The sequence below is a fragment of the Streptomyces sp. NPDC001407 genome, assembly GCF_042895325.1.
Classification (GTDB): domain Bacteria; phylum Actinomycetota; class Actinomycetes; order Streptomycetales; family Streptomycetaceae; genus Streptomyces.
On sequence record NZ_JBIAWF010000038.1, the window covers coordinates 1 to 45,047 of the forward strand.

The 45,047-nt window shown below is 72.0% G+C and carries 37 protein-coding genes; 9 read left to right on the forward strand and 28 right to left on the reverse strand.

Annotated elements, in window-relative coordinates:
* On the forward strand, positions 1-753 hold a 753-nt coding region (locus ACFY1P_RS32900), incomplete at its 5' end, for a rhomboid family intramembrane serine protease (protein ID WP_390752707.1).
* A gap of 216 nt (positions 754-969) precedes the next feature.
* Here ACFY1P_RS32900 and ACFY1P_RS32905 read toward each other — a convergent pair.
* Together ACFY1P_RS32905 and ACFY1P_RS32910 are read right to left on the reverse strand one after the other, a co-directional pair.
* Positions 970-1,164, reverse strand: a complete 195-nt coding sequence (locus ACFY1P_RS32905) for a hypothetical protein (RefSeq protein WP_361528471.1) — start codon at positions 1,162-1,164, stop codon at positions 970-972.
* Positions 1,165-1,174: 10 nt separating this feature from the next.
* Positions 1,175-2,026 (reverse strand): helix-turn-helix domain-containing protein, encoded by an 852-nt coding sequence (locus ACFY1P_RS32910; RefSeq protein WP_390752708.1) that lies wholly within the window; start codon positions 2,024-2,026, stop codon positions 1,175-1,177.
* Between the two features lie 283 nt (positions 2,027-2,309).
* On the opposite strand from ACFY1P_RS32910, the gene ACFY1P_RS32915 reads away from it, so the two are divergent.
* Together ACFY1P_RS32915 and ACFY1P_RS32920 are read left to right on the forward strand one after the other, a co-directional pair.
* Positions 2,310-2,795, forward strand: a complete 486-nt coding sequence (locus tag ACFY1P_RS32915; RefSeq protein ID WP_361528475.1) for an ATP-binding protein — start codon at positions 2,310-2,312, stop codon at positions 2,793-2,795.
* A 124-nt stretch (positions 2,796-2,919) separates the two neighbouring features.
* Positions 2,920-3,147 carry a DUF397 domain-containing protein gene (locus ACFY1P_RS32920; RefSeq protein WP_361528477.1) on the forward strand — a complete coding sequence of 76 codons (228 nt, stop codon included), beginning with the start codon at positions 2,920-2,922 and terminating at the stop codon, positions 3,145-3,147.
* Between the two features lie 52 nt (positions 3,148-3,199).
* Here the strand turns inward: ACFY1P_RS32920 and ACFY1P_RS32925 are convergent, their stop codons facing one another.
* From ACFY1P_RS32925 to eccB, 7 genes are all read right to left on the reverse strand, one after another.
* The gene (locus tag ACFY1P_RS32925; protein WP_361528479.1) at positions 3,200-3,508 is read right to left on the reverse strand and encodes a WXG100 family type VII secretion target; all 309 of its coding nucleotides are present in this window, start codon (positions 3,506-3,508) and stop codon (positions 3,200-3,202) included.
* 47 nt (positions 3,509-3,555) lie between these two features.
* A complete protein-coding gene (locus tag ACFY1P_RS32930; protein ID WP_361528481.1) occupies positions 3,556-3,945 on the reverse strand; it encodes a WXG100 family type VII secretion target in 390 nt (129 codons plus the stop codon).
* Between the two features lie 18 nt (positions 3,946-3,963).
* Entirely contained in the window at positions 3,964-5,019 is a 1,056-nt protein-coding gene (mycP, locus tag ACFY1P_RS32935; RefSeq protein ID WP_390752724.1) for a type VII secretion-associated serine protease mycosin, read from the reverse strand.
* A 153-nt stretch (positions 5,020-5,172) separates the two neighbouring features.
* Complete coding sequence (locus tag ACFY1P_RS32940) at positions 5,173-6,588, reverse strand: hypothetical protein (protein WP_390752709.1); 1,416 nt, start codon at positions 6,586-6,588, stop codon at positions 5,173-5,175.
* Between the two features lie 13 nt (positions 6,589-6,601).
* On the reverse strand, positions 6,602-7,081 hold the full coding sequence (locus ACFY1P_RS32945; RefSeq protein WP_361528487.1) for a hypothetical protein: 480 nt from the start codon (positions 7,079-7,081) through the stop codon (positions 6,602-6,604).
* Positions 7,082-7,193: 112 nt separating this feature from the next.
* On the reverse strand, positions 7,194-8,603 hold the full coding sequence (gene mycP / locus ACFY1P_RS32950) for a type VII secretion-associated serine protease mycosin (RefSeq protein WP_361528497.1): 1,410 nt from the start codon (positions 8,601-8,603) through the stop codon (positions 7,194-7,196).
* Positions 8,604-8,650: 47 nt separating this feature from the next.
* Positions 8,651-10,255, reverse strand: a complete 1,605-nt coding sequence (eccB, locus tag ACFY1P_RS32955) for a type VII secretion protein EccB (RefSeq protein WP_390752710.1) — start codon at positions 10,253-10,255, stop codon at positions 8,651-8,653.
* 133 nt (positions 10,256-10,388) lie between these two features.
* Between eccB and eccE the strand changes: the two genes are divergently transcribed.
* Positions 10,389-11,669 carry a type VII secretion protein EccE gene (eccE, locus tag ACFY1P_RS32960; protein ID WP_390752711.1) on the forward strand — a complete coding sequence of 427 codons (1,281 nt, stop codon included), beginning with the start codon at positions 10,389-10,391 and terminating at the stop codon, positions 11,667-11,669.
* Positions 11,666-12,403, forward strand: coding sequence for a hypothetical protein (locus tag ACFY1P_RS32965; RefSeq protein ID WP_361528493.1), 738 nt, complete (start codon positions 11,666-11,668; stop codon positions 12,401-12,403). The genes eccE and ACFY1P_RS32965 overlap by 4 nt, the downstream gene beginning before the upstream one ends.
* Positions 12,404-12,474: 71 nt before the next feature.
* Here ACFY1P_RS32965 and ACFY1P_RS32970 read toward each other — a convergent pair whose 3' ends face one another.
* Positions 12,475-14,247, reverse strand: a complete 1,773-nt coding sequence (locus tag ACFY1P_RS32970; protein WP_390752712.1) for a PQQ-binding-like beta-propeller repeat protein — start codon at positions 14,245-14,247, stop codon at positions 12,475-12,477.
* A gap of 403 nt (positions 14,248-14,650) precedes the next feature.
* On the opposite strand from ACFY1P_RS32970, the gene ACFY1P_RS32975 reads away from it, so the two are divergent.
* Complete coding sequence (locus ACFY1P_RS32975; RefSeq protein WP_390752713.1) at positions 14,651-17,674, forward strand: SCO5717 family growth-regulating ATPase; 3,024 nt, start codon at positions 14,651-14,653, stop codon at positions 17,672-17,674.
* 65 nt (positions 17,675-17,739) lie between these two features.
* Here ACFY1P_RS32975 and ACFY1P_RS32980 read toward each other — a convergent pair whose 3' ends face one another.
* The 9 genes from ACFY1P_RS32980 to rimP all read right to left on the reverse strand — a co-directional run bounded on the left by ACFY1P_RS32980 (position 17,740) and on the right by rimP (position 30,192).
* Positions 17,740-18,705: a bifunctional riboflavin kinase/FAD synthetase gene (locus ACFY1P_RS32980; RefSeq protein WP_390752714.1), complete on the reverse strand. Its 966-nt coding sequence runs from the start codon at positions 18,703-18,705 to the stop codon at positions 17,740-17,742.
* 52 nt (positions 18,706-18,757) lie between these two features.
* Positions 18,758-22,753: a serine protease gene (locus tag ACFY1P_RS32985; protein WP_390752715.1), complete on the reverse strand. Its 3,996-nt coding sequence runs from the start codon at positions 22,751-22,753 to the stop codon at positions 18,758-18,760.
* A gap of 321 nt (positions 22,754-23,074) precedes the next feature.
* On the reverse strand, positions 23,075-23,980 hold the full coding sequence (gene truB, locus ACFY1P_RS32990) for a tRNA pseudouridine(55) synthase TruB (protein ID WP_361533463.1): 906 nt from the start codon (positions 23,978-23,980) through the stop codon (positions 23,075-23,077).
* The gene (gene rbfA, locus ACFY1P_RS32995) at positions 23,977-24,444 is read right to left on the reverse strand and encodes a 30S ribosome-binding factor RbfA (protein WP_361533460.1); all 468 of its coding nucleotides are present in this window, start codon (positions 24,442-24,444) and stop codon (positions 23,977-23,979) included. The genes truB and rbfA overlap by 4 nt, the downstream gene beginning before the upstream one ends.
* A 31-nt stretch (positions 24,445-24,475) precedes the next feature.
* Positions 24,476-24,769, reverse strand: coding sequence for a DUF503 domain-containing protein (locus tag ACFY1P_RS33000; RefSeq protein ID WP_361533457.1), 294 nt, complete (start codon positions 24,767-24,769; stop codon positions 24,476-24,478).
* A gap of 206 nt (positions 24,770-24,975) precedes the next feature.
* Entirely contained in the window at positions 24,976-28,050 is a 3,075-nt protein-coding gene (gene infB / locus ACFY1P_RS33005; protein ID WP_361533454.1) for a translation initiation factor IF-2, read from the reverse strand.
* Positions 28,051-28,223: 173 nt separating this feature from the next.
* Complete coding sequence (locus ACFY1P_RS33010) at positions 28,224-28,502, reverse strand: YlxR family protein (protein ID WP_390752716.1); 279 nt, start codon at positions 28,500-28,502, stop codon at positions 28,224-28,226.
* 164 nt (positions 28,503-28,666) lie between these two features.
* A complete protein-coding gene (gene nusA / locus ACFY1P_RS33015; RefSeq protein ID WP_361533448.1) occupies positions 28,667-29,656 on the reverse strand; it encodes a transcription termination factor NusA in 990 nt (329 codons plus the stop codon).
* Between the two features lie 2 nt (positions 29,657-29,658).
* Positions 29,659-30,192: a ribosome maturation factor RimP gene (rimP, locus tag ACFY1P_RS33020; protein WP_361533445.1), complete on the reverse strand. Its 534-nt coding sequence runs from the start codon at positions 30,190-30,192 to the stop codon at positions 29,659-29,661.
* A gap of 183 nt (positions 30,193-30,375) precedes the next feature.
* Here rimP and ACFY1P_RS33025 point away from each other — a divergent pair, with 183 nt between their 5' ends.
* The 3 genes from ACFY1P_RS33025 to ACFY1P_RS33035 are packed head-to-tail and all read left to right on the forward strand — an operon-like array spanning position 30,376 to position 32,356.
* A complete protein-coding gene (locus ACFY1P_RS33025) occupies positions 30,376-30,906 on the forward strand; it encodes a hypothetical protein (protein WP_390752717.1) in 531 nt (176 codons plus the stop codon).
* Entirely contained in the window at positions 30,903-31,397 is a 495-nt protein-coding gene (locus tag ACFY1P_RS33030; RefSeq protein WP_390752718.1) for a ferritin-like domain-containing protein, read from the forward strand. The genes ACFY1P_RS33025 and ACFY1P_RS33030 overlap by 4 nt, the downstream gene beginning before the upstream one ends.
* 29 nt (positions 31,398-31,426) lie before the next feature.
* Positions 31,427-32,356 (forward strand): aminoglycoside phosphotransferase family protein, encoded by a 930-nt coding sequence (locus ACFY1P_RS33035; RefSeq protein WP_390752719.1) that lies wholly within the window; start codon positions 31,427-31,429, stop codon positions 32,354-32,356.
* A 423-nt stretch (positions 32,357-32,779) separates the two neighbouring features.
* Here the strand turns inward: ACFY1P_RS33035 and ACFY1P_RS33040 are convergent, their stop codons facing one another.
* The 9 genes from ACFY1P_RS33040 to ACFY1P_RS33080 all read right to left on the reverse strand — a co-directional run bounded on the left by ACFY1P_RS33040 (position 32,780) and on the right by ACFY1P_RS33080 (position 44,811).
* Positions 32,780-34,474 (reverse strand): proline--tRNA ligase, encoded by a 1,695-nt coding sequence (locus ACFY1P_RS33040; RefSeq protein ID WP_390752720.1) that lies wholly within the window; start codon positions 34,472-34,474, stop codon positions 32,780-32,782.
* 80 nt (positions 34,475-34,554) lie between these two features.
* Complete coding sequence (locus ACFY1P_RS33045) at positions 34,555-35,088, reverse strand: GNAT family N-acetyltransferase (RefSeq protein WP_361532824.1); 534 nt, start codon at positions 35,086-35,088, stop codon at positions 34,555-34,557.
* Positions 35,089-35,130: 42 nt separating this feature from the next.
* Positions 35,131-35,976 carry a GNAT family N-acetyltransferase gene (locus ACFY1P_RS33050; RefSeq protein WP_361532827.1) on the reverse strand — a complete coding sequence of 282 codons (846 nt, stop codon included), beginning with the start codon at positions 35,974-35,976 and terminating at the stop codon, positions 35,131-35,133.
* 186 nt (positions 35,977-36,162) lie between these two features.
* Positions 36,163-37,320, reverse strand: coding sequence for a flavodoxin-dependent (E)-4-hydroxy-3-methylbut-2-enyl-diphosphate synthase (ispG, locus tag ACFY1P_RS33055; protein ID WP_361532830.1), 1,158 nt, complete (start codon positions 37,318-37,320; stop codon positions 36,163-36,165).
* 142 nt (positions 37,321-37,462) lie between these two features.
* A complete protein-coding gene (locus ACFY1P_RS33060) occupies positions 37,463-38,764 on the reverse strand; it encodes a site-2 protease family protein (protein WP_361532833.1) in 1,302 nt (433 codons plus the stop codon).
* Positions 38,761-40,038 carry a 1-deoxy-D-xylulose-5-phosphate reductoisomerase gene (dxr, locus tag ACFY1P_RS33065; protein WP_361532836.1) on the reverse strand — a complete coding sequence of 426 codons (1,278 nt, stop codon included), beginning with the start codon at positions 40,036-40,038 and terminating at the stop codon, positions 38,761-38,763. The genes ACFY1P_RS33060 and dxr overlap by 4 nt, the downstream gene beginning before the upstream one ends.
* 87 nt (positions 40,039-40,125) lie before the next feature.
* Positions 40,126-42,060: an acyl-CoA dehydrogenase family protein gene (locus ACFY1P_RS33070; protein ID WP_390752721.1), complete on the reverse strand. Its 1,935-nt coding sequence runs from the start codon at positions 42,058-42,060 to the stop codon at positions 40,126-40,128.
* A 157-nt stretch (positions 42,061-42,217) separates the two neighbouring features.
* Positions 42,218-43,186: an NADP-dependent oxidoreductase gene (locus ACFY1P_RS33075; protein WP_390752722.1), complete on the reverse strand. Its 969-nt coding sequence runs from the start codon at positions 43,184-43,186 to the stop codon at positions 42,218-42,220.
* Positions 43,187-43,365: 179 nt separating this feature from the next.
* Positions 43,366-44,811 (reverse strand): aldehyde dehydrogenase family protein, encoded by a 1,446-nt coding sequence (locus ACFY1P_RS33080; RefSeq protein WP_390752723.1) that lies wholly within the window; start codon positions 44,809-44,811, stop codon positions 43,366-43,368.
* Between the last annotated feature and the right edge of the window lie 236 nt (positions 44,812-45,047).

Genomic DNA, 45,047 nt, shown 5'->3' on the forward strand with positions numbered 1-45,047 from the left:
CGGATACTTCTGACCATGACGATCAGTGAGCGTGCGAGGCTGCGGCGGTTCCCCGTCGTGACGGCGGTGGTGTTCGCCGTCACGACGGCGGTGAATCTCCTGCAGTTCGCCGTGCCCGACACGCTCGGGGATTTGCAGCGGACTCCCGCCGGGTTGCACGGGGAGTGGTGGCGCTCGGTCACGTCGCTGTTCGTCCAGGACGGCGGGGTGGCGGGGACCGTGTCCAACCTGCTCTTCCTGTTGCTGGTGGGGGCGGTCGCGGAGCAGGTGCTCTCACCGTCCCGCTGGCTGTCGCAATACTTCGGGGTGGGAGTCGTCTGCGAATTCGTCAGCTACGCCTGGCAGCCCATCGGTGGCGGCAATTCCATAGCGGTCTGCGGGCTGGCCGGTGCCGCCGCGCTGGCGCTGTGGCGTGCCGACGCCCGGTTGCCCGGCTGGGCCGTGCAGGTGCTGCTGCTCTGGTGCGGCTGCATGATCGGCACCCTCTGGTCGGGCGCTCTGATACCCGCGATCGTCGCCTGCGTCGCCGCGTCGGCACTGGTGCGGGCCGGCGAGGAGCGAGGTGTCGCCGTCCACCGGGCGGCAGCGCTCGTCGTGCCGGTCGTCGGCGTCGTGCTGTCGATCGCTGAGAACATCCACGGCGCGGCACTTCTGCTGGGATGCGCGCTGGCCATGTCGGCGGCGCGTGCCCGTCGGCCGGTCTCGCGGACGGCGACCGACTCCCACAGCATCGAGCGGTCCTCCGCGGCGTGATTCGCGCCCATGGCCGTGGGCAGTTGGCGCATGCCGCGCAGGACGAGCACACCACCGGGCCGCGCGTGCCGCGCCGGGCAGGCGGCTCGCGGTAGGCGGGGCCGGGGTCGTCGAGGCCGTTGGGGAGGGTGAGCGCGTCGTAGGTGTCCGGTCGCACGCTCTCCAGGTACTCGGTGACGTCACCGAACGCGAACCGCATTCGGCCGCGCCGTGGCGTTATGCGAGGTGGTCGAGTTCGCCTCTCTTGGCGGCCTCGATGAGGTTGCGGAGTCCTTCGCGGGTGGTGGTGATCAGTTCGTCGGGGCGGGTTGTCTCGCGGAGTATGGGGGTTCCGGTCGCGGTGTGGCCGATTTGAAGGCAGGCGTTACCGCCATTGGCGCAGAGGGGTTCCTGCCACCGAATTTCGGACATGACGGGCCCTTCAAAGTTGCTGAGCGATCTCGTGGATGAACTCGCGTGACTCGCTGGCGCTGAGCACGCAGGGCTCCATCATGTCGAAGAGCAATCGGTAGTTGGCAAGCTGTGTTTCGGCATCGATGAAGACAGACCCGTGGGACGTGTCCAACTGAACGGTGTCGAGCTGGGGAACCGGCCCACAGGCATAGAGGATCGTCTGTCCGGCTCCGGGGAATGCGCCCCTCTCGAAGGGGATCACTCTGAGGCTGACGCACTCGCGCTCGCTCGCCTCCAGCAGGTGTGCCAACTGGGCTCGTGCGACGGATCGACCGCCGAACTGCATACGCAGGGCGCTCTCGTGAACGATCGCCTCGTAAGCAGGTGGGTCATCCCGGTCCAAGACCCGAAGGCGCTCCAAACGGTGGGCTACACGGATTTCGATCTCGTCAGCCGGCATCGTCGGAATCACCAGGTCGAAGATGGCTCGTGCGTGATCTGCGGTCTGAAGCAGACCGGGGATGTGCGACGTCAAGGCATTTCGGATCCTGACGGCGTGCCACTCAAGCTCCGCGATGTCCAGGAAGAACGCGGGAAGGGAACCTTTGTAGGCCTCCCACCACCCCTTGGTCTGATCCTCGGCAAGCGCGGCGAGGGCATCAACCAAGCCACTGTCCTCGCAAGCGTAGTTGGAAGCGAGCGCGCGCACGCGGGCCGCGCTGATACCGAAGCGCCCGGCCTCCGTGTTGGAGATGCGGGTGCGGTCGACGCCGAGCGCCGCCGCCGCGTCCAGAGCCGACATACCCGCCTGCTCACGCAGGTGGCGCAGCGCGGCCCCCAATCGGCGTTGACGGATCGACGGATTGCTTCTCGGTGGCATGCGCCCCCCTCTCGAACCGGCAACCAGTCTGCCCGCCGGCAGCGGCGAGTTCCAGCGATCACCCCGTAGCACAGGGACTCCCAGGAGTCGGTAGCACAGGGCTTCCCGACTGCGCTACCGTCGGTGTTGCCTAGCTCACACGCAGTGGAGCCGGAAGTGCACCGCGCGAGCATGCCCACCTTCCCTGGAGTGGGCGCGCCCGCGCCCAGGGAGGCGAGCCACCGGTGCCCACCTCGCGTGCTGGGTCTCTCCCACCTCACCCCTGCCTCTGGAGTGACCGCGCATGAACTTCGCACCCTGCATGCCCGATTCGTCGGCCGTGTCCGCCCCCGAGCCCATTCCCAGCAACCTCAACTACACCCTCGGGCTCCCCGGCGGCGCGTACTGCCTCGGCATGGCCCGTAAGACCGTCGAGCGCCTCCTGCACGCGCACGACCTCGCCGACATGGCCGAGCTCGGCGTGCTCACGACCTCCGAACTCCTCGCCAACGCCTACCTGTTCACCCCCGGGAAGGCGACCAGCCTGTCCGTCCGGTGGCGGTTCGGCGTGTTGCGGCTCACCGTGTTCGATGAGCACCCGCGCCATCCGCGGGACGCGCGGGACGCCTGTCAGGCGCAGCGGCGCGCTGCGCTTTCGACTCTGGACGCCGTACTCGCCGCGTGCGACGGCCTTTGCTGCGGGCTCAGCGAGGTCGGCGGGCCGCTGGCCGGGAGCAAGATGTGGGTGGCGTTCTCGCGGGCCGCGGCGCGGAACTACGCGCTGCTCTGAAGATCCAGGGATATCGGGGCGCCTGCGGGAGTACGCTGCTCACGATGAATCCCGCGGCGCCAACTCATGTGTGTGCGCCGCGATATGGCGGCGATCTCGCACCCTGAAAGGCGGCCTCTGCTCCATGGACTCACACGAGAAGGACGAGCTCTACGCGATGGACATCTCCGGCGTGGAGTGGCTGAGCGCGCCGGACGCCACGACCGAGGTGCGCGTCGAGATCGCGTATCTCCCGGGTGGTGCGGTGGCAATGCGGTCGTCGGCCGATCCGGACACCGTGCTGCGCTATACGGAGAGCGAGTGGCGGGCCTTCGTACTGGGTGCGCGGGACGGCGAGTTCGACCTGACGTGAACGTACGGAGTGGGGCGGGGCCATTGCCTGCCCGCCCCACTCCCGTCGGCCATCAGTAGCTGATGTCGAACAGCTGGGAAGCCTTGCGGTCCGTGTGACGGTAATCCATGCTGCCCTGCTTGATCTTGGATGCGATCTCGGTCAGGATCGAGTGGATGTGCGTACCGCGCGCGTCGAACTGCGCCTTCGCCTGAAGCATCTTCTGGTGGGCCTCGCCCTGCCAGCCTTCGGTGACCTTGTTGACCGCGGCCCAGATGTCCTTCAGCTGCTGGTCGACGACGCCGGCCGCCTTGCTGATGTCATCGGCGGTCTTCTCGACCGAGCCGTAGTGAACCTTGAGGTCGTCGTTCGCCCCGGGCATGTGTCCCCCTCGTGGTGGTGATTGCTTCGTGGATTGCGGAAATACTTCTAGTAACTGCTGATCTTGCTTTCGAGACCGGCACTGACGCCGGCGCCCGCACCCAGGGACCCGAGGTGCCCGCCCGCGGCGGAGCCGTTGACGTCAATCTTGTTGAAGGTCGCCATGATGTCGGCGTCGTTGGCGTGGCTGGACTTACGGGTGAGGGCCACGGCGTCGTGAATGCCGTCGATCAGCCGGCGCAGGGCGTCGTGGTCCTCGTTGAGCGCGGTCTGCGCGGTGCGGAAAGCCTGGGCGCCCGCACCCGTCCACGCGGCCTCGACCGTCGCGATGGCATCGGCCAGGGACCGGAGGTTGGCGGAAAGAGCCTCGCTCGTCTCCCGGATCGCGCCTTCGAATTGGGTGAATGCGGGATCACTGATCTTCTGAGTGTCCGACATGCTTCGCCTTTCTTGTTGTCAGGGCTGGCTGGTACGGCGGCGTACGACGACAAAGCCGATGGCCGCGGCGAGGATCACTGCGGCGCCTGCGCCGAGGGCGACCCAGGTGGTGGTGCCGATTCCTTCGCTCGAACCGGACTTCGCGGCGATGGGTTTACCGGCTACAGACGAGTTGGGATCGGCAGGGGACGGCTTGGGCGCGTTGGCCTTGAGAAGGGGGTTCACGTCCGCCGGGCCGGGATCGCCCTCACCGTCCACGAGGACCTTGCGGGGGCGGACGCTGCCGTAGCCGAGGTATTTGCTGGGCATCTTGGCGCCGGCGGGCTTTCCGGCCGTCTCCATCATCACGCGCAGGACTTGGTTGTTGGTCCAGTCGGGGTGCTTGGCCCAGATGAGGGCGGCTGAGGCAGAGGCGATGGCTGTGGCTTGGCTGGTGCCGCGCCCGATGCAGTAGCCAGTGTTCTTCTCACAGTGCTCGACGATTTCGTCACCGAAGGCGACGAGGCCAACTTGGTTGCCGTAGGTTGAGAATTTGGCGACTTTACCTTGGCGGTCGATCGCGCCTACGCCGACGACGCCGGGAAGCGCTGCGGGCATCTCCACAAGGTTCCCCTTTTCAGCGCCGTTTCCCGCACCTGCAAAAATCAGGCTCCCCTTACCAAGCGCAGAGTTAACGGCATCCTGAACCTTGGGGAACTGGCTACTGGTTCCTGGACCTGCGAGGGAAATGTTGATGATTCTGGCGCCGTGGTCGGCGGAGTACTGGATACTTCTGGCCATTAGTGCGTCAATTGCATCTGCCTGGCCATCAGGCACTGCCTTCACAGGGAGGATCTTCACTCCAGGAGCCAGGCCTTGAATTCCTCCATCAGCTCCGGTGCCAGCAATCAGCGTAGCCATGTTCGTCCCGTGGCCTTCACGGTCGACATGTGCACCCGTTGGCTTGTTAGAAGCATCAGTGCCGTCCAGCACCTGGCCGCGTAGCTCGGGAAGGGTATCGTCCACGCCAGTGTCGATCACGGCAACTGTGATGCCCTCACCTCTGCTCACCTTCCACATCTGTTCAGCCTGCATATCGTCCAAGAACCACTGCCTTGAGTGCTCGTCCTGTGCCGCCGCCGGAGTTGCGATACATGCGAACACCACCGCTAGCAACGCCGAGGTCCGCAGAGCGCGCTGAGCCGGAAATGGCATGAGGCAGTGGTCCCCTTCGTGAGGTCTCGTGAGCTATTCGATGACTGGAGGCACGACGTTCCCGCGGCCTCTGGTCCAGGTCTCTTCGTCTTCCACCAGATAGTCGGGCCTGCTGCTGGAGCGACGGCGGCTACCGCCGGAAGAGTTGGCTCCAGAGTGTGGCATCACCCCCGGTGGCTGGTTGCGTACGAGACCTGAGCCGCCTTGAGTGAACTCGGAACGCCCCTCACGCGGTGCGCGCAGCCCACCGGCAGTACCGCCTGGCTCAGTGGCGAGCCTTCGGCCTACGTAGCCGTTCCTCGGGCCGGGAGTGCTGCCGCCAACAGGGTGGCCGCCCATACCCATCGGACTTCCTGGCCGAGCGCCTGGGCTCCCGGCGACACCTCGCGGCCCCGTAGTTGTACCCGTTTGAGGCCCGTTCACGGTCCGCTCTTCACCCACGACCGTGCCTCGCGGCAACCGCGGGACAGCGGACTGGCCGCCCGAGCGGACAGGCGTGCCACCGACGATCCCATCCTTTCCCCCGGCCCGAGCTATGCCTTCGGGCCGAGGCACACTCACACTTTCGGGGTGGCCTACAGCAGGTCCGCGCGGCCCTTCGATCCCACGTTGCCAACCGGATGGCATGGCAGGCACGAAGGGCCCTGGCATGGCAGGACCTCTTGGATCCGGGATATCAGCAGGGAGACGCGTAACGGCGTGCCTGGTCGCGTTGTCCGGAGCCTGCGGGGGTGCCACAGAGTCGATCGCCGTATGCGAAGGCCGGTCAGTACCCAAGGCTGCGCCGGGTTGTCCGCGTCGACCTTCATCAGAAGGAAGCGACGGTCCGCTGGAGATCGTGCCAGCTCCGTCAGCGCCAGGCCGCACGGAGCCTTCCTGCATTCCGCCGTGAGTCGGCACTGATCCCGGCGCAGCCGAGGCTACGTCCGGACGCTCCAGATCGTTGACGGGCGTTGTGATCAGCCCAGGAGGCAACGCCGGAAACGTCGGCGCCTCCAACCCCGCCACATCCGTATGCACCGTCCGGTAGTAAGAATCCAGCCGCTCCATCTGATTGATGGCTTCCTGCCGGTTGGACTCCGCCCCCTTCAAGCGCGCCTTTTCCTTGTCCGCGTCCGCGTAGCACGGTTCCGGTGCCGGAATGGCCGCCTTGGCGTCGCTCAAGCTCTGGCCCGCGAAGCCGATGTTGATGCCGACCTTCAGCGTGTAGTCGGCAAGCTTCAGCGTCTGCTTGGCCAGTTCCGCGCCCCACTTGCGGAACGCCTCGCCGCCCTCGCCCTCCCACTTCACGCGCTCGACGTGCGCCTGGAGTTCCCCGCCGAGGTCGTTGATGTCGGTGAACGCCTTCAACAACGCGTCCGCGGCGTCGTTGATCTGCTTCGGCTGACCGCCCGCCACCATGGCGTAGAGCTCTTCGTGCGTGGCGTCGTCGAATTTCCCCTTGCCCATTCGCCTTCCCCCCTTACGCGGTCTCGGATCCGAGATCGGAGGCGCTGCTGCGCTCCGGCTTGGGCTCGTGCCCGCCCTTTGCCGGGGCGTGCTGTCCGGCTGTCGGATCGTGGTAGTTCTTGCGCACGCGCTCTTCGATCGCCTTCAGCCGGGCGGCCTGTTCGGCGTCCATCCCGTCGTATCCGCGCTCGGCGACCACGGCGGCGATGCCCATCGCCTCGACCTGGTCGCCCAAGGTCTGGGACAGCGTCTTCAGCTGGTCGTGAACCTTGTCGTAGAGCTTGGCGAGGTCGTCGGCGGAGCCGAACCCGGTGCCGTAGGCGCCCTTGGCGATCGTCTGATGGGCGATGGCCTTCTGCGAGGCCGGCGACTTCTCCAGCTCGGACACGATGGTGTCGATCCGGCCCTTGAACTTCGCCAGCGTCTCGGCTTCCTTCACCAGGTTGCCGTTGCCGAACGGCCTCTGGTCCTCGCCCGCACCCTGTTGCTGCACCCTGCCCCTCCCCTGTGGCATCCAGCGCGACACTACGCCACTCCAGCCACTCCCCGCATGAGTTACATGGTGCAGCCCGGTATCCCCGTGACGCCTGAGTACGCGTACTCAATCAAGCCGCCCGCCGCCGCCTCAAATCGCGAAGTACCACCGCCACCCCCGCGATCGCCGCCACCAGCAGAGCCGTGCCGCCCAGGCCGTACGTGGCGAGGCGTTCCTGGCGTTGGGACGGGGTTTCGCCTGTGGCGAGGGGGGCCGGGGCGGGGGGTTTGGCGTGGTGGGTCGTGGGCTGGTCCGCGGTGACGCGGTCCAGGGGGTGGGCGTCGTCGGTCAGGGCTCGGACCGGGTCGACCACGCCCCAGCCCACGTAGCGGTCGTGGCCGTTCGTCGCGCGTTCCGCGGTCTGCTCGATCTGGGCGACGACCTGGTTCTGCTTCCAGTCGGGGTGTTTGGCGCGGATCAAGGCGGCGACGCCGGCGACGTAAGGGGCCGAGAAACTCGTGCCGTTGTCGACGCACTGGCCGCCCAGCGGGACGGTGGAGACCATTTCCACGCCGGGCGCCGCGACGCCCACGAATTCGCCGGGCTGGGAGAACGGTGCGCGCTCGTTGTTCCGGTCCGAGGCGGCCACGGCGAGGACGCCCTTGTAGGCGGCCGGGTACGTCTCCTTGACGCTGCCGTCGAGGCCGTCGTTGCCCGCGGAGGCGACCACGACGACGTCCTTGGCGAGGGCGTCCTTGACCGCGAGTTCCAGGTCGGAGTCGGGTTTGAGCGCCTTCGCCGTGTCCTGGGAGATGTTGATGACCTGGGCCCCGGCCGCGACGGCCAGGTTGATGCCCTGGGCGAGGGTCTGGGAGTCGCCGGTGCCCTTCTCGTCGTTCTGCCGGATCGGGATGATGACCGACTCCGGCGCGAGGCCGACGAAGCCGCTCGCGGCGGACGGGCGGGCCGCGATGATGCCGGCGACCTTCGTGCCGTGGCCGACGAGGTCGAGCGTGGGGTCCAGCTGGACGGCCGGCTTCTCGGGTTCGGGTTTCGGCGTGGGCTTCTCCGACGGTTTCGGGGAGGCCGGGGCCGACGCCGAGGCGGAGGGCTTGGGGGTCGGCGTGGCCTTGGGCTGCTCCGAGGGCTTCGGCGTGGTCTTCGGAGCCGGCTTGGGCTCCTTCTTCGCCTGGTCCTTCGAGACGGCCTCGCGGCGGTCCTCGGTCGCCTCGCGCACTCCCACACCGTCCGCGGCCGCCGCCTGCTTGCCGCTCAGCAGATCGGCCCCGCTCTTGGCGTCGACCGCGTCCTTCAGCTGCGGGTTGTGGGTGTCGACACCGGTGTCGATGACGGCCACGCGCACCGGCTTGCCGTCGCTGTCCTTGCCCTTGGTGTCCTGCCAGAGCTGGTCGAGGAGGACGCGCTGGAGCGACCAGGGGGTGCCCTTGATGGGCTTCGCGGGATAGGTGCACTCGCCGCTGCCGTCCAGGGCGACGGGAAGCGGAGCGGATACCGCCGACGCTCCCGTCAGGGGAGTCATGAGCGCGGCGGCCGCCAGCGCCGTGGTGATGCGTCGCATTCCGCTCCTCACGATCCCTGCGGCTGCGAGGCGCTGTTGGGGTCCAGCCGCGGGCCTGTGGGGAGGAATTGCGACCAATTGGCCGGAACGGCCATGGGATTCACGTTCTGATAACCGAGCCTGGTGCGCGCCGTGTCGGCCTCGGGTGTCGCGGCGGACGGCGAGCTTTCGGGAGCGCTTCCGTCGGGGCCCGCGGACGGGGCGGGGTTTTCGCCGATCTTCGACTTCTTGGTGCCGCTGTCGCCGTTGGACTGCACCGCATAGCGCAGCCCCGTGTCGGTGACGAGGAAGATGGAGCCGCTGGTGGTCTGGTGGCCGGTCACCTGGCGGTAGAGCAGTCCGGAGCCGGGGGTGACATAGGCGCTCGTCGCCCCGTCGGGAATCGTCGCCGGGTATTCCGTGCCCGCCCACGTGGCGAGGTCGGGGGTGCCCGCGGCGGAAAGGCCGCCGAAAATGCTGCACACCGTCGTCTTGGCGCCGCCGCCTCCCGCGGACGCCTCCTGCGCGTTGGCCTGCTGGGGCACGCGGGAGGGCCAGTGGTACTTCCCGTAGAACTCCTCGTCGTCCGGGGTGAAGGTGGCGGCGCTGACGTGCTCGGGGGTGCCCGCCTGGCCGAGCGACGTCAGCATCTTGCTGTTGAGGAGCAGCTTGGCGACGAATTCGGAGACGCGCTGGACCTTGCCCTGGAGCACGACATAGTGCTGGGTGCCCGTGCCGGTGGGGGCTTCGAGGACCGTACCGACGTGGTTGGCCTTCGCCGGCAGGGTGCCGATACCGGCGTCCGCGCCGATGTCACCGCGGATCTCGGGGAAGACGATGGGAGCGCCGTCGTTGAAGGTGCCCAGCCAGTCCTTGGTGACGCGCTGCGGCCGGGCGCCGTCCTGGAAGAGGGAGCGCAGCAGCAGGTTGTAGTCCGGGGTGCCCGCGAGAGTTTTCCACTCCGGGCCGCCGAGGAGGTATTTGGTGCCCTGCGGATCGATGAGATAGCGGGCGTCGTCGGGACCCTGGACGTAAAGGGCCTGATTGTCCCGCAGCCGGCCCGAACCGGTGAGCTTCTTGAGCTTCGGGTCGCGGTCGGCGAAAAGGAAGACGGCCTTCTGTGTGGTGTTCCCGTTCGTGCCGCCGGGCTGTTCGCAGACAGCCCACTGCTTCTTCCGGCCGGCTTCGGCGGCGCCGGGCATGCGGTCGGGGGCGTAGGGAATGCCGAGGGTCGGGCCGCGCGGGATGTGGCCGTTGTCGAGTTCGGATTCCTTCACCTTGATGACGGTGGATTTGTCGGGGGTGAGGAGCAGCTTGGCGGAGGCGAAGTTGAGGACGGGGTGGAGCTGTTTCTTGTTGTCCGTCTCCAGGACGACATAGCGCGTGGTCGAGTCGCTGCCGACGATGACGTGCGCCGCGGTGTCGTCCCAGCCCTTGGGTGCGACCGGCCGGAACAGGCCCCAGGCCCCGAACCCGGCGACGAGCAGCGCCCCGACGACGACGCCGGGCAGGACCGCGCGCAGCGGACGCGGGGCACCTTCCTCCGTTCCGCTGGGGGAAGGTTGCAGAAAAGCTGCGACCGTTCGCTTCTTCGCGAAGGTGTACGCGTTGAGCTGATCCCGGCGTGATGCCATGTGTCGCCGCTTCTCCCCAGTGGTCGGCTTCGGTTGACGGGGTGCTGCCGGACCCTGCCGTCGGTCCGGTTGTCGTACCGGCCCCCTACTATGCCGGTAGGGGATCAGAGTGAGGCGAGGGGGTTTGTCAGGCATGGGTGCCGCAACGCGCGTACGGCCGCCGGAGGTCACCGCGCAGCCGGGCGCGGTCGCGCCGCGGGCCGTGTCGCGGCCCGGCAGCGTGGGGCCGGTCCGGCTGCAGCAGCTGGTGTTGGTCGAGGTGGCGGTGGCGCTCGTGCTGGCCGCGTGGGCCGCGGGTCCGATGTGGCTGGTGCCCGCGGGCGTGGTGGCCGCGGTGCTGGTGCTGCTCGCGCTCGTGCGCCGCGGGCAGCGGCCGATAGCGGACTGGCTGGCCACGGCGGTGTCGCTGCGGCGGCGCGCGGGCCGGGCGGTGGCCGCGCCGGTGGGCACGGACACGGGGTTCGCCCCGGTCCTGGAGTGCGAACCGGCGCTGCGGACCGGTTCCTTCACGGACCGTGAGCGGCGCGAGGTGGGCCTGGTCGGGGACGGCACGTTCCTGACGGTGGTGCTGCGGATCGACGCCGTCGACGCCCCGCTGCGCCCCCTGCGGGTGGAGAAGGCGCTGCCGCTGGACCTGCTGCGGGACGCGATGGATGTCGACGGCATCCGGCTGGAGTCCGTGCAGGTGGTGCAGAGCACGCTGCCCGCGCCCGCCCCGCACCTGCCGGCCGAGTCGCTGGCGGCCCGTAACTACGCCCCGCTCCAGGCGATGGCGGGGACCCCGGCGGTGCGGCTGACCTGGGTGGCGCTCAAGCTCGACCCGGAGCTGTGCCGCGAGGCCGTCGAGGCGCGCGGTTCGGGTGTGGAGGGCGCGCGGCGCTGTCTGCTGCGGGCGGCTGACCAGCTCGCGAGCCGCTTGCAGGGGGCCGGGTTCCGGGCCCAGCTGCTGTCCGAGGAGGGGCTCACGGCCGCCGTCGCGACCGCGGCGAACGTCAATCCGACCGCCTCCGCCCAGGCGGGCCGCAGTGGCACGCCGGTGCGGCGGACGGCGGAGAGCTCCCGGGCCTGGCGGTGCGACGACCGGTGGCACAGCACGTACTGGGTCTCCCGCTGGCCGCAGTTGGGCCCGCGGGCCACTCCGCTGCCGCAGCTGGCCGCGCTGCTCACCTCGCTGCCCGCGCTGTCGACGACGCTGAGCCTGACCCTCGGCCGCGGCCGCACGCCGGGCGGCCGGCACGCGCCGAGCCTGGCCGCGCACGTACGGGTCACCGGCCGCAGCTCGGACGAACTGGCCGAGGCCCGGCGGGAGCTGGAGCGGGCCGCGCGCGGGGCGAAGGCCGGCCTGGTGCGCCTCGACCACGAGCAGGTGCCCGGTGTCCTCGCCACGCTGCCCCTGGGAGGGACGCGCTCATGACCACTGCTCCCCCACCGCCCGCGCCCGCGCGGCGCCGTTTTGGCTTCGGGCTGCTGGGTCCGCGGCGCGGGCGGCACGAGATCGCGCCCGAGCAGTTCGACGCGCTGGCCCTGCCCGTCGGGGACGACGGCGTGGTCATCGGCACCGACCCCCACGAAGCGCCGGCCGTCCTCGGCATCGGCCGCCCGGCGCCGTTCGACGCCGTCCTCGTGGGCGGCGCGTGGACGGCGCAGGTCATCGCGTTGCGTACGGTCGGCACGGGCGCCCGCGTCGCCGTGGAGACCGGCCGCCGCCAGCTGTGGACCTCGCTCGCGCAGGCCGCCAACAGCGGCCAGCCGTGCGTGACTCTGCACGATGTCGGAAGGGTGCCGCCGCAAGGGGCGTCGGTGCACAGCCCGGTGCTCGTCGTCCGTGACTGCGGTGCGCGGCCGCCTCGCGGCCGGGTCGTCGCGGCGCCCTGGCAGCCGGTGCTCACCCTGCTGCCGTTCGTGAGCCCGGAGGCGCCGCGCCTGATGGCGAGCGCGGATCTGGTGGGTGTCCAGCGGGTCTCGCCCGAGGAGGCGGAACACCTCGGCCGGCTCCTGGGGTTGCCGCCGGAGGACGTCGCGGCGCTGCCGACGCTCCAGGACGGGGTGACGCTGTGGTGCGCGGGCCGCCGCTCGCGCATATATGTCGACACCCGGGCGACGGGGCCGGAGGCCGGGCTGCTGGGAGCGGCCCGGCGGATGGACTGAACCGGAGGGCCGAACCGTAGAGGTTGAGCCGGAGGGTGGGGCGGGGGTCCGCCCCCGTCCCACCCTCGGGGTCACTTGCGGAAGGCCAGCAGGATTCTGTTGCCGTCCCCCGACTTGCTGCCCGACAGCCGCTTCGTGGCGATGTAGAAGCGGTCGTTGTCGTAGAGGTAGCGCGCGTCGAAGAAGGCGTTCTCGGTGGAGGTCATGGACGCCGGGATCTGGAGCAGGACCTTGGGGTCGCCGTCGGAGCCGACGCTGACGACGGCACCCGCCTTGTCGTACGACGCCCTCTGATACGCGATGACCTTGTCACCGTCCGCCTTGAGGGGCAGCAGCTCGCGCTTGCTCGTGTTCTTGGCGGCCCACTTGCGCTTGCCGCTGTCGAGGTCGAAGGCGTGGATCTCGTTGCCGGACGAGTAGTTGCCCTCGGTCGGCAGATACAGGGTGCTGTCCGTGACGGCCACGCCCTGGCAGCCGCCGAGGTCGTGGTTCACGATCGACATCCCGCAGGTCGGCGCGTACGCCTGGCCGGCGAAGTCGATGACCGAGCGCTCCTTGCCGTCCTTGAGCGCGATGACACCGCCGGTCTTCTTGTCGTCCGACAGGACGGAGACGACGGCCGGTTCGGTGGAGTAGATCTTCTTGGTCCGAAGGCCCTTGCGGCCGTCCCAGGTCCAGGTGGCCTTGCCCGTGGCCGGGTCGACCTTCTCGACGTGCGAGGTGTTGTCGCTCACGCAGCTCCAGGAACGCAGCAGGGCCTTGCCGCCCGCGTAGCCGTCGATGCCGCAGCCCGCCTGGATGTCGGGGGTGGAGATGGTCTCGCCGTCGCTGACCCGGATCATGCCGGAGCCGCCGAACCAGGCGGCGCCCACGGCGTCGCCGCTGATGGCCATGTCGAGGCCGATGAAGCTCTCGGCGAAGCCGCCCGACTTGGGGATGGGCTTGTCCCAGACCTTCTTGCCCGCCTTGAGGTCGAGCATGGCGTAGTTGCCGCACTCGTCCTTCTTGTCGCCCTCGTACGCCACGACGACCTTGCCGTCGTCCGTGGTGTCCTTGGGTGCCGCGCACACCCGCTTGGGCAGCGGGACGGACCACTTCTCCTTGCCGTCGTCCGTGGAATAGGCGACGACCTTGTCCTGCACCGTCTTGACCACGTGGTCGCCGATCACCCAGATGCCCGGGACATCGGCGCCGGCCCGGTCGACGTCGGGGCCCTTCTGGTCGATGAGGATCTTCGCCTCGCCGGCCTGGCGCGCGTCGTTCGGGTCGTTCTCACCGCCGTCGCGCGGGCCCGCGGTGCCCTCGTCGCCACCGTCCTTGCCGCCCTTGGCCGGGGCGGCGCTGCCGTGGGCGCTGGGCTTGTCCGAGCCCTTGTCGTCACCGGTCAGCGCCCATACGCCACCGGCCGCCGCGACCAGGACCGCGAGCGCCGAGCCGATGATGAGGGCCGTCCGCTTCTTGTCCGGCCCGCCCGAGGGCTGAGGGCCGGGAACGCCGAAGGGCTGGGCCGGGGGCGGCGGGAAGGCGCCGTACGGATTGGGCTGTTGCGCTCCGGGCTGTTGCGCGTACGGGTTGGGCGGGTACGGCGGCACACCGCCGGCCTGGCCCGGCTGCCCCGGGGCGTGGGGTGCGCCCCAGGCCTGCGGGGGCGCGGCGGGCGGCTGGGCCGGGGGCGCGGGCGGCTGGTCCGGGGTGGCCGCGGACTTCGCCAGCGATGCCGGCGGAGTGGCGGGGGCCGGGGGTCCGGCGGGGGTGGTGGGGGGCTGCTGGGGTGTCTGCGGAGCGTTCGCGGCCGGATCCCGCGGTGCGCCGAAGCCGCCCTCGGGGGGCTGGTTCGGGGGCATCGGTGGGGGTGGGGGCGGCTGGACCATCAGCGCTTACCTCTTGCTGTGCGGGCCCGGCGCCCGTTCTGCCTCCCCCCGCGATCCGATGGAATGTCAGCATTCCAACGAAAAGGAGCGAATCGGGCGCGGATCCCGCGCCGTTATGGCTTTCGAGCGGGAAATCTTTCTATCACCCGGTTCCGGCGCCGGCCGGGGCCGGTTGCCTCGGGGGCCGTTGGTGAGGTGGGGACGGGCCTGCCGCGGCGACGCGTATGACGATTAGTCTTGACGGGTGTACGCACGGGAGAACCGCACACCGGGCCCCTCCCGTCGGAACAGGGGGAACCCCGGGCGGTCGGACGACGGGAACGGTCGGGCCCGACAGGCAGCACATGGGCGTCAGACCACATCAGCAGGAGGCAATGTGAGCAGCGATCGGGACGAGCTCCGCGCGGGCGGGACCACAGCCGGCGAGGACCGGTCCGACGCGGGCCACGAGAACGAACCCGACCACACGGGCGAGTTCACGATCGACTACACACCACCGGCTTGGTACACGCAGAACGCGATGTCGCAAGCCACTGGTGCGGCCGGCTCCGCCGGTGGCCCGGCCGTCGGCGAGGGTGACGCGGGCCGGAGCGCCCCGCCCCCGCCTTCGGGTGAACCGCTGGCCCCGCCGGTTCCGCCGTCGGCTCCGCCTGGTCTGCCGCCCGTGTGGACACCGCAGTCGGCCGACGCCACGACCCCGGACGAGGGCACGCCGGTGACGGACGGGCTGCCCTTCGGCGCCGGTGCGGCGGACGGGCTCTCGCCGTCCGCTTCGCAGGGCGACGGTTCCGAACTGCCGTTCGGGGCGGAGGCGCCCGGGACTCCGGTGGCGGACGACGCGGTGCCCTCACCGGTCGAGGCCCAGGCGGGCGCCGACAGCGGCGCGCCCGTGGAGCCCAGTGAGGACCAAACCCCGGCTGACGACAACAGCGCGGCGGACACTCCCGACGCGGACCCGCTTCCGTTCGGAGCGGAGGCCTCCGAGGCCGGTGGCGACGTTCGCAGCGAAGGGACCATGCGGTTCTCTCCCAGCGCTCCGCAGGGCGAAGCCGACGGTGATGCCCGCGAGGGTGATGTGCGCAGTGAGGGAACCATGCGGTTCTCCGCCGCCACCGCGCGGGAAGAGACCCCCGACCGCGCCGAAGAGCCGCGGCCCGCCGCCGACGCTCCCCGCGCCGACGGCACGATGCGGTTCTCGGCCGCCGCTCTGCGCGACGAGGTCGCGGAACGCGCCGAGGAGCCGGGCGTCCGGCGCGAGGGGACCATGCGGTTCTCCGCCGTGGCGCCGCCGGACGGTGACGCGGAGCAGGCCGCCGAGGCGTCAACTCCCCAGACTTCCGAAGCCTCCAAGGTCCCCGAAGCCCCCAAGGTTTCCGAAGCCCCCGAGGCTCCCGCCCCCGAGCCGTGGGCCCCGCCGTCGGTGCCTCAGGCCGCGCTGCCCCCGCTGCCCCCGGACTTCCAGCCCGCCGTCCCGGCCCCCGACGCTCCCCCGGCCGCCCCGGCACCGGCACCGGCGCCCGCGCCCGCACCGGCCGCGCCTTCGCGTCCCGACGTCGCCCCGGCGGCGCCCACTCCGCCGCCCGCGCCGGCCGACGCGCCCCGAGGCGGCTATGGCTACCCCGGTCAGGCGGCGCCCCCGGCACCGCCGTCCCCGTACGCGCAGCCGACGGCCGCGCCGCAGGGCGGTTACGGCTACCCGCGCCCCGACGCGGCCCCTGCCCCGGCCCCGGCACCCGCGCCGTACGCCCCGACTCCCGTGCCGCAGCCCGGAGTTGGGCAGGCTGACCTGTACGCGCAGTACACGCCGGGCGCGTACAACCATCAGAACTCCCACCCCCGGCCCGAGGCGCACCCTGCGGCGGACGCGCCCCAGCCCATGGCCAAGCCCTCTCCGTACGCCCCGCCCGCCTCGCCCGTGACGCCGCCTCAGGCGCCCGTGGCTCCGGAGGGTTCCGCCGAGGCGGTTGCGCCGCAGCCGCAGAGCTCTCCCGGGGAGCCGGCACCGCAGGCGCAGCCGGGCGTGCAGCCCGGCGGGTACGCGCTGCCGCCCGCCGTCACGCCGGACAACGGCGCCCTTCCGCCGCTCGCCGAGCAGCAGCAACAGCCGCAACCTCAGCCCCAGCCGCAGCCGCAGCCCGGCGTCCCCGTGGATCCGCGGTCGGGCGGGTGGCCGACCGTGACGCCCGAGCAGCGGCAGCGGTCCGTGCACGGGGCCCCGCTGGGGTTCACGGCGTCCATGGAGCTGTCGTCGGAGCGGCTGCTGCGCAACAAGCCGAAGCCGAAGAAGCAGCCGAGCACCAGCCGGTTCAAGTTCGGCGGCAAGAAGGAGGAGGCGGAGCGGCAGCGCAAGCTGGAGCTGATCCGCACCCCGGTGCTGTCCTGCTACCGGATCGCCGTCATCAGCCTCAAGGGCGGCGTCGGCAAGACGACGACCACCACCGCGCTCGGGGCGACGCTGGCGAGCGAGCGGCAGGACAAGATCCTGGCGATCGACGCCAACCCCGACGCCGGTACGCTCGGCCGCCGCGTGCGCCGGGAGACGGGGGCGACGATCCGCGACCTCGTCCAGGCGATCCCGGGCCTGAGCAGCTACATGGACATCCGCCGCTACACCTCGCAGGCGCCGTCCGGGCTGGAGATCATCGCCAACGACGTGGACCCGGCGGTCTCGACGACCTTCAACGACGAGGACTACCGGCGGGCGATAGACCTGCTGGGCAAGCAGTACCCGATCATCCTCACCGACTCGGGCACCGGCCTGCTCTACAGCGCGATGCGCGGCGTCCTCGACCTCGCGGACCAGCTGATCATCGTCTCCACGCCGTCCGTCGACGGTGCCAGCAGCGCCAGCACCACGCTGGACTGGCTGCACGCGCACGGCTACGCCGATCTCGTCTCGCGCAGCGTCACGGTGATCTCGGGGGTCCGGGAGACCGGCAAGATGATCAAGGTGGAGGACATCGTCTCCCACTTCGAGACGCGGTGCCGCGGTGTCGTGGTCGTGCCCTTCGACGAGCACCTGGCCGCGGGTGCCGAGGTCGACCTGGAGATGATGCGGCCGAAGACGCGCGAGGCGTACTTCCACCTGTCCGCCCTGGTCGCGGAGGACTTCACGCGGGCACAGCAGCAGCACGGGCTGTGGACCGGGGAGAACCCGCCCGCGCACCAGGCGCCGCCGGTGCCGGGCGCCTACGTCCCCGGCCAGCCGGGCGCCCCCGGGCCGTACCAGCAGCCGTACGACCCGTACGCGGGCGGACAGCCGCAGGCGCAGCCGTATCCGCAGCAGCCGTACCCGTACGGTCAGCCGCAGCCGGGCGCCCCGTACCCGCCGGCGGGCGGGCAGCCGCAGCCCGGTGGCGGCTACGGCTACCCCCAGCAGTACCCGCCGCAGCAGAGCTGAGCGGATGACGGAACGGAAGGGCCCGGGCGATGTCGCCCGGGCCCTTCCGTCGTCCCGTCAGCGACTCACGCCGTGACGTGCGCGGCGTCGTGCGCCGCCACCAGGTCGCGCGCCCGCTTCACATCACCGGCCATGCACTGCAACAGCGCCTCGATGGAGTCGAACTTCTCCATGCCGCGCAGGTAGGCGAGGAAGTCCACGGCCACGTGCAGGCCGTAGAGGTCCAGATCGGTGCGGTCGATGGCGTACGCCTCCACCGTCCGCTCGGTCGCGTCGAACTGCACGTTCGTGCCGACCGAGATGGCCGCGGGCATGGCCTCGCCGCCGACGGTCAGCCAGCCGGCGTAGACGCCGTCCGCCGGGATCGCGGTGTGCGGGAGCGTCTCGACATTCGCGGTGGGATAGCCGAGTTCGCGGCCGCGCTGCGCGCCGTGGACGACGACGCCCTCGACGCGGTGCGGGCGGCCGAGGATCTCCATCGCGCCCGCGACATCGCCCTCGGCGACCAGGCGCCGGGTCAGGGTGGAGGAGAACGGCTGTCCGTCGCCCGCCTCACCCGTCACATAGAGGTCGATGACCTCGACGTCGTAGTCATAGGTGGCGCCGAGCTCCTTCAGGAGGTCGACATCGCCCGCCGCCCGGTGGCCGAAGCGGAAGTTGGGGCCCTCCACGACCAGCTTGGCGTGCAGCTTGTCGACCAGCACCTTCACCACGAAGTCCGCGGGCGAGAGCTTGGAGAACTCCGCCGTGAACGGCAGGATCAGCACCGCGTCCACACCCAGCTCCGCCATCAGCTCGGCGCGCCGGTGGTGCGGGGCCAGCAGCGGCGGGTGGCTGCCCGGCCGCACGACCTCGCTGGGGTGCGGGTCGAAGGTCACCACGACGGCGGGGACGCCGAGCGACCGCGCCCGCTCCACCGCACGCCCGATGAGCAGCTGGTGCCCCCGGTGCACCCCGTCGTACGAGCCGATGGTGACGACGCTGCGCCCCCAGTCCTGGGGGATGTCCTCCAAGCCACGCCAGCGCTGCACTGTGCCCGCTCCTCGCCCGAACCCGAACTGTTGTCTGTCGATATACGCAGGACTAAGAGTGCCATGCTGGCTCGCGGCGGTCCGCATCGGCCGGTCCACCGGCGCTCGCCCCGCCCGCCCCGGCCCCGCCGGTCAGCCTGATCCGCGCCCGCGGCCCCACCACTACGGCCCACTGCGCGGGCGCGGACTTCAGCCAGCGGCGCACCTGTTCACCGAAGACCGGGATCTCGCGGGCCAGCTGCGTCAGCCGCCGGTCGAAGCAGGCCGCCCCCTCCGCCGTCCGCGCCATCAGCAGGCCGGTGCGGTGCACGAGATCGCGCGTGCGGGCCTCCGTGCGCTCCCCGGCGCCCGCGGCCACGGCCCGCAGCAGGGCGTCGAGGACGGTGACGTCGCGCTCGTACGGGCCGTACTGCTCGCGCTCCAGCAGCACCTCCAGCAGCTCCTGGCGCAGGGGGCGGGACAGCGAGGTGCCGGGTGCCGCGAGGACGGGGGCGAGGGCCCGGCGCACCTGCGCGGAGCGGCTGCTCAGCAGGTGCACGACCAGCGGGAAGAGCACGGACCGGGCGGCGGGACCCTCCTCCAGCCGCCGGTCGACGAAGGCCGCGGCGTGGTCGGCGCCTTCGGGGCGGTGCTCGATGTGCTCCTGGACGAGCGCGGCGGCCCGGCGGGCCAGGGCGGGGGCCGAGACCCCGGCGAGGGCGCGCAGCACCAGGGCCGGGCCGTCGCCCGGCTCGTACAGCCGCGCCCGGAAGATCGCGAAGACGGGCTCGGGGTGGGTGGTCAGGGCCGTCGCGAGGGCCTCGGCGGGCAGGTGGGGGTCGCCGGCGGCGAAGCGGACGATGGCCTGCGGGAGGTATTTCGCGCGGGTCTCGGGGTCGCGGACGAGAAGGGCGAGCGCGGTGCCGTGCAGGGCGCCCTCGGCGGGGCGGGCGAGGAGGGCGAGCGCGGAGTAGCGCAGCAGTTCGCGGTCGGCGTCGATGGTGACGTGGGGCGCGGTGCGCAGGGCGTACGCGGCGGCGGCGACGTGCCGCTCCAGCCGGTCGTCGTGGGCCCAGCGGTCGACGGCCCGGCAGAGCGCGGACGGCTCGTCCTCGGCGAGGGCGTTCAGGAGCTCGTCGGCGCGCGGGTGCCCGGCCTCCACCAGGGCCTCGGCGAGGTCGTCGACGGCGCGGTGGCGGTGGGTGTGCAGCAGCACCTGGGCGGCGGTGGAGACGGTGAGGCGGGCGCTGTCGGGGTAGGGCGCGGCCTGGAGCGGGCGTTCGTCGCTGAACCAGCGGCAGATGAGGGGCTGCGCCGCGCAGGGGTCCTCGGCGAGGACGGTGGCGACGGCGGGCAGGAAGCGGTCGCTCTGCGGCGCGTGGGCGCCCTGGTGCGGCGCGAGCTGCGCGTGGTCCTGGGCGGGGGCGGCACCGGGCGGCGGGCCGTCGGCGGGGAGGAGCAGGCGCAGCAGGTCGAGGCGGTCGGCGAGGCCGAGCGGCAGCCGGAGCCAGAACCAGGGTCCGAACTCCGCGAGCCCGCCCAGCGCCCGGCTCGCGTCGCTGTCGAAGCCGCCGAGGTCGACGGCGCGGGCGGTGATCCGCTCGGCGAGCAGCCGCAGCGCGCCGAGATAGGGGGCGGCGTCGGGGACGCGGAGCAGCGTCTCGCCGAGCAGGTGCGCGGCCCACCAGGCGGGGTCGGGCAGGGCGGGGGCCGGTGCGTCGGTGAGGGCGGTGGTCCGGCCGAGGGCGGAGCGCCCGGCCGGGGAGAGCGCCTCCACGGCGTGGACCAGGGCGCGGAGGCGGTCGGCGAGGGCGGCGGGGCCGGAGCGCCGGGCGAGCAGGAGCAGCGCCTGGAGCACGGGGCCGATGCGGTGCCGGGGCACGGGCAGGGGTCTGGGCTTCTCCTGCTCGGCCGCGCCGCGCTTGGTGCGGCGGCGGCCGGCGCCGGCGCGGGGCGGCCGCTTGGAGCCGGGGGGCGGTGGCACGTGGCCCTCGGGGGCGGCCCCGGTGCCCGGCCGGGACGGCAGCCTCTCCTCCGCCTCCAGGCCCGCGCTCTCGTGCTCGTACCAGCGGTGGACCAGCGCGTGCAGGGCCGCGTCGAGGTCGAGGTGCGCGCCCTGGAGCCAGTCGGCGAACTCCTCGTGCGCGAAGCGGTAGCCGCTGCCCGCGGGGACGAGGAGGCCCTCGGTGAGCACGGCGGAGGCCCAGCCGTTGCGCCAGGGGAAGAGCTCCTCGAAGGCCTCGCGCTCCAGCTCCCCCTGTCCGGGCCCGAGGCAGCGCCGGGCGGCCTCGTGCACCTGCCCGGCCACGCGGGCGGCGAGCCGGCGCACCGTGGTGCCGCGCAGCGGTGGCCTGCGGTCGGCGGAGAGCCGTACGGCGATGCGCAGGCAGGTCAGGTCCAGAAAGGCGGAGAAGACGTCCCAGCGGTCGGGCGGCCGGGCGCCCTCGTCCTCCTCGGACGGGGCCGCGTCCGGGAGGGCGGCGCGGACCTCCGCGAGCAGCCGGAGGGCCAGGGGGTGGGCGGCGTCCGCCTGCTGGATGGCCTCCTCGGGGACGCCGTAGACGGCCCGGGCCTCGGCGGCCTGCCGGGGGGTGAGGTCGGTGAGGCGGACGCAGGGCGGCAGGCCCCGGGGGGCGGGGGCGTCGTCCGGGACGTGCAGGGCGGACGGCGGGAAGAGGGCGCCCGCCGTCTCCCAGTGCTCGGGGCGGCAGGCGATGACGATCCGGGCCGACACCTCCCCCAGCCACTTGGCGGTGGCGGCCGTCCAGGCGGGCAGCCCGTGGGCGAGGACCGGGGGGAGCTCCTCTGGCCCGTCGAGGACGATGAGCAGGGGGCGCCCCACGCGGTGCGCGAGGGCGGCGACGGCTTCGGGGGTGGCCTCGGCCGGATCCCCCACGGTGCCCGCCGTGCCCGCCGAGGCGGTGACGATCCGCGCGGCCGCCTCCAGGGCGCGTGCCACGGCGTCCCGCACGCTGTCGTCGCCGTCGCGCAGGTCGGCGCCGCGGAGCCAGATCGTGGGCGCGGGCTCCGAGCCGCGGGCCCGCCGGGAGGCGAGCGCGCCGAGCTCAGTCGTACGGCCGGTGCCCGGCCCGCCGACGAGGCCCAGGACCAAGGGCCCGAGCGGCGGGCGGGTCTCCGGTTCCGCTTCCGGCCCTGCGCCCGGCTCCGCTTCGGTGTCGGCCTCCCGGTCGTCGGGCGGGGCCGCGGGCTCGGCCGCGTCGCCTCCGCACGGCAGGCCGCCTTCCGGGCCGTCCGCGCCGCCGGCCGGTTCCGGCCCGTCGTCCGCGCCGGTGAACGGGGGGCGCGGGCACGCCAGGAAGCGCTCGAACTCCCTGGCGATCTCCGGCCGCGGGACGGGGTCGCGCCAGGCGCGCGCGGTGCTGACCTGCCCGAGGGAGGTGGCCGTGAGCTGGAGGGCTCCGGCGAGATTGAGGTCCGGGCCGTAGGCCGGGATCGTGGCGGCGTTGCGCTCCAGGAGGGCCGCCAGGGGGCCGTCCGGGGTGGCACCGGCGGCGGCCCGGAGCGGGATCGCGAACCCGCCCGACCGGCGCTCGGCGTGCAGCGCGGTACCGAGGACGGCGGCCACCGTTCCCGTGCGGGCGTCGATGACCGGGCCGCCGGTGGCCTCCTCGCCGAGGCGCAGTCCGTCGCGCTCGCCCAGCGACAGCTCGACGGCCGCGTCCAGCAGATGGAAGCGGTCGGTGGCGGTGTAGGTCACCAGCGCCTCGCCGACGATCCGCGCGGTCTGCCAGCGGCCGGCGCGCAGCCGGACCTCCGTGCCGTCCTCGATCCAGTCGGCCGCGGCGACGGGCAGCGGCCGCACGCCGAGGCCCTCGGTCCGGACCAGCGCGAGGTCGCAGCCGGGCAGCTGGGTCACGGCGTCCGCGCCGACCAGGCAGGTGCGGTCACCCGGCGCGAGCAGGACGAGGCGGGCGAGCCCGTCGACCGCCTCGTGGCTGGTGATCATCGTGCCGCGGTCGTCCGCGAGGAACCCCGTGCCGCGCGGTCGCCCGGCGAGGTCTCTGATGCGCACCAGGTACTCGTCCGCATCGGTCCGCCGACCGTTCATCCGTCGAACCTCCCCGCCGTGCACTTACGTCGACGGTAGGCAGCGGATGATCGGCAGGACAGATCGCACCCGGAACGCGCCCCCTTCCACCCCCTCCGTTCACTCCGAGCGCCTGCCCAATGGGGTGAATCCTCCGCATGGAGCGGATGGGGAGCGGAGAGAAGGGCATCGTGGGACGGGGCGCGTCCGTACGCGCCCCGTCCCACGATGCGTGCCGGAGCCGAAGCCCCGGCGTCGTTGTCAGCCCCTCAGGCCGTCAGGCCGTCAGGTCTCAAGCCGTCCGTCCTCAGGCTCCAGGCCTCAGACGTCAGACCTCAGACCTCAGCCGAAGACGGCCAGGCTCTTCGCCTTGCCGCCCTGGTTCTCGACCAGGACGAGGAAGCGGCCGTCCGGTCCGAAGACCGCGACCGGCCCGGTGCCCTCGAAGAGCGGCATCTTGAGCCGCACGCCATTGCCGAGCAGGCGCGCCTGCTCCTCATTGACGTCCCAGCGCTGGAAGGCCGCGGCCGCCGCCTCGGCGACCGGCATGACGCCCAGCTCCTCCTGGATCTGCTCCAGCGTCCGGGCCTCGCCCAGGCCGTACGGACCGACCCTGGTGCGCCGCAGCGCCGTCAGGTGGCCGCCGACGCCCGTGTCCGCGCCCAGGTCGCGGGCGAGGGCCCGGACGTAGGTGCCGGAGGAGCACACGACGGAGACCAGCACGTCCTGCACCGGAGTGCCGTCCTCCGCCTCGGCCGGATGCACCGCGTGCACCACAAAGGAGGAGACCGTCACCGGGCGGGCGGGGATCTCGAAGTCCTCGCCCTCGCGGGCCCGGGCGTAGGACCGCTTGCCGTCTATCTTGATCGCGCTGACCTTCGACGGGACCTGCATGATGGCGCCCGTCAGCTTGGCCACGCCCGCGTCGATCGCCTCGCGGGTGACCCCGGAGGCATCGGTGGACGAGGTGATCTCGCCCTCCGCGTCGTCCGTCACGGTGTTCTGTCCGAGGCGGATCGTCGCGACGTACTCCTTCTCGGTCAGCGCGAGGTGACCGAGCAGCTTGGTCGCCCGCTCGATGCCGAGGACGAGCACGCCGGTCGCCATCGGGTCGAGCGTCCCCGCGTGGCCGACGCGCCGCGTCCGCGCGATGCCGCGCATCTTGGCGACCACGTCGTGCGAGGTGAAGCCGGCCGGCTTGTCGACAATGATCAGACCGTCCGGCGGAGCCGGTGCCTTCTGCTTCATTCGGACGCCGCGTCCGTGTTCTCGGCGCCCTCGGCGTCCTCGTCCTCGCCCGGCTTGCGGTACGGGTCCGCGTCGCCGGCGTACGTCTTGCCGGAGGAGACCTCACGGACCTCCGCGTCCTTGGCCTTGGCCTTGGCGAGCAGGTCGTCGATCGTCCGGGCGTTGTCGGGCAGGGCGTCCGCGACGAAGGTCAGGGTCGGCGTGAAGCGCACCCCGGTCTCCCGGCCCACCGTGGAGCGCAGGATGCCCTTGGCGCTCTCCAGGGCGGCCGCGGACGCGGCGCGCTCCTCGTCGTCGCCGTAGACCGTGTAGAACACGGTCGCCTCGCGGAGGTCACCGGTGACCCGGGTGTCCGTGATGGTCACATAGCCGAGCCGCGGGTCCTTGATGCGGCGCTGGAGCGTCTCCGCGACAATCTCCCGGATCCGGTCGGCCAGCTTGCGCGCCCGCGCGTTGTCGGTCATGCGCCTACTTCTTTCTTCTTCGGTTCAGTCATCAGTCGTCGTCGCCGTGGATCCGCCGTCTCACCGACAGCAGTTCCACCTCCGGCCGCCCGGCGACAAGCCGCTCGCAGCGGTCCAGTACGTCCGTGAGGTGCCCCGTGTCGCCGGAGACCACCGCGAGCCCTATCCGGGCCCTGCGGTGGAGGTCCTGGTCGCCGACCTCCGCCACGCTGACCGCGTACTTGCGGGCCAGCTCGGCGACGATCGGGCGGACGACGGAGCGCTTCTCCTTCAGCGACCGGACATCGCCGAGGAGGAGGTCGAAGGACAGAGTCCCTACATACATGCGTGACGGGTGAGGCCCACCCGGGAGGCGTGTGGGGGCACCCCCAGCGGCAGCCGGGGGATAGCTGGTGTGTACGAGCTCCTAGAACCGTACATGCAACGGCCGGGGCCGATCGACGGGATTTCTCCCGCCGACCGGCCCCGTCCCGCGTGCCGCCCGGCCACCGTCACCGGTGGACGCGCCGCACGCGGCAGTCGCTACGCGGATCAGCCGCGCGGCTTCTCGCGCATCTCGTACGTCGCGATGACGTCGTCGATCTTGATGTCGTTGAAGTTTCCGAGGTTGATACCGCCCTCGAAGCCCTCGCGGATCTCGGTGACGTCGTCCTTGAAACGACGCAGACCGACGATGTTGAGCTCCTCCGCGATGACCTTGCCGTCGCGGATGAGTCGCGCCTTGGTGTTGCGCTTGACCTCGCCGGAGCGGATGAGAACACCCGCGATGTTGCCCAGCTTGGACGAGCGGAAGATCTCGCGGATCTCCGCCGTGCCCAGCTCGACCTCTTCGTACTCCGGCTTCAGCATGCCCTTCAGGGCCGCCTCGATCTCCTCGATCGCCTGGTAGATGACCGAGTAGTAACGGACGTCGACGCCCTCGCGCTCGGCCATCTGCGTGGCACGGCCCTCGGCGCGGACGTTGAAGCCGATGACGATGGCGTCGGAGCCGGTCGCCAGGTTGATGTCGGACTCGGTGACCGCACCGACACCGCGGTGCAGGATCCGGATCTCGACCTCTTCGCCGACGTCGAGCTGGAGCAGCGAGGACTCGAGAGCCTCCACCGAACCGGACGCGTCGCCCTTGATGATGATGTTGAGGTCCTGCACCAGACCGGCCTTGAGCACCTTGTCGAGGTCCTCGAGGGACACCCGGCGGGTGCGCTTGGCGAAGGCGGCGTTGCGCTCACGCGCAGCGCGCTTCTCGGCGATCTGGCGAGCCGTGCGGTCCTCGTCGACGACGAGGAAGTTGTCGCCGGCGCCCGGGACGTTGGTCAGACCGAGGACGAGGACGGGGGTCGAGGGACCCGCTTCCTCGACGTTCTGGCCCTTGTCGTCGAGCATCGCGCGGACACGGCCGTAGGCGTCACCGGCGACCATCGTGTCACCGACGCGGAGGGTACCGCGCTGGACGAGCACGGTGGCCACGGCGCCGCGGCCACGGTCGAGGTGGGCCTCGATGGCGATACCCTGCGCGTCCTGCTCCGCGTTGGCGCGCAGGTCGAGCGAGGCGTCCGCGGTGAGGACCACGGCCTCCAGCAGGCTGTCGATGTTCAGACCCTGCTTGGCGGAGATGTCGACGAACATGGTGTCGCCGCCGTACTCCTCGGCCACCAGACCGAACTCGGTGAGCTGACCGCGCACCTTGGTCGGGTCGGCGCCCTCGACGTCGATCTTGTTGACCGCGACCACGATCGGCACGTCGGCCGCCTTGGCGTGGTTCAGCGCCTCGATCGTCTGCGGCATCACACCGTCGTTCGCCGCCACCACGAGGATCGCGATGTCGGTGGACTTCGCACCACGGGCACGCATGGCGGTGAACGCCTCGTGACCCGGGGTGTCGATGAAGGTGATCGCGCGCTCTTCGCCGTTGACCTCGGTGGCGACCTGGTACGCACCGATGTGCTGCGTGATACCGCCGGCCTCGCCCGCGACGACGTTCGTCTTGCGGATGGCGTCCAGCAGTCGGGTCTTACCGTGGTCGACGTGACCCATGACGGTCACGACCGGCGGACGGGAGACGAGCATCTCCTCGCCGCCCTCGTCCTCACCGAACTCGATGGAGAACGACTCGAGCAGCTCGCGGTCCTCCTCCTCGGGGCTGACGATCTGAACGGTGTAGTTCATCTCGTCGCCGAGGAGCGTCAGCGTCTCGTCGGAGACCGACTGGGTGGCCGTGACCATCTCGCCGAGGTTCATCATCACGGCGACGAGCGACGCCGGGTTGGCGCCGATCTTCTCCGCGAAGTCGGTGAGGGAGGCACCGCGGGACAGGCGAATAGTCTCGCCGCCACCGCGCGGCAGCATCACGCCGCCGACGGACGGGGCCTGCATGGCCTCGTACTCCTGGCGCCTCTGCCGCTTCGACTTGCGGCCACGACGCGCCGGACCGCCGGGACGGCCGAAGGCACCCTGCGTGCCACCACGGGCACCCGGGCCGCCGGGACGGCCACCGAAGCCGGGACGACCGCCGAAGCCGCCGCCACCGCCGCCGGGGCCACCGCCACCGGGACGACCGGCGAAGCCGCCGCCACCACCGGGACGACCGCCACCACCGGGACCGGCCGGACGGCCGGCGAAGCCGCCGCCACCCGGACGACCGGCACCGCCGGGACGACCGGCGCCGCCGCCGGGACCGCGACCGCCGCCGCCGGGACCCGGACGCGGACCCGCGGCCGGACGCTGCGGCATCATGCCGGGGTTCGGACGGTTGCCCGCGGGAGCGCCACCGGGACGCGGAGCGCCACCGGGACCACCCTGCGGACGGGGCATGCCGCCCGGGGTCGGACGAGCGCCGCCCTGACCCTGCGGACGCGGGGCGCCGCCGGGGCCGCCCTGCGGACGCGGGGCACCCGGACCGGGCCGCTCGCCACCGGGACGCGGGGCGCCACCGGGACGGGGGGCCTGCGGGCGGGCCATGCCGGTGGAGCCACCGGAGGTGAAGGGGTTGTTGCCCGGACGGGGACCGGCCGGACGCGCGCCACCGGGACGCGGGGCACCCTGGCCGCCGGGGCGCGGGGCGCGCTCGGGACGGCCGCCCTCACGCTGACCGCCGTCACGGCCGGCGGGCGCCGGACGAGCCGGACGCGGGCCGGGGGTGGCACCGGGGCGCGGGGTGGAAGGGGCCTGCTGGGAGGGTGCCTGCTGCGCCGGGGCCGGAGCGGAGAACTCCGCGGCCGGGACCGGGGTGACAGGGGCAGGCTTGGCCGGAGCCGCCGGAGCGGGCTTCGGGCCGGGGCGCGGACCGGGAGTCGGCGCGGCGCCTGCGGGCTTGGGGGTGGAAGTCTCCGCGGCCGGCTTGGGGGCCGGAGCAGCGGGACGGGGGGCGCCCGGAGTGGGGGCACCCGGCTTCGCGGGCGCGGCCTTGCGCGGCGCCGCGGGCTTCGCAGCGGACTTGGCGTTGCCGCCAGGGCCCTGCAATGCGTCAGTCAACTTACGGACGACGGGCGCCTCGATCGTCGAGGACGCCGAACGGACGAATTCACCAAGTTCTTGGAGCTTGGCCATGACGACCTTGCTCTCTACGCCGAACTCCTTGGCGAGTTCGTATACCCGGACCTTAGCCACTTCGCTCCTTCTAGGTCCGGGGTGTCCACCGGACCGTCGCTACTTCATGGGCGTACTCATCGCGTACTCATCGAGTGCTCATCGCAATCTCGACCTACTTCCAACTCGCGAGGTACCTGACCGCACGGTTTCCCGTGCCGTTCTTCTTACGGTGTTGCCTGCCGGTGCTGCCCTTACTCATCGATCCGCTCGATGAATCGGCGCAGTTCCGTCACGTCGAGCGGGCCCTGGGCCTTGAAGGCCCGGGGGAACGCCCTGCGGCGGACCGCCAGGTCGAGACAGACCAGTGTGGGGTGCACGGACGCACCCCGGCCGGGCAGCGTACCGCGAGGGTCGGGGACGCAGGCGCCCTCGATCATCACGATCCGCAGCAGATCGCCCTTGGCCGCTCGCTCCCGGCATCCCACACAGGTTCGCTCAGGGCATGCGCGGGCATGCGTCCGGCCAGACACTGATTAAGTCTACCTCCCCGCGCCGACCTCGCCCCTGGGGGGCCGTGATCGGGCACGAATACGTTTCGGCCACCCTGCGTGGCCGCCTCCCGGGGCCCGCCGCGGCGGGCCCCGAAGTCCGTCGGCCGGCGCCATGGGCGCCGGCCTTCGCGGATCAGTCCTGGTCAGTCCTGGTCCGACTGCTCCGTGTCCGGGCGGATGTCGATGCGCCAGCCGGTGAGGCGGGCGGCGAGGCGGGCGTTCTGCCCCTCCTTGCCGATGGCGAGCGACAGCTGGTAGTCCGGCACGGTCACCCGGGCCGAGCGCGCGCCGAGGTCGACGACCTCGACCTTGCTCACCCGTGCGGGGGACAGCGCGTGGGCGACCAGCTCGGCCGGGTCGTCCGACCAGTCGACGATGTCGATCTTCTCGCCGTGCAGCTCGGCCATGACGGCGCGGACGCGGCCGCCCATCGGGCCGATGCAGGCGCCCTTGGCGTTCAGGCCGGAACGGGTCGAGCGCACCGCGATCTTGGTGCGGTGGCCGGCCTCGCGGGCGATGGCCGCGATCTCCACCGAACCGTCGGCGATCTCCGGCACCTCCATGGCGAACAGCTTCTTCACCAGGCTGGGGTGGGTGCGCGAGAGCGTCACGGACGGGCCGCGGACACCCTTCGCCACCCGGACGACGTAGGTCCGCAGGCGGGTGCCGTGCTTGTACTCCTCGCCGGGGACCTGCTCCTGCACCGGCAGGATGGCCTCCAGCTTGCCGATGTCGACCAGGACGTTCTTCGGGTCCTTGCCCTGCTGGACGATGCCCGCGACGACGTCGCCCTCGCGGCCCGCGAACTCACCGAAAGTGATCTCGTCCTCGGCGTCGCGCAGACGCTGGAGGATGACCTGCTTGGCGGTGGTCGCGGCGATCCGGCCGAAGCCGGACGGGGTGTCGTCGAACTCGCGGGGCTCCTCGCCCTCCTCCAGGTCCTGCGGGTCCTCCTTGGCCCACACGGTCACATGGCCGGTGGACCGGTCCAGCTCCACGCGGGCGCGGCGGCGGCTTCCCTCGGTGCGGTGGTACGCGATGAGGAGGGCCGACTCGATCGCCTCGACCAGCAGGTCGAAGGAGATCTCCTTCTCTCGCACCAGACCCCGCAGGGCACTCATGTCGATGTCCACGGCTACGCCTCCTCTTGGCTCTCGTCGGTTTCGTCTGCGGCCTTCGCGGCCTTGTCGTCGGACTTGCGGTTGAACTCGATCTCGACGCGAGCCTTGGCGATCTCGCCGAAGGCGATCCGGCGGGCGGTGGGCTTGCGGCCCTTCACCCCGGGAACCTCCAGGTCCAGGCCCTCGTCGTCGACCGCGACGATACGGGCGACGAGCTCGCCGCCCTCCGTCAGCTGTGCCTTCATCAGGCGGCCGGTGGCACGCACATAGTGCCGGTGCTCGGTCAGGGGGCGGTCGGCGCCGGGAGAGGTGACCTCCAGGACATACGGGGTCCCGCCCATGGCGTCGCTCTCGTCGAGCTTCTCGGAGGCCGCGCGACTGAGGTCGGCGCACTCGTCCAGCTCGACGCCGGCGTCGGAATCCACGACGATACGCAGCACGCGGCGCTTGCCGGCGGTGGTCACCTCGACCTCTTCCAGATCCAGCTCTCGCGCGCTGACGAGAGGGGCCAGCAACTCGCGCAGCCTCTCGCTCTGGGTGGTGCTCATCCGGGTGACTCCTCGGCCGCGTGTGCTGTTGTGGGAAAGTCGCGTGTCAGGTCAAAGCCTATCTGTTCCGGCAGCCGACTGACGATTCCGGTCCCCTGCTCCCCGGCCTCGCGCCCGCGCGCGGGTACGCTCGCGGGCGGTGATCATGGCGGGACCTGGCGGAAACACAGAAAGTAGGCGCTCGTGGCGCTCACGACGACGACGCGGGGCGCTGCCGGTCCGCGCAGACGCGGGGTACTGACAGGCGGCGCGGCCCTGCTGACCGGCGGTGCCTCGGCGCTGCTGACCGGCTGCTCGGGCTCCGCCGGGGGCGGCGACGAGCGGACGTCGGCGGCGAACCGGCTGCGGGCGGCCGCGGGCCGGGACTCGGCGGAACTGCTGGAGCGGTACGACGCGACGATCGGCGCGCACGAGGCGCTCGCGCCCCGGCTGCGGCCGCTGCGGGCCGAAGTCGCCCGGCACGCCGAGGCCTTCGGAACCTCCGCGTCCGCCTCGCCTTCGGCCTCCGCTTCCGCTTCTCCTCCGGCGGGCGTTCCCGGGGGCGTTCCCGAGGACGAGAAAGAAGCCCTGGCCGCCCTCGCCGGGGCCGAGCGCCGCGTCCTGGACGCCCGTACGGCCGCGCTCGTCGGCGCGCCGCCCGAGCTCGCCCGGCTGCTGGCGTCCGTCGCCGCGGCGGGCGCCGGTCACGTCTTCCTCCTCGGAGGCGGCTCATGACGCCCTCGCCGTCCGGCACGGCGCGGACCCGCACTCTGGACGCCGCCCAGGCCGCCCTCGCCGCGGAACACGCGGCGGTGTACGGCTACGGGGTGGTCGGCGCGCGCGTCGACGAACCGCACGCCGCGCTGGCCCGCGAGGCGTACGACGCGCACCGCGTGCGGCGCGACGCGATGAGCCGGGCTGTACGGGACCTGGGTGGCACGCCGGAAGCGGCGGCCGCGGGTTACGCGCTGCCGTTCGCGGTCCCCGACGCCGCGGCCGCGGTGCGGCTGGGCGCGGAGCTGGAGAGCCGGGTCGCGGGCGTCTACGCCGACCTCGTACGGGATGCCACGGGCGCCCTCCGCCGGGACGCGGCCGCCGCGCTGCGGGAGGCGGCGGTGCGGGCCGTGCGCTGGCGCGGGGGCAGCGTAGCCTTCCCTGGGCTCGTCGAGCGGGCCGCCACCGGGGGCCCGACGGCCTCCCCCAGCGGTTCGCCGGACCGCGCCTGACCAGCGAAGACGAAAAGGACTGCCCAGGGATGACCAACGCGAACAACCGCCTCGAACCGCCGGAGCGGCTGGTGCGGACCCTGAGCCTCGAACCCCCGGACAGCCCCGCCCGCCGCTGGCTGGCCGCACTGCCCCAAACCTCCCAGGAGTGGCTGCGGCGCTGGGAATTGACACTCGAACGGGTGCAGGAGCCGGGCGGGCGCACCAGCCTGGTCCTCCTCGTGCGGCTGCCCGACGGCACGCCCGCGGCCCTCAAGCTCACCCCGCCCGACGGCACGGCGGCGCTGGAGCACGCGGCACTCACCCGGTGGGACGGCCGGTACGCGGTGCGGCCGCTGCGGGTCGATCCGGACGGCGGGGCGCTGCTGCTGGAGCGGCTGCACGGTGACATCAGCCTGCGCTCGCTCGCGGAGCCGAAGGCGCAGCTGGAGGCGGCGGCGGTGCTCCAGCGGCTGTGGGTGCCGACGGGCGACGACCATCCGTTCGGCAGCGTCGCCGAGCACACGGCGGCCCTCGCCGCGGACCTTCGGGAGCACCGGGAACAGCCGTGGGCGGCCGACGCGCGGGCCCTCGCCGACGAGGCGCTGGAACTCCGCGACGCGCTGACGGCGGCCCCGGCGGAGGAACCGGTGCTGCTGCACGGCGAGTTCCACCAGGGCAACGTGCTGGCCGGTGACCGCTCCCCGTGGCTGGCCGTAGGCCCGCGGCCGCTGGTGGGCGAGCGGGCCTACGACCTGGCGTGGCTGGTCGGCGACCGCGTCGACACGCTCCTGGCCGCGCCCGGCGCGGCGGCGGCCGCGCGGCGTCGGGTGTCGAAGCTCTCGGATTCGCTGGAGGTGTCGCCTGAGCGGGTGCGGGGGTGGGGGCTGTTCCGCGCGGTGTCCTCCGGACTGGCCGAACTCGCGTCGGGGCGGCGGGCACGGGGTGAACTGCTGCTGGAGTTCGCGGGGTTGTTGTAGGGGGGGGCGGGGGCGGCTGCGGGTGCGCGTCGCCTGCGGCGCTTTGTTCCCCTACCCCGCCCCTTCCCGAAACTGGGGCGCTGCCCCAGACCCCGATGTGCGGGTTCGTCGGCTGACGCGCAGCGCCTGCGGCGCTCGTCCTCAAACGCCGGACGGGCTGAAATCAGCCCGTTGGGGGCACCTCTGGGGGCACCCCCGGACGGAGTCTGGGGGAGGTAGCTGGGGGAGTTTGAGGACAGCGCGCGAAGCGTGCTTCGGGGATCTGGGGGCGTAGCCCCCGGTTTCGGGAAGGGGCGGGGTAGGGGAACAAAGCGCCGCAGGCGACGCGCACCCGCACTCAGGCACGAGTCCGGGGCGGAGCCCCGGCCGCGGCGGAGCCGCGCAACAGATGCTGCGGGAAGGGGCGGGGCTGGGGAGAAAAAATCAGCTCGCCGTCAGGCGACCCACCGCCGCCTCGATCGAGAGCTCCTCCCGACCCCCCGTCCGCCGGTCCTTGAGCTCGACGACACCCGCAGAAGCCCCACGCCCCACCACCAGAATCATCGGCACACCGATCAGCTCCGCGTCCGTGAACTTCACGCCGGGCGACACCCCCGCCCGGTCGTCGAGCAGGACCCGCACCCCGGCCCCGGCCAGCCGCTCGGCCAGGGAGGATGCCAGTTCCGTCTGGAGCGCCTTCCCCGCCGCCACCACATGGACGTCCGCGGGGGCGATCTCGCGGGGCCAGCACAGGCCGGCCTCGTCGTGGGTCTGTTCGGCCAGGGCGGCCACCGCGCGGGAGACGCCGATGCCGTACGAACCCATGGTCACCCGGACCGGCTTGCCCTGCTGGCCGAGGACGTCGAGGCCGAAGGTGTCGGCGTACTTCCTGCCGAGCTGGAAGATGTGGCCGATCTCGATCGCCCGGCCGACCTCCAGGCCCGCGCCGCACCGGGGGCAGGGGTCGCCCTCGCGGACCACGACGACGTCGAGGTACCGGTCGACCTTGAAGTCCCGTCCGCAGACCACGTTCCTGGCGTGCGTGTCCGCCTTGTTGGCCCCGGTGATCCACGCCGTGCCGGGCGCCACGCGGGGGTCGGCGATATAACGCACCGTCAGCCCCTGCGGGCCGACGTAGCCGCGTACGAGGTCGGGCCGGTCCGCGAAGTCCTCGGCCGTGACCAACTCCACGACGGCGGGCGCCAGATGCTCGCCCAGCTTGCCGAGGTCCACCTCGCGGTCGCCGGGCACGCCGACGGCGGTGATCTCACCGTCGATCTTGACGAGGAGGTTCTTGAGGGTGGCCGAGGCGGGCACGCCGAGGTGGTCGGCGAGGGACTCGATGGTGGGGGTGCCGGGGGTGTCCAGCTCCTCGACGGGGCCGTGCGCGGCCCCGTCGGCGGGCTCGATCCGTGCGGTCACCGCCTCGGTGTTGGCGGAGTAGTCGCACTGCGGGCAGTCCACGAAGGTGTCCTCACCGGCCGCGGCCGGGGCGAGGAACTCCTCGGACGCCGAGCCGCCCATGGCGCCCGAGACGGCGGAGACGACGCGGTGGTCCAGGCCGAGCCGGGTGAAGATCCGGATGTAGGCCTCGCGGTGCAGGCGGTAGGACTCGGCGAGGCCCTCGTCGGTGGTGTCGAAGGAGTAGGAGTCCTTCATCTGGAACTCGCGGCCGCGCAGCGCGCCCGAGCGGGGCCGTGCCTCGTCGCGGTACTTCGTCTGGATCTGATAGAGGATCACGGGCAGGTCCTTGTAGGACGTGCACTGGTCCTTGACCGTGAGCGTGAAGATCTCCTCGTGGGTGGGACCGAGGAGATAGTCGGCGCCCTTGCGGTCCTTCAGCCGGAAGAGCAGGTCGCCGTACTCCTCCCAGCGCCCGCTCGCCTCGTAGGGCTCCTTGGGCAGCAGCGCGGGCAGCAGGACCTCCTGGCCGCCGATGGCGTCCATCTCCTCCCGGACCACCCGGCAGACGTTGTCCAGCACCTTCTTGCCGAGCGGCAGCCACGTCCAGACCCCCGCGGACGAGCGGCGGACGTAACCGGCGCGGACCAGCAGCTTGTGGCTGGCGGTCTCCGCGTCGGCCGGATCGTCGCGCAGTGTCTTGAGCATCGTCGTGGACATGCGCTGGACGTGGGCCATCGTGGTCTCCTGCGTGCGTAGGGCGATTGGCAGGAGATTAGCCGCGGCCGGCGACGGCGGAGAAACGGGTTTCCGCGCGCTCAGCCCAGCAGGGGCAGGGGCGCGCCCATCACCACATAGGGGCTCGGGGCGCTCGGGAAGACGACCTGCCGCGCGAGGTCGCGGTAGCCGAGGCTGCGGTAGAGAGCGCGGGCCGGGCTCTCGGTGTCGATGGCGGAGAGGATGCTGCGGGGCTCGGCCGCGGTCGCGGTGATGGCCGTGATGAGGGCGCGCCCGATGCCGCGCTTCTGGTACTGCGGGTGGACGTGCAGCTCGGTGATCACGAAGGCGTCGTCGAGCCAGCCGTCGGAACCGGTGTTGCGCAGATACGGTTCGACGACGCTCGACCACCAGTGCCCGCGGCTGTTCGGCATGCCGTAGACGAAGCCGACGAGCCGCCCGTCCGCCGTCGTCGCCCCGAGGGCGCGGGCGCCCGGACAGCCGAGGTGCCGGAGCACGATGTGGCGCCGTACGCCCACCTCTTCCTCGGTGAGCCCGAAGGCCAGCGCCTGTACGCCCAGCGCCTCGTCGACGCGCGCGGCGAGGTCGAGCGGCCCGACCACGATGTCATCCATGCGGGGAGGCTACCTCTCCCTCGGGGCGGGGCGGCGGGACGGTCAGAACAGCACGCTCATGAACGCGCCGACTTCCTCGAAGCCCACGCGCCGGTACGCGGCCCGGGCCGCGGTGTTGTAGTCGTTGACGTAGAGGCTGACCACCGGCGACACCTCGTTCAGCGCGAACCTGAGCACCGCCGCCATCCCGGTCTCGGACAGGCCGCGGCCGCGGTGTTCGGGGGCCACCCAGACGCCCTGGATCTGGCAGGCGTGGGCGGTGGCGGCGCCGATCTCCGCCTTGAAGACGACCCGGCCGTTCTCGATCCGGGCGAAGGAGCGCCCCGAGCCGACGAGCTCGGCGACGCGCGCCTGGTAGAGCAGTCCGCCGTCGCCCGCCAGCGGTGAGATCCCGACCTCCTCGGTGAACATGGCCACGCACGCGGGCATGATCACGTCCATCTCGTCCTTGCGGATGCGGCGGACGAGCGGGTCGGGCGCGATGTCCGGGGGCATGGCCCGGGTCTGCATCAGCGGCTGGTGGGGGCGGACCTCGCGGGCCGGTCCCCAGTGGGGTTCGAGGAGCGACCACAGCTCGGCGGTGGCCTCGGCGGGGCCGACGATGGAGGAGCAGCGGCGGCCCGCGCGGCGGGCGCGTTCGGCGAAGGCCCGCACGGCCTCGGGTCCCGCGCAGACGGGGACGAGGTTGGCCCCGGCGTAGCAGAGGGATTCGAGGCGGCCGCCCGCGTACCAGCCCCACATCTCGCCGCCGAGCCGCCAGGGATCGAGTCCGGCGACCTGGACGCGGGCGGTGACGAAGGCGTTGGCGACGGGATCGCGGTCGAGGACGGCGAGCGCGCCGTCGAGCTCGCCGGGCTCCAGGACCTTGGTGGTGGTCGTCGTCAACACGTGTCGGAATGCCTCACCGTCGCGGGCCGGAGGCCATGGGAACAGGTCTTGGAACTGTACCTCTCTGGTACCCCGTACACCTCCCCTGCCTGCCCCTTGTCATGCGGAGACCGTCCGGGACGCGCGCGTGCCCCGCTCCGGGGAGCGGGGCACGGGGCGGTGCGGGTGCTGCGGGCGTGGGCGGGCTCAGCCGCTGACGCTGACCTCGGGCTCGCCGGAGGCGATGCCGTCCTGGCGCATCTGCTCGGCGATCTTGAGGGCTTCCTCGATGAGGGTCTCCACGATCTTGGACTCGGGGACGGTCTTGATGACCTCGCCCTTGACGAAGATCTGGCCCTTGCCGTTGCCGGAGGCGACGCCGAGGTCGGCCTCGCGGGCCTCGCCGGGGCCGTTGACGACGCAGCCCATGACGGCGACGCGCAGCGGGACCTCCATGCCCTCCAGGCCGGCGGTCACCTCTTCGGCCAGCTTGTAGACGTCGACCTGGGCGCGGCCGCAGGACGGGCAGGAGACGATCTCCAGGCGGCGCTGGCGCAGGCCGAGCGACTCCAGGATCTGCATGCCGACCTTGATCTCCTCGGCCGGCGGGGCGGAGAGGGAGACGCGGATGGTGTCGCCGATGCCCTCGGAGAGCAGGGCGCCGAAGGCGACGGCGGACTTGATGGTGCCCTGGAAGGCGGGGCCCGCCTCGGTGACGCCGAGGTGGAGGGGGTAGTCGCACTGGGCGGCCAGCTGCCGGTAGGCGTTGACCATGACGACCGGGTCGTTGTGCTTGACCGAGATCTTGATGTCCCGGAAGCCGTGCTCCTCGAAGAGGGACGCCTCCCACAGGGCGGACTCGACCAGCGCCTCGGGGGTGGCCTTGCCGTACTTCGCGAGCAGGCGGGCGTCCAGGGAGCCGGCGTTGACGCCGATGCGGATCGGGGTGCCGGCGTCGCCGGCCGCCTTGGCGATCTCCTTGACCTTGTCGTCGAACTGCTTGATGTTGCCGGGGTTGACCCGCACGGCGGCGCAGCCCGCGTCGATCGCGGCGAAGACGTACTTCGGCTGGAAGTGGATGTCGGCGATCACGGGGATCTGTGACTTCTTGGCGATGACGGCCAGTGCGTCGGCGTCGTCCTGCGTCGGGCAGGCCACGCGCACGATCTGGCAGCCGGACGCCGTGAGCTCCGCGATCTGCTGGAGCGTGGCGCCGATGTCGGAGGTCCTGGTCGTCGTCATCGACTGCACCGAGACGGGTGCGTCGCCTCCGACGGCCACGGAACCGACCTGGATCTTGCGGCTGACCCTGCGGTCGGCGAGCTTGATCGGAACGGAAGGCATTCCAAGCGAAATCGCTGTCATCTGGCGAGCAACCCCAAGGTGTGAATCAAGGTCCCGAGATCGGCGGGCTCCGGTCTTCGAGGTTACGGCAAGGCCGGACGGGCTGGAAAACGCGGGCTCGCGCAATCCCGCCCGTCCGGCCATACGGGCCGGTGTCCGCGGGCTAGGTGAGGCGGACGGGGTTCACGACATCCGCGATCAGCACCAGCAGGGTGAAGCAGACGAAGATCCCGGCCACCACATAGGCCACCGGCATCAGCTTCGCGACGTCGAAGGGGCCGGGGTCGGGGCGGCGGAAGACCCGGGCGAAGGCCCTGCGCAGGGACTCCCACAGCGCTCCGGCGATGTGCCCGCCGTCCAGCGGCAGCAGCGGCAGCATGTTGAACAGGAACAGCGAGAGGTTGAAGCCGGCGACCAGGAAGAGCATGGTCGCCACCTGCTGCGACGGCGGGATGTCGAGGTTGAAGACCTCGCCGCCGACGCGGGCCGCGCCCACGACGCCCATGGGCGAGTCCGCCTTGCGCTCGCCGCCGTCGAAGGCCGCGTTCCACAGGTCCGGGATCTTGCCGGGCAAGGCGATCAGCGATTCGACGCCGGACTGGACCATGTCGCCCATCCGGTTGACGGACTGGCCGAAGGACTGCGGCACGACACCGGTCGCGGGCGTGAAGCCGAGGAAGCCCGCGGTGACGTACTGCCCCTTGATGGGGCTGCCCTTGCTGTCGTACTTCTGGACCTGGTTGGAGATCAGGTCGGCGTTCAGGGTCTTTCGCGCGCCGTCCCGCAGGACGGTGATCGTGGCCGGTCCGGTGGTCTTGCGGATCTCGCTCTGGAGCGTGGCCCAGTCGTCGGTGCGGTGGCCGTTGAACGCGACGATCTTGTCGCGCGGCTGCAGCCCCGCGGCCTTGGCCGGGGAGTCCTTGGCGCCCGCGGGGCAGGCGTCGGTCTTGTCGGTCGCCTTGACCACGCAGGCCGAGACGGTGGAGACCTGGGTGGTCTGGGTGTTGATGCCGAAGGACATCATCACGCCGAGGAAGATCGCGACAGCCAGCACGAGGTTCATGAAGGGGCCCGCGAACATCACGATCACGCGCTTCCACGGCTTGCGCGTGTAGAACAGCCGCGTCTCGTCGCCCGGCTGGAGCTCCTCGAAGGCGGCCGAGCGGGCGTCCTCGATCATGCCTCGCCAGGGCGAGGTGGAGCGGGCGCTGATCTTCCCGTCCGCGCCGGGCGGGAACATGCCGATCATGCGGATGTAGCCGCCGAGCGGCACGGCCTTGATGCCGTACTCGGTGTCGCCCTTCTTCCGCGAGAAGATCGTCGGCCCGAAGCCGACCATGTACTGCGGCACCCGGATGCCGAAGAGCTTCGCGGTGGAGAGGTGTCCCAGTTCGTGCCAGGCGATCGAGAAGAGCAGGCCCACCACGAAGACGACTATCCCGAGGACCGTCATCAGGGTTGTCATGCGCGGGCCTCCGAGGTCGTTTGCGCGGTACGGGCCGCCGGGTCCGTGCGCGCTGCCAGTTCACGGGCCCGGGCGCGGGCCCAGGTCTCCGCTTGCAGGACGTCCGGGACGGTGAGGCGGGTTCCCGCGGCGGGGGTGCCGTGTTCCGCCACCACCTCGGCGACGGTATCGACAATGCCATTGAACGGCAGCGCGCCGGAGAGGAACGCGTCGACGCACTCCTCGTTGGCGGCGTTGAAGACCGCGGGCGCGGTGCCGCCGAGCGTGCCGACGTGCCGGGCGAGGCCGACGGAGGGGAACGCCTCGTCGTCCAGCGGGAAGAATTCCCAGGTGGACGCCTTGGTCCAATCGAAGGCGGGGGCGGCGTCCGGGACCCGCTCGGGCCAGCCGAGGCCGATGGCGATGGGCCCGCGCATGTCGGGCGGGGTGGCCTGGGCGAGGGTGGAGCCGTCGGTGAATTCCACCATCGAGTGGACGTAGGACTGCGGGTGGACGACGACCTCGATGCGCTCGAAGGGGATGTCGTAGAGGAGGTGCGCCTCGATGACCTCCAGGCCCTTGTTGACCAGGGTCGCGGAGTTGATCGTGATCACCGGGCCCATGGACCAGGTGGGGTGGGCGAGGGCGTCCTTGGGGGTGACGGAGGCCAGCTCGGCCTTCGTACGGCCGCGGAAGGGCCCCCCGGAGGCGGTCACGACCAGTTTGCGGACCTCGGCGCGGGTCCCGCCCAGCAGCGCCTGGAAGAGCGCGGCGTGCTCGGAGTCGACCGGGATGATCTGCCCCGGCTTGGCCAGCGCCTTGACCAGCGGGCCGCCGACGATCAGCGACTCCTTGTTGGCCAGGGCCAGCGTCCGGCCCGCTTCCAGAGCGGCGAGGGTCGGCGCGAGACCGATGGAGCCGGTGATGCCGTTGAGCACGGTGTGGCACTCGCCGCGGGCGAGCTCGGTGGCCGCGTCGGGCCCCGCCAGGATCTCGGGCAGCGGTGTGGTGCCGTACTGCGCGGCCAGCGCCTCGCGCAGCGCGGGCACCTTGTCGGCCTGGGCGACGGCGACCGTGCGGACCCGCAGCCGGCGCGCCTGCTCGGCGAGCAGCCCCACCCGGCCGCCGGCGGCGGACAGGGCCGTCACCGTGAAGCGGTCGGGGTTGCGGAGCACGAGGTCGATGGCCTGGGTGCCGATCGAGCCGGTGGAACCGAGGATCACGATCTCGCGCGGTTCGCCCGCGGCGGTGGGGGCGGAGTAGCGCAGATGCGGGTCAGCGAGGGAGTCCGTCATGTACTCCATTGTTGCCTCTCCCGGCCGGACGACGGACAGGGATCCCCCCGCCCGACCTCGCGGGATCACGTCCGGCCGGGTGGCGGGTCAGCGGATGGGCCGGTGGACGTTCTCCGTGCGGGCCGGGCCCGGGGTGGCGTCGGCGATCCAGGGGCCGTCGCCGCTGGGGTCGACGATGCCGGTCTCCAGCCATTCGTAGGCGCCCGACATGACCTGGGAGACGAGCTTGCGGTCGAGGTCGTCGGTGTTGGTCCACAGCCGGCCGAAGAGCTCCTCGACGCGGATCCTGGACTGGCGGCAGAAGACGTCGGCGAGCTCGTACGCCTCGCTGCCGTGGTCGCCCTCGGCGCGCAGCCGCTCCGCGCGCACGCAGGCGGCGCTCATGGCGAAGAGCTCCGCCCCGATGTCGACGATGCGGCCGAGGAAGCCCTGCTTGGTCTCCATCCGGCCCTGCCAGCGGGACATGGCGTAGAAGGTGGAGCGGGCGAGCTTGCGGGAGGAGCGCTCGACGTAGCGCAGATGGGTGGCGAGGTCGCGGTGGCCGGCCGGGTGGAACTCCGCGTAGGTGCGCGGCAGTTGTCCGGGCCCGGCGACGAGCTTGGGCAGCCAGCGGGCGTAGAAGCCACCCGCGCGCGCCCCCGCGCGCGCCTTGTCGCCCAGCGACTTGTCCGGGTCGATGAGGTCGCCCGCCACCGAGAGGTGGGCGTCGACGGCCTCGCGGGCGATCAGCAGGTGCATGATCTCGGTGGAGCCCTCGAAGATCCGGTTGATGCGGGAGTCGCGCAGCATCTGCTCGGCGGGGACGGCGCGCTCGCCGCGGGCGGCGAGGGAGGCGGCGCTCTCGTAGCCGCGGCCGCCGCGGATCTGGACCAGCTCGTCGGTCATCAGCCAGGCCATCTCGCTGGCGTAGAGCTTGGCGAGTGCGGCCTCGATGCGGATGTCGTTGCGGTCCTCGTCGGCCATCTGGCCGGACAGGTCGAGGATGGCCTCCAGGGCGAAGGTGGTCGCGGCGATGAAGGAGATCTTCGCCCCGACGGCCTCGTGGCGGGCGATGGACTTGCCCCACTGCTCACGCGCGGCCGACCACTCGCGGGCGATCTTCAGGGACCACTTGCCCGCGGAGACGCACATGGCCGGGATGGACAGCCGGCCGGTGTTGAGGGTGGTCAGGGCGATCTTCAGGCCCGCGCCCTCGGGGCCGATGCGGTTGGCGGCGGGCACCCGGACCTGGTGGAAGCGGGTGACGCCGTTCTCGATGCCGCGCAGGCCCATGAAGGCGTTGCGGCGCTCGACGGTCACGCCCTCCGCCGCCGCCTCGACCACGAAGGCGGTGATCCCGCCCTTGTGGCCCTCGCTCTTCGGCACCCGGGCCATCACCACCAGCAGGTCGGCGACGACGCCGTTGGTGGTCCACAGCTTGACGCCGTCCAGGACGTAGTCGTCGCCGTCGGGGACGGCCGAGGTCGCCAGCCGGGCGGGGTCGGAGCCGACGTCCGGCTCGGTGAGCAGGAAGGCGGTGATGTCCGTACGGGCGCAGCGGGGCAGGAAGGCTTCCTTCTGCTCCTGGGTGCCGAAGAGCTTGAGCGGCTGCGGCACGCCGATGGACTGGTGTGCCGAGAGCAGCGCGCCGACGACGGGGCTGGCGGAGCCCACGAGGGCGAGGGCCTTGTTGTAGTAGACGGCGGTGAGACCGAGGCCGCCGTACTTCGTGTCGATCTTCATCCCGAAGGCGCCGAGCTCCTTGAGCCCGGCCACCGTCTCGTCCGGGATCCTCGCCTCGCGCTCGATGAGCGCGCCGTCGATGCGCGTCTCGCAGAAGTCGCGGAGCTTGGCGAGGAACTCCTCGCCGCGCCGCACGTCCTCCATGGCGGGCGTCGGGTGCGGGTGGATGAGATCGAGCCGGAAGCGTCCCAGGAACAGTTCCTTGGCGAAGCTGGGCTTCTTCCAGTCCTGTTCCCGGGCCGCTTCGGCGACCTGGCGTGCTTCGCGCTCGGAGACCGGTCGTACGGATGGTGCGGTCATGAGAGGCACCTCGCCGCTTCAGTCGGGGCCGTCCCGGTCGGCTACCGACCGGTGCTACTCGACCGTATGTACCCGATCCGCGGGACGTCTACCAGACCTCGCGCAACGTTCCGGCCCCCGTGCCCCGAGCCTCCCGCCCGCGGGCGACGGCGGCGGCTCAGTCCTCGACCGTCAGTACGATCTTCCCGGACGTACGATCGGTCTCGCCCAGCTCATGGGCCTTGGCGGCGTCGGCCAGCGGCAGGACGGCGGCGATCTCGGTGCGCAGCCGGCCGGTCTCGACCAGCTCGGTCAGGGCCTTGAGGCCGGCGAGGTCGGGCTCGACCACCATGCGGGTGGCCCGGACGCCCCGCTCGCGGGCCTGCGCGCGCACCTCGTCGGTCAGGGGCAGCAGGGACACCAGGGTGCCACCGGGGCGCAGGGTGCGCAGGGAGCGGGCGGGGTAGTCGCCGCTGATGGCCTCCAGGACGACGTCGACGTCGTGGACCGCCTCGGCGAAGTCCTGCTCGCGGTAGTCGATCAGCTCGTCGGCGCCGAGCCCGCGGAGGAAGTCGTGCTTGGCGGCGCTCGCCGTGCCGATGACGTAGGCGCCACGGGCCTTGGCGATCTGCACGGCCAGGTGGCCCACGCCGCCGGCGGCCGCGTGGATCAGCACGCGCTGCCCCTCGCGGAGGCCGGCGGTGTCGACGAGCGCCTGCCAGGCGGTGAGGGCGGCCAGCGGCAGGGCGGCGGCCTGGACGTGGTCGAGGCCGCGCGGCTTGGGCGCGAAGTGCCGCGCGGGGGCCGTCACGTATTCGGCGTAGGCGCCGGCCGGGTGCGGGAAGCTGGGCATGCCGTAGACCTCGTCGCCGGGGGCGTAGAGGGTGACGCCGTCACCGATGGCCTCGACCACGCCGGAGACGTCGAAGCCGAGGGTGAAGGCGACACTCTCGCCGGTGTAGAAGGAGCCGCGCTCGCGGGTCTTCCAGTCCGTGGGGTTGACGCCCGCCGCGTGCACCCGGACCAGGATCTCGCCCAGGCGCGGCTCGGGGCGGTCGGTCTCGACCAGCTGGAGGACCTCGGGGCCGCCGGCGGTCTCCTGGACGACGGCGCGCATGCGGGCGGGGGCTGCGGAGGTGTCGGTCATGGCGGTGAGCTCCTTGCGATCACGTTCTTCGATGGGAACAGCCTGTCGCGAGGGGCGCACGTCGACGAGTGGCCTGACTGCCATGGTTCGCAAGGATCGGGCCATGACCCGAGGCGGGTATCGGGCGGGTACGCGGACGGCCGGGGTGCTCCGTGCACCCCGGCCGTCCGCATGCGTGACTACAGAGCCAGGCCCGTCATGACCAGCACCCGCTCGTAGGTGTAGTCGTCCATCGCGTAGCGCACGCCCTCGCGGCCCACGCCGGACTGCTTGGCGCCGCCGTAGGGCATCTGGTCCGCGCGGTAGGACGGCACGTCGCCGATGATCACGCCGCCGGTCTCCAGCGCGCGGTGCGCGCGGAAGGCGGTCTGGAGGTCGTGCGTGAAGACGCCCGCCTGGAGGCCGTACGGCGAGTCGTTGACGGCGTCGAAGGCCGCGGCCTCGCCGTCCACCGAGGTGAGGGTGAGGACCGGGCCGAAGACCTCCTCGCACGCGATCGTCACACCGGCGGGGACGTCGGCGAGCACGGTCGGGGCGTACGTGGCGCCCTCGCGCTTGCCACCGGCGAGCAGCTTGGCGCCGGCCGCGACGGCCTCGTCCACCCAGGACTCGACGCGCTTGGCGGCGTCCTCGCTGACCAGCGGGCCGACCTCGGTCGCCGGGTCGGACGGGTCACCGGTGACCTGCGCCTCGACGGCGGCGACGACCTTCGGCAGCAGCCGCTCGTAGAGCGAGGCGTCGGCGATGACGCGCTGCACGGAGATGCAGGACTGGCCGCCCTGGTAGTTGGAGAAGGTGGCGATGCGCTGCGCCGCCCAGTCGAGGTCCTCCTCGGAGGACCAGTCGGCGAGGACGACGGCCGCGCCGTTGCCGCCGAGCTCCAGGGTGACGTGCTTGCGCGGCGCCGAGTCGAGGATCGACCAGCCGACCGGGCCGGAGCCGGTGAAGGAGATGACGGGCAGGCGCTCGTCCTGGACGAGGGCCGGCATCCGGTCGTTCGGGACCGGCAGCACGCTCCAGGAACCCGTCGGCAGGTCCGTCTCCGCGAGGATCTCGCCGAGGACCAGCGAGGAGATCGGCGTCGCCGGGGCGGGCTTGAGGATGATCGGCGCGCCCACGGCGATGGCCGGGGCGACCTTGTGGGCGCTCAGGTTGAGCGGGAAGTTGAAGGGCGCGATGCCGAGGACGGCGCCCCGGGGGAAGCGGCGGGTCAGCGCGAGCCGGCCGGTGCCGCCGGCGTCGGTGTCCAGGCGCTGGGCGTCACCGGCGTTGAAGCGGCGGGCCTCCTCGGCGGCGAAGCGGAAGACCGACACCGCGCGGCCGACCTCACCGCGGGCCCACTTGATGGGCTTGCCGTTCTCCGCGGAGATCAGCTGGGCGATCTCCTCGGTGCGCTCGGTAAGCCGCTTCACGACGTGGTCGAGGGCCGCGGCCCGTACGTGCGCCGGGGTTGCGGCGAACTCGTCCCGCACGGCGTGCGCGGCGGCCACGGCCTCCTCGACCTGGGCCTCGGTGGGCACGCTCACGGTGCCGACGAGGCGGCCGTCCCAGGAGTTCGTGACGTCGAAGGTCTCCTCGCCGAGGGCCTCACGGCCGGCCAGCCAGAACGCGTGGGGAGCAGTCACGGTTTTCCCTCCGGGGGGTACGGATGATTGTGGCTCCCCCACGGTAGGGGTGGGGCGGGTGGGGGTGGATTGTCCTTGATGGAGCGCCTGCCTTCGGCGCCGCGCCGAAATGGAGGGCTGGGGTGGGGGGTGGGTGCGTTTCGCCTGCGGCGGGCTTGTTCCCCTACCCCGCCCCTTCCCGAAACTGGGGGCAAGCCCCCAGACCCCCGAAGCACGCTTCGCGCGCTGTCCTCAAA

Excerpts from the sequence above, each read along its gene's own strand:
- rbfA (WP_361533460.1), bottom strand. The coding sequence starts at position 24,444 with ATGACCGACAACGCGCGGGCGCGCAAGCTGGCCGACCGGATCCGGGAG.
- ACFY1P_RS33035 (WP_390752719.1), top strand. The coding sequence starts at position 31,427 with ATGACCAACGCGAACAACCGCCTCGAACCGCCGGAGCGGCTGGTGCGG.
- ACFY1P_RS32920 (WP_361528477.1), top strand. The coding sequence starts at position 2,920 with ATGGACTCACACGAGAAGGACGAGCTCTACGCGATGGACATCTCCGGC.
- eccB (WP_390752710.1), bottom strand. The coding sequence starts at position 10,255 with ATGGCATCACGCCGGGATCAGCTCAACGCGTACACCTTCGCGAAGAAG.
- ACFY1P_RS32930 (WP_361528481.1), bottom strand. The coding sequence starts at position 3,945 with ATGTCGGACACTCAGAAGATCAGTGATCCCGCATTCACCCAATTCGAA.
- mycP (WP_361528497.1), bottom strand. The coding sequence starts at position 8,603 with ATGACTCCCCTGACGGGAGCGTCGGCGGTATCCGCTCCGCTTCCCGTC.
- eccE (WP_390752711.1), top strand. The coding sequence starts at position 10,389 with ATGGGTGCCGCAACGCGCGTACGGCCGCCGGAGGTCACCGCGCAGCCG.
- ACFY1P_RS33045 (WP_361532824.1), bottom strand. The coding sequence starts at position 35,088 with ATGGATGACATCGTGGTCGGGCCGCTCGACCTCGCCGCGCGCGTCGAC.
- ACFY1P_RS33060 (WP_361532833.1), bottom strand. The coding sequence starts at position 38,764 with ATGACAACCCTGATGACGGTCCTCGGGATAGTCGTCTTCGTGGTGGGC.
- ACFY1P_RS32915 (WP_361528475.1), top strand. The coding sequence starts at position 2,310 with ATGAACTTCGCACCCTGCATGCCCGATTCGTCGGCCGTGTCCGCCCCC.
- dxr (WP_361532836.1), bottom strand. The coding sequence starts at position 40,038 with ATGACGGACTCCCTCGCTGACCCGCATCTGCGCTACTCCGCCCCCACC.
- ACFY1P_RS32985 (WP_390752715.1), bottom strand. The coding sequence starts at position 22,753 with ATGAACGGTCGGCGGACCGATGCGGACGAGTACCTGGTGCGCATCAGA.
- ACFY1P_RS33040 (WP_390752720.1), bottom strand. The coding sequence starts at position 34,474 with ATGGCCCACGTCCAGCGCATGTCCACGACGATGCTCAAGACACTGCGC.
- ACFY1P_RS33030 (WP_390752718.1), top strand. The coding sequence starts at position 30,903 with ATGACGCCCTCGCCGTCCGGCACGGCGCGGACCCGCACTCTGGACGCC.
- ACFY1P_RS33000 (WP_361533457.1), bottom strand. The coding sequence starts at position 24,769 with ATGTATGTAGGGACTCTGTCCTTCGACCTCCTCCTCGGCGATGTCCGG.
- ACFY1P_RS32965 (WP_361528493.1), top strand. The coding sequence starts at position 11,666 with ATGACCACTGCTCCCCCACCGCCCGCGCCCGCGCGGCGCCGTTTTGGC.
- rimP (WP_361533445.1), bottom strand. The coding sequence starts at position 30,192 with ATGAGCACCACCCAGAGCGAGAGGCTGCGCGAGTTGCTGGCCCCTCTC.
- ACFY1P_RS32910 (WP_390752708.1), bottom strand. The coding sequence starts at position 2,026 with ATGCCACCGAGAAGCAATCCGTCGATCCGTCAACGCCGATTGGGGGCC.
- ACFY1P_RS33075 (WP_390752722.1), bottom strand. The coding sequence starts at position 43,186 with ATGACCGACACCTCCGCAGCCCCCGCCCGCATGCGCGCCGTCGTCCAG.
- truB (WP_361533463.1), bottom strand. The coding sequence starts at position 23,980 with ATGAAGCAGAAGGCACCGGCTCCGCCGGACGGTCTGATCATTGTCGAC.
- mycP (WP_390752724.1), bottom strand. The coding sequence starts at position 5,019 with ATGCAGGCTGAACAGATGTGGAAGGTGAGCAGAGGTGAGGGCATCACA.
- ACFY1P_RS32905 (WP_361528471.1), bottom strand. The coding sequence starts at position 1,164 with ATGTCCGAAATTCGGTGGCAGGAACCCCTCTGCGCCAATGGCGGTAAC.
- ACFY1P_RS32940 (WP_390752709.1), bottom strand. The coding sequence starts at position 6,588 with ATGGGCAAGGGGAAATTCGACGACGCCACGCACGAAGAGCTCTACGCC.
- ispG (WP_361532830.1), bottom strand. The coding sequence starts at position 37,320 with ATGACAGCGATTTCGCTTGGAATGCCTTCCGTTCCGATCAAGCTCGCC.
- ACFY1P_RS32970 (WP_390752712.1), bottom strand. The coding sequence starts at position 14,247 with ATGCCCCCGAACCAGCCCCCCGAGGGCGGCTTCGGCGCACCGCGGGAT.
- ACFY1P_RS33070 (WP_390752721.1), bottom strand. The coding sequence starts at position 42,060 with ATGACCGCACCATCCGTACGACCGGTCTCCGAGCGCGAAGCACGCCAG.
- ACFY1P_RS32925 (WP_361528479.1), bottom strand. The coding sequence starts at position 3,508 with ATGCCCGGGGCGAACGACGACCTCAAGGTTCACTACGGCTCGGTCGAG.